Annotated in this window: 49 protein-coding genes and 1 tRNA gene (1 of these 50 running past the window's edge); 25 read left to right on the top strand and 25 right to left on the bottom strand. The window is 63.2% G+C overall.

What is annotated here, in order from left to right; genetic code table 11:
• The 4 genes from EP867_RS13570 to EP867_RS13555 all read left to right on the top strand — a co-directional run.
• Positions 1–1,351 carry the 3' portion of a Hint domain-containing protein gene (locus EP867_RS13570; RefSeq protein ID WP_128490026.1) on the top strand. The gene continues 923 nt to the left of window position 1, outside the view, so the window shows 1,351 of its 2,274 coding nt (coding positions 924–2,274); its start codon lies beyond the left edge, outside the window; it ends in the stop codon at positions 1,349–1,351.
• Between the two features lie 714 nt (positions 1,352–2,065).
• Complete coding sequence (locus EP867_RS13565; RefSeq protein WP_128490025.1) at positions 2,066–3,133, top strand: efflux RND transporter periplasmic adaptor subunit; 1,068 nt, start codon at positions 2,066–2,068, stop codon at positions 3,131–3,133.
• Positions 3,134–4,339, top strand: coding sequence for an ABC transporter permease (locus tag EP867_RS13560; RefSeq protein ID WP_128490024.1), 1,206 nt, complete (start codon positions 3,134–3,136; stop codon positions 4,337–4,339).
• Complete coding sequence (locus tag EP867_RS13555; RefSeq protein ID WP_128490023.1) at positions 4,336–5,013, top strand: ABC transporter ATP-binding protein; 678 nt, start codon at positions 4,336–4,338, stop codon at positions 5,011–5,013. Before EP867_RS13560 ends, EP867_RS13555 begins: the two co-directional genes overlap by 4 nt.
• Before the next feature lie 47 nt (positions 5,014–5,060).
• Here EP867_RS13555 and EP867_RS13550 read toward each other — a convergent pair whose 3' ends face one another.
• Entirely contained in the window at positions 5,061–6,875 is a 1,815-nt protein-coding gene (locus EP867_RS13550; RefSeq protein WP_128490022.1) for a calcium-binding protein, read from the bottom strand.
• A 285-nt stretch (positions 6,876–7,160) separates the two neighbouring features.
• Between EP867_RS13550 and EP867_RS13545 the strand changes: the two genes are divergently transcribed.
• Together EP867_RS13545 and EP867_RS13540 are read left to right on the top strand one after the other, a co-directional pair.
• The gene (locus EP867_RS13545; protein ID WP_128490021.1) at positions 7,161–7,652 is read left to right on the top strand and encodes a GNAT family N-acetyltransferase; all 492 of its coding nucleotides are present in this window, start codon (positions 7,161–7,163) and stop codon (positions 7,650–7,652) included.
• A 121-nt stretch (positions 7,653–7,773) separates the two neighbouring features.
• Positions 7,774–9,150, top strand: coding sequence for a GGDEF domain-containing protein (locus EP867_RS13540; protein ID WP_164888871.1), 1,377 nt, complete (start codon positions 7,774–7,776; stop codon positions 9,148–9,150).
• 228 nt (positions 9,151–9,378) lie between these two features.
• Here EP867_RS13540 and guaB read toward each other — a convergent pair whose 3' ends face one another.
• From guaB to EP867_RS13500, 8 genes are all read right to left on the bottom strand, one after another.
• Entirely contained in the window at positions 9,379–10,827 is a 1,449-nt protein-coding gene (gene guaB / locus EP867_RS13535) for an IMP dehydrogenase (protein WP_128490019.1), read from the bottom strand.
• A gap of 132 nt (positions 10,828–10,959) precedes the next feature.
• Positions 10,960–11,931 (bottom strand): TDT family transporter, encoded by a 972-nt coding sequence (locus EP867_RS13530; RefSeq protein WP_128490018.1) that lies wholly within the window; start codon positions 11,929–11,931, stop codon positions 10,960–10,962.
• Positions 11,932–12,046: 115 nt separating this feature from the next.
• On the bottom strand, positions 12,047–13,045 hold the full coding sequence (dusA, locus tag EP867_RS13525; protein WP_277749365.1) for a tRNA dihydrouridine(20/20a) synthase DusA: 999 nt from the start codon (positions 13,043–13,045) through the stop codon (positions 12,047–12,049).
• 564 nt (positions 13,046–13,609) lie between these two features.
• Positions 13,610–15,502 carry a nucleoside-diphosphate sugar epimerase/dehydratase gene (locus EP867_RS13520; protein ID WP_164888869.1) on the bottom strand — a complete coding sequence of 631 codons (1,893 nt, stop codon included), beginning with the start codon at positions 15,500–15,502 and terminating at the stop codon, positions 13,610–13,612.
• Positions 15,503–16,079: 577 nt separating this feature from the next.
• Positions 16,080–17,708, bottom strand: a complete 1,629-nt coding sequence (locus tag EP867_RS13515) for an alpha-D-glucose phosphate-specific phosphoglucomutase (RefSeq protein WP_128490016.1) — start codon at positions 17,706–17,708, stop codon at positions 16,080–16,082.
• 57 nt (positions 17,709–17,765) lie between these two features.
• Positions 17,766–18,470, bottom strand: a complete 705-nt coding sequence (locus tag EP867_RS13510) for a helix-turn-helix transcriptional regulator (protein WP_128490015.1) — start codon at positions 18,468–18,470, stop codon at positions 17,766–17,768.
• Between the two features lie 23 nt (positions 18,471–18,493).
• Positions 18,494–18,610, bottom strand: a complete 117-nt coding sequence (locus EP867_RS13505; RefSeq protein WP_128490014.1) for an entericidin EcnA/B family protein — start codon at positions 18,608–18,610, stop codon at positions 18,494–18,496.
• A 99-nt stretch (positions 18,611–18,709) separates the two neighbouring features.
• Positions 18,710–20,539, bottom strand: coding sequence for an extracellular solute-binding protein (locus EP867_RS13500; RefSeq protein ID WP_128490013.1), 1,830 nt, complete (start codon positions 20,537–20,539; stop codon positions 18,710–18,712).
• Positions 20,540–20,790: 251 nt separating this feature from the next.
• Here EP867_RS13500 and EP867_RS13495 point away from each other — a divergent pair, with 251 nt between their 5' ends.
• The 8 genes from EP867_RS13495 (at position 20,791) to EP867_RS13460 (ending at position 33,156) form a co-directional block, all read left to right on the top strand.
• Positions 20,791–21,564 (top strand): 3-hydroxybutyrate dehydrogenase, encoded by a 774-nt coding sequence (locus tag EP867_RS13495; RefSeq protein WP_128490012.1) that lies wholly within the window; start codon positions 20,791–20,793, stop codon positions 21,562–21,564.
• Positions 21,565–21,763: 199 nt separating this feature from the next.
• The gene (uvrA, locus tag EP867_RS13490; RefSeq protein ID WP_128490011.1) at positions 21,764–24,604 is read left to right on the top strand and encodes an excinuclease ABC subunit UvrA; all 2,841 of its coding nucleotides are present in this window, start codon (positions 21,764–21,766) and stop codon (positions 24,602–24,604) included.
• 157 nt (positions 24,605–24,761) lie between these two features.
• Positions 24,762–26,381 (top strand): citramalate synthase, encoded by a 1,620-nt coding sequence (gene cimA / locus EP867_RS13485; protein WP_128490010.1) that lies wholly within the window; start codon positions 24,762–24,764, stop codon positions 26,379–26,381.
• 131 nt (positions 26,382–26,512) lie between these two features.
• Complete coding sequence (locus EP867_RS13480; protein ID WP_164888868.1) at positions 26,513–27,283, top strand: squalene/phytoene synthase family protein; 771 nt, start codon at positions 26,513–26,515, stop codon at positions 27,281–27,283.
• A gap of 141 nt (positions 27,284–27,424) precedes the next feature.
• The gene (gene lon / locus EP867_RS13475) at positions 27,425–29,833 is read left to right on the top strand and encodes an endopeptidase La (protein ID WP_128490008.1); all 2,409 of its coding nucleotides are present in this window, start codon (positions 27,425–27,427) and stop codon (positions 29,831–29,833) included.
• 147 nt (positions 29,834–29,980) lie between these two features.
• Entirely contained in the window at positions 29,981–30,277 is a 297-nt protein-coding gene (locus tag EP867_RS13470) for a hypothetical protein (RefSeq protein ID WP_128490007.1), read from the top strand.
• A 12-nt stretch (positions 30,278–30,289) separates the two neighbouring features.
• Positions 30,290–30,364, top strand: a tRNA-Val gene (locus tag EP867_RS13465).
• Positions 30,365–30,561: 197 nt separating this feature from the next.
• Positions 30,562–33,156, top strand: a complete 2,595-nt coding sequence (locus EP867_RS13460; RefSeq protein ID WP_128490006.1) for an insulinase family protein — start codon at positions 30,562–30,564, stop codon at positions 33,154–33,156.
• Here the strand turns inward: EP867_RS13460 and EP867_RS13455 are convergent.
• The 7 genes from EP867_RS13455 to EP867_RS13425 form a co-directional block, all read right to left on the bottom strand.
• Positions 33,134–34,045, bottom strand: coding sequence for an alpha/beta fold hydrolase (locus EP867_RS13455; RefSeq protein ID WP_206616341.1), 912 nt, complete (start codon positions 34,043–34,045; stop codon positions 33,134–33,136). The two genes, EP867_RS13460 and EP867_RS13455, sit on opposite strands and share 23 nt — an antisense overlap.
• A 5-nt stretch (positions 34,046–34,050) precedes the next feature.
• The gene (gene pqqE / locus EP867_RS13450; protein WP_128490004.1) at positions 34,051–35,223 is read right to left on the bottom strand and encodes a pyrroloquinoline quinone biosynthesis protein PqqE; all 1,173 of its coding nucleotides are present in this window, start codon (positions 35,221–35,223) and stop codon (positions 34,051–34,053) included.
• A 78-nt stretch (positions 35,224–35,301) separates the two neighbouring features.
• Positions 35,302–35,661 (bottom strand): pyrroloquinoline quinone biosynthesis peptide chaperone PqqD, encoded by a 360-nt coding sequence (gene pqqD, locus EP867_RS13445; RefSeq protein WP_206616340.1) that lies wholly within the window; start codon positions 35,659–35,661, stop codon positions 35,302–35,304.
• A complete protein-coding gene (gene pqqC / locus EP867_RS13440) occupies positions 35,658–36,437 on the bottom strand; it encodes a pyrroloquinoline-quinone synthase PqqC (protein ID WP_128490003.1) in 780 nt (259 codons plus the stop codon). Before pqqC ends, pqqD begins: the two co-directional genes overlap by 4 nt.
• The gene (gene pqqB / locus EP867_RS13435) at positions 36,434–37,360 is read right to left on the bottom strand and encodes a pyrroloquinoline quinone biosynthesis protein PqqB (RefSeq protein WP_128490002.1); all 927 of its coding nucleotides are present in this window, start codon (positions 37,358–37,360) and stop codon (positions 36,434–36,436) included. The genes pqqC and pqqB overlap by 4 nt, the downstream gene beginning before the upstream one ends.
• A 33-nt stretch (positions 37,361–37,393) precedes the next feature.
• A complete protein-coding gene (gene pqqA, locus EP867_RS13430; RefSeq protein WP_124966394.1) occupies positions 37,394–37,474 on the bottom strand; it encodes a pyrroloquinoline quinone precursor peptide PqqA in 81 nt (26 codons plus the stop codon).
• A gap of 119 nt (positions 37,475–37,593) precedes the next feature.
• A complete protein-coding gene (locus tag EP867_RS13425) occupies positions 37,594–38,628 on the bottom strand; it encodes a LysR family transcriptional regulator (protein ID WP_164888867.1) in 1,035 nt (344 codons plus the stop codon).
• A 243-nt stretch (positions 38,629–38,871) separates the two neighbouring features.
• Between EP867_RS13425 and EP867_RS13420 the strand changes: the two genes are divergently transcribed.
• The 9 genes from EP867_RS13420 (at position 38,872) to EP867_RS13380 (ending at position 47,550) form a co-directional block, all read left to right on the top strand.
• Positions 38,872–39,882 carry an ABC transporter ATP-binding protein gene (locus EP867_RS13420; RefSeq protein WP_128490000.1) on the top strand — a complete coding sequence of 337 codons (1,011 nt, stop codon included), beginning with the start codon at positions 38,872–38,874 and terminating at the stop codon, positions 39,880–39,882.
• On the top strand, positions 39,879–40,622 hold the full coding sequence (locus EP867_RS13415; RefSeq protein WP_128489999.1) for an ABC transporter permease: 744 nt from the start codon (positions 39,879–39,881) through the stop codon (positions 40,620–40,622). Before EP867_RS13420 ends, EP867_RS13415 begins: the two co-directional genes overlap by 4 nt.
• A gap of 28 nt (positions 40,623–40,650) precedes the next feature.
• Positions 40,651–41,655 (top strand): ABC transporter substrate-binding protein, encoded by a 1,005-nt coding sequence (locus EP867_RS13410; RefSeq protein WP_128489998.1) that lies wholly within the window; start codon positions 40,651–40,653, stop codon positions 41,653–41,655.
• The gene (locus tag EP867_RS13405) at positions 41,652–42,458 is read left to right on the top strand and encodes an ABC transporter ATP-binding protein (protein ID WP_128489997.1); all 807 of its coding nucleotides are present in this window, start codon (positions 41,652–41,654) and stop codon (positions 42,456–42,458) included. Before EP867_RS13410 ends, EP867_RS13405 begins: the two co-directional genes overlap by 4 nt.
• Positions 42,455–43,264, top strand: a complete 810-nt coding sequence (locus EP867_RS13400) for an ABC transporter permease (RefSeq protein ID WP_128489996.1) — start codon at positions 42,455–42,457, stop codon at positions 43,262–43,264. The genes EP867_RS13405 and EP867_RS13400 overlap by 4 nt, the downstream gene beginning before the upstream one ends.
• Positions 43,261–43,998 carry a hypothetical protein gene (locus EP867_RS13395; RefSeq protein WP_128489995.1) on the top strand — a complete coding sequence of 246 codons (738 nt, stop codon included), beginning with the start codon at positions 43,261–43,263 and terminating at the stop codon, positions 43,996–43,998. The genes EP867_RS13400 and EP867_RS13395 overlap by 4 nt, the downstream gene beginning before the upstream one ends.
• 314 nt (positions 43,999–44,312) lie before the next feature.
• Positions 44,313–44,840 carry a c-type cytochrome gene (locus tag EP867_RS13390; RefSeq protein WP_164888866.1) on the top strand — a complete coding sequence of 176 codons (528 nt, stop codon included), beginning with the start codon at positions 44,313–44,315 and terminating at the stop codon, positions 44,838–44,840.
• Between the two features lie 48 nt (positions 44,841–44,888).
• Positions 44,889–46,646, top strand: a complete 1,758-nt coding sequence (locus EP867_RS13385; protein ID WP_128489993.1) for a pyrroloquinoline quinone-dependent dehydrogenase — start codon at positions 44,889–44,891, stop codon at positions 46,644–46,646.
• A 67-nt stretch (positions 46,647–46,713) separates the two neighbouring features.
• Complete coding sequence (locus tag EP867_RS13380; protein WP_128489992.1) at positions 46,714–47,550, top strand: substrate-binding periplasmic protein; 837 nt, start codon at positions 46,714–46,716, stop codon at positions 47,548–47,550.
• 9 nt (positions 47,551–47,559) lie between these two features.
• Here the strand turns inward: EP867_RS13380 and EP867_RS13375 are convergent, their stop codons facing one another.
• A complete protein-coding gene (locus EP867_RS13375; protein WP_128489991.1) occupies positions 47,560–48,156 on the bottom strand; it encodes a hypothetical protein in 597 nt (198 codons plus the stop codon).
• 170 nt (positions 48,157–48,326) lie between these two features.
• Between EP867_RS13375 and EP867_RS13370 the strand changes: the two genes are divergently transcribed.
• A complete protein-coding gene (locus EP867_RS13370; RefSeq protein WP_128489990.1) occupies positions 48,327–48,884 on the top strand; it encodes a YaeQ family protein in 558 nt (185 codons plus the stop codon).
• 346 nt (positions 48,885–49,230) lie between these two features.
• Here EP867_RS13370 and EP867_RS13365 read toward each other — a convergent pair whose 3' ends face one another.
• The 8 genes from EP867_RS13365 to EP867_RS13335 all read right to left on the bottom strand — a co-directional run bounded on the left by EP867_RS13365 (position 49,231) and on the right by EP867_RS13335 (position 57,381).
• A complete protein-coding gene (locus tag EP867_RS13365; RefSeq protein ID WP_128489989.1) occupies positions 49,231–52,548 on the bottom strand; it encodes an error-prone DNA polymerase in 3,318 nt (1,105 codons plus the stop codon).
• Positions 52,545–53,945: a Y-family DNA polymerase gene (locus EP867_RS13360; protein ID WP_241656911.1), complete on the bottom strand. Its 1,401-nt coding sequence runs from the start codon at positions 53,943–53,945 to the stop codon at positions 52,545–52,547. The genes EP867_RS13365 and EP867_RS13360 overlap by 4 nt, the downstream gene beginning before the upstream one ends.
• A 466-nt stretch (positions 53,946–54,411) precedes the next feature.
• Positions 54,412–54,633, bottom strand: a complete 222-nt coding sequence (locus EP867_RS20270) for an SOS response-associated peptidase family protein (RefSeq protein ID WP_241656910.1) — start codon at positions 54,631–54,633, stop codon at positions 54,412–54,414.
• Positions 54,634–55,071, bottom strand: coding sequence for an SOS response-associated peptidase family protein (locus EP867_RS13355; protein WP_241656909.1), 438 nt, complete (start codon positions 55,069–55,071; stop codon positions 54,634–54,636).
• Positions 55,072–55,193: 122 nt separating this feature from the next.
• Positions 55,194–55,694 (bottom strand): type II toxin-antitoxin system MqsA family antitoxin, encoded by a 501-nt coding sequence (locus EP867_RS13350; protein ID WP_128489987.1) that lies wholly within the window; start codon positions 55,692–55,694, stop codon positions 55,194–55,196.
• A gap of 38 nt (positions 55,695–55,732) precedes the next feature.
• Positions 55,733–56,299 carry a metallophosphoesterase gene (locus EP867_RS13345; protein WP_241656908.1) on the bottom strand — a complete coding sequence of 189 codons (567 nt, stop codon included), beginning with the start codon at positions 56,297–56,299 and terminating at the stop codon, positions 55,733–55,735.
• Positions 56,300–56,553: 254 nt separating this feature from the next.
• Positions 56,554–56,961 (bottom strand): hypothetical protein, encoded by a 408-nt coding sequence (locus EP867_RS13340; RefSeq protein WP_128489986.1) that lies wholly within the window; start codon positions 56,959–56,961, stop codon positions 56,554–56,556.
• A gap of 144 nt (positions 56,962–57,105) precedes the next feature.
• Positions 57,106–57,381 (bottom strand): hypothetical protein, encoded by a 276-nt coding sequence (locus tag EP867_RS13335; protein ID WP_128489985.1) that lies wholly within the window; start codon positions 57,379–57,381, stop codon positions 57,106–57,108.
• Positions 57,382–57,488: 107 nt separating this feature from the next.
• Between EP867_RS13335 and EP867_RS13330 the strand changes: the two genes are divergently transcribed.
• A partial coding sequence (locus EP867_RS13330; protein WP_206616339.1) for a transposase occupies positions 57,489–57,671 on the top strand: 183 nt, incomplete at its 3' end.

Genomic DNA, 57,671 nt, shown 5'->3' with positions numbered 1-57,671 from the left:
TGTCGAGGCACATGGTGGCGACGGCAGCGATTATTTTAATGTCTTCGGCCCCGGGGCCGCGACGCTTTATGGCGGATCGGGGGACGATCTTCTCAGCGGCGGCGCAGGCGACGACAGGCTCTATGGCGAGGAGGATGATGATCTTCTCAGCGGCGGTGACGGCGCGGACAGTCTTTTCGGCGGCACCGGGCGCGATACGCTTTTTGGGGACAGCGGCGCGGATCACCTAGAGGGCGGTGCTGGGGACGATACCCTTATCGGCGACGCCGGCTCAGATACGCTTTATGGCGGAGAGGGGAATGACATGATCGGTGGTGGCGAGGGCAGCTACCGGTTCGTCGATGGTCAGACTCACTACCATATTGACCCTGACGATGCGCCGGACAGTCTCTATGGCGGAGAGGGCTTTGATACCTTCTACGTCGGCTCCGGTGATGTCATTGCTGATTTCAACACCGCCACAGGCGGCGATATCCGCGACGGCGATCGGTCGAACAATGATTTTGTTGATCTCTCTCATTTTTATAATGCCTCGACGCTGGCGGTGATGAATGCCGCGCGCAGCGCTATGGGAGAGCCCGTCTATCGCACGCCGCTCGACTGGCTGCGGGCCGATCAGGCGGATGGTGTCCTGAGCGATATCTCCCCCGCCAATGGCTTTCAGGACAGCTTCACCCTGCGGATTCTGAACGGCGGAGTTCCGGTGGCAGGCAGCGATCTGACCGTTGAAAATACCAATGTTATCTGTTTTGCGGCAACGACTGTCCTGCAGACGCCGAAAGGGGGGCGAGCCGCAGGAAGTCTGCGTCCTGGGGATCTGGTTTCAACGCGCAGTGGCCGGGCTGAGCGCGTCACATGGTGCGGGCTGCGACGTGTGAGCTGTTATGAGATGCAGATAATGCCCTATCTGCGGCCGGTTCTGATCCCGGCACATGCGCTGGGGCCTGGTTGTCCCGCCGCAGACCTGCTGCTTTCGGGAAATCATCGTCTTCAGCTGGAGCCGGGCGGGGGGCTGCTGGCTGCGCGTCTCCTGCTTGGCCGGAGGGGCGTAAGGCGTGTCATTCTTCCGCAGGGCGTTGACTATGTTCATATTCTCTTTGATCGCCATCTGCTTCTTGATGCGCAGGGCGTGGCGGCAGAAAGCCTTTGGCCCGGTCCGAAGGCCATGAATTCCCTCGATCCGGCCTCTCGTGAAGAGATCTATCACCTCTATCCGGCGCTTCGCTATGGCTGGTTGCCAGAGCCTGCGGCCGCATTTCTGCAGGGCAAGCGGGCGCTGCACTACCTTGACCGGCTATCGGGGCCTTCCTTCAGCCCTGCGGAGTCTTCCGTGGTTCAGACCTGCCAGTAGAACGCAGAGATCAGGGGGCGCGCCGGGCTTACGTGCCTCTGCCTCTGGTGGCGAGATCCTCAACTCAAGCAAGCATGTTCCCATTTTGTTCAGGGCGAGATGATTTTTTTAAGCCGAGGTCTGCTACCCATCTCAGGATATGTCGCACGGCACCGGCGATTTTGCGATGGGTGGCCGGAATTTTTTTCGACCAGGCTGGGCAGGAAGCGTTATGTCCTTTCCGTGGGGAAACCGGCCCGCAGGATCAACGCAGATGACGCGCTTGGTGAGCGGGCGTAGTGATATGCCCAAGTGGAGAGCCTCAGTCGGTGCCCCTTCCTCTTAGTGAAAGCTCTTTTTCTGGAGTGCAGTCAGGAAATCTTCACGAGTGACAGGCACAATGTTCCCTATATGTTTCAATTGGGGGATTTGACGATCCGGACCGGATATCTGTTTTTTCTGTCTCCAGGATAGACTTTCGCGTGCGCCGAACCGGAGCAGCCCTTGCAGCGGCTTAGCGATCAGTGGGGAAGCGGGCTGCGCCTTGCCGCAGCAGGGGTCTCCTGTCGCCTTGCTATGGTCGGGCTTTGGCTTGGGTCGTGCCTGCAGTCCGTCGATCTGTCGGGAACTTTATCCGGCCAGGGGCGCAAGATTGCCGGAGGGGACTGTCATAAGCGTTTCAACCGCTTATATTCCTGACAGGACCGCAGGGCGGCAAAGGATAGGGCAGGATCTATGGCGACAGACGAGGGCGCCTCCGGGCGGAGAAAGGTGGTTCTGGGCCTTGGCGCTTTGGGGGCGCTGGGCGCAGGCGGGGCATTTCTGACGTTCCACAACCCGCCGCCCTGGGTTGCCACTGAGGTCATGACACCGGCTCCGGTCTCGCTGGTTCTGGCGCTCAATGGCCACGTCCGGGCGCGCGCAGAGGTGGCTGTCCGGCCGCTGGTCTCGGCCTATGTGACGAAGGTTGCGGTGACTGAAGGGCAGCGGGTGGCGCGCGGCGATCTTCTGGTGGCGCTTGACGACCGGCAGGTCGAGGCCCGCCGCGATCAGGCCCGTGCGGCGCTTGAGGTGCAAAAGGCGCGTGAGGCCCAGGCGCGGTCGGCGGCACGGCGTGCTCAGGGGCTGGGGGCCAGTGTGATTTCCCGCGCCGATGCCGAGGCTGCGGAACTGGCGCTTGCCACGGCTGAGGGGGAGAGCCTGCGGCTGAGCGCCGCTCTGGCAGAGGTGGAGCGTGAACTTGCCCATTATCGCCTCATTGCGCCAACCGACGGGGTGGTGCTCTCCCGTCGGGTGGAGGAGGGGCAGCAGGTTACCCTTCAGGATACGCTGATGACGCTTGCAGATCCCGAAGACATCCTTGTCGAGGCCGAAGTGGATGAACTCTATGCCCGGCGGATTGGAGAAGGGCTTTCGGCCCGCCTGCGTGCCATCGGGCAAAGCGATATCCGCGACGGCGAAGTTTCCTTTACTGCGCCGAGGCTTGATCCCGACAGTGGGGGGCGCCGCATAGAGGTCAGTTTCCTGGAACCCGCAGAGCTGCCGATCGGTCTGACCGTCGAGGTGAACCTGATTGTTGCGCAATATCCTGAGGCGCTGTCGCTGCCGCGTTCGGCGCTTGTGCGGCGCGGTGCTGCCTGGCATGTGCTGGTGGCCGAAAAAGGCCGCGCCGTGGTGCGTCCGGTCGAGATCGTTGACTGGCCGTCCGAGCGTGTGATGCTGACCGCGGGCCTGCAGTCCGGCGAGCAGGTGATACTTGATCCGGTGAAACTCTCGCCGGGCGATGAGATCAGGGTCGGATAGATGCTCTATGCTGCCAAGCTGGCATGGCGCTATCTTGCCTCTTCGCGGGGGCAGACGGCGCTTTTGATCGCGGGCGTCGCGCTGGGGGTGTTCTTCTTTGTCTTCATCAGTGCGCTGATCGGGGGGCTTGGGCAATATCTTGTTCAGCGCACGGTGGGAGAGATCTCGCATGTCACCCTGACGCCGCCACCTGCAGAGGCGCGTCTTCTTCCGGGGACGGAGGGGCTGTCACTTACGGTCGCTCAGGCGGAGACGGCCCAGCGCGAACTGCTGGCTGGGGCGGAGGCGCTGATCCCGGTGCTTGATGCCACGCCGGGGGTTAAGGGCGTCTCACCGCAGATCATCGGGAATGGCATTCTGATGCGCGGACAGGCCCGGGCGGCTGTGTCGGTGACAGGGATTGAGCCGCAGCGCGTCTTAGATATCGCGAATTTCGGCGCGCGTCTGGTTGAGGGGAATGCCATCCTTGGCTCAAACCGCGTGCTGATCGGTAAGGCCCTGGCAGAGGATCTGAAAGTCTCGGTCGGGCAGATCCTGCGGCTGCAGTCTGATCGTGGCCAGGAGCGGGCTTTGCAGATCACGGGGATCTATGAGCTGGGGGTTGAGGGCGTTGATCGTCGCTCAATCTTCATTTCCCAGCCGACGGCCCGGACGCTCTTCGCCATTCCCCAGGGCATCAGTCGCATTGAGGTGAGCCTTGAGGATCTGTCGCAGGCCGACCGGATGGCAGAGCGGCTTGCGGCGCTGACCGGCTACCGTGCGGAAAGCTGGACCAGCGGGAATGCGCAGCTTCTCGACGGGCTGAAAGCGCAGGAACGTTCGGGCGATATGATCAAGGGGTTCAGTCTGGTGACGATCGTGATCGGTGTTGCCTCGGCCATGCTGGTCAATACCTATCGGCGCAGCTCTGAGATCGGGATTATGCGCGCGACCGGGGCGCGGCGGGGCTTTGTGCTGGCGGTCTTCATCCTGCAGGGCGCTTTGATTGGTCTGTGCGGCGGCGCGCTGGGGGCGGGGCTTGGATTTGCCATTCTGTCTCACATTCCGCCGCCCGAAATCGGGGTCACCCCGGTCATGCCGGTGGATTACCGTCAGGGCGCTTACGGGATGGCGCTTCTTCTGACGACGATCGGCGCGGTTCTGGCCTCGCTGCTGCCGGCGCGGGCAGCCTCAAAGATCGACCCGGTGAAAGTGATCGGCCAATGACGGATCTTCTGGTGGAACTGCGCGATCTGCGCAAAGGGTTCGGTGAGGGAGAGGCGCGCACTGAGGTGCTGAAAGGCGTCACCCTCAGCCTGCCGCAGCGCGAGTTTGCAGCGCTTCTCGGGCCGTCGGGCTCCGGCAAAAGCACGCTTTTGTCGATCATGGGCACGCTGATGAAGGCGGACAGCGGCGAGCATCTGATGCTTGGCAAGGATCTGATGGCCGCCCAGGATGCAGAACTGACCGATTTTCGCAACCGGCGCATCGGCTTCGTGTTTCAGTTTCACCATCTGTTCCCGGATCTGACCGCGCTGGAAAATGTGATCTTTCCCGCAGCCGTCCGCGCCGGGCGCGAGACCTCTGAACAAAAAGCCCGCGGGCGTCTTCTGCTAGAGCGGGTGGGGCTGGCGCATCGGATGAATTTCCGCGCCACGGCGCTCTCGGGCGGGCAGAAGCAAAGGGTGGCCATTGCGCGGGCTTTGATGAACCAGCCCTCTCTGGTGCTGGCCGATGAGCCGACGGGCAATCTGGACCGTGAGAATGCGGATCAGGTCATGGAACTGCTGGCCGAGATGAACCGCGAAGAGGGCACGGCCTTTCTGATCTCAACCCATGACGCGGAAATCGCCGCTGCCTGTCACCGGCGGATCACCCTGAACGACGGCCGGGTGGCCTGACAACGGGCCGTCGCGGGCAGGGCGATCCGGTGCGCGGTGGCACAATTTTACTGTGGCTGTCCGGGCAGCCCCACGTATCTACGCCCCATCCGCACCAGGGCCTTCAATGCCGTCAGACAGAACGGGCGCAGGGCCGGGTGGCGGCGGATAAAGGCAGCGGCTGCGGGCCCGTGGCGGTAGTAGAAGGTAATGAAGCGCCGTCCCGCGTCTGAGCGGCGCAGCACGTTGTCGCGGTAGCCGCGCAGCCACAAAACATCCGGATGGCGGTCACTTTGATAGCTGGCTCCGGCAACGAAACAATCGCCGCCGCCCTCGTCCTCCTCCTCTGTGGCGGGGGGCGGTTCGGTTTCCTCATCCGGCGCTTCGCCGTTTCCGTTTCCCGTGTCCGGATCCGGCACCTCCGGCGGGCGGCCGGGCACGCTCTGACCCAGAGAGGCCAGGAGGGCTGCGCGGTCGACATCGGCCAGACCCTGTAACAACACACTGGCTGAACCTGAAAGCGTCAGCAGCAGATCCTGTGGCTGGCTCTCGCCGGGGCGGGTCCGGGGTTGCAGCAGGCTGGCGGGATCGGCCCCTTCGGGCAATTCGCCGTTCAGATCCAGCCAGTCCTCTCCGGGCTTAAAATCGGTCAGAACCAGGCTCGCGTCTTTGGCGGCGATCATGACATCTGCGCCCTGACCGCCGGTCATGGTGACCTCGCCCCCCTCTGCGGCGACCAGGGTGTCATTGCCGCGATCCCCCGACAGGATATCCTGGCTGTAGTTTGAGGGGGCCGCCGTTTCATCGGGGTAAGAGGCATAAAGGAGGTCATCCCCCTCGCCGCCGTAAAGCCGGTCATCTCCGGTGCCGCCGGTCAGCGTGTCACTGCCTTCGCCGCCATAGATCAGATCACGGCCGCCATTGCCATGCAGGCGGTCGTCTTCACTGCCACCGTAAAGCGTATCATGCCCTGAGCCGCCGTAGAGGATATCCGCGCCTGCGCCGCCGCGCAGGATGTCGTTGTCGAGGCCGCCTGAGATGGAGTCGTTGCCCGCGCCGCCAGAGAGGGTGTCATGCCCCTCACCGCCATGGATCAGGTCATCGCCGCCCTGACCGTTAAGGCGGTCATTGCCGTCGCCGCCGATCAGCCGTTCGACCGCATCGGTACCGTCAATCGTGTCATGTCCGGCGGTGTAGCGCGGCGTGGTCATTTCCCAGTCGCGGTGCGGACCCTCGTCGCGGGGGAAATAGGCGACGTAATCCTCATAGGGAATGTCGGCGCTGCGCGGCACGCCATTGGCCCATTCTTCGGGCCAGTTGATGAAGTGGCGCTCTTCGCCATTGGCATTGCCCTCCGGGTCCGAGCCGGGCGGCGGGCGGATCAGCCCTTCGACCTTTCGCGCCCCCTCCAGGGAATAGAGGATCCGGTCGTCGATGAGCAGCCAGGGCTGGGCATAGAGGCTGACAATCCGCACCCCTGCGGGCAGATTTCGCAGATCGAGGCGGGTGTCATCGATCCAGATCTCATCGCGCGAGTAATCGAAATCATCGATCCGTCCGGTGATCCGTGCATCGGACCCGCTGCGTCCGACAAAGATGAACTTATCCGCCCCCTGTTCGCCCCAGACGTGATCGCCATAGGGCGCCGTGCTGTCTGAGACGTCGAGATAAAGGGTATCAGCCCCGGCCCCGCCGTAGAGATGGCTCTGCACCACCCCACGGCCGCCGCCGGTCAGCGTGTCATCCCCCGCGCCACCCCAGGCACCACCGCCATGGAGGCCCGTGGTCAGAGTGTCATTGCCCTGGTAGCCATAGATGCGGTTGACAGTGTCCGAAGTGGCCAGCCGGTCATCCCCCGGGCCGCCTCTCAGTGTTTGCGGCATACGTCAGCCCTCCCCCACAGCGCCGCGGCCGGGGCCGCTCAGCGGGCCGGGGCGGGGCTGTCACACCATTAAAACCGGGCACGATGGCCCTTCACTCGTCACAAGGCAGGAACCGGTTAACAGAATGCTAACACCGAAACGCGGAGCTGCGTGATAGCCTGAAAGGATCAAAAAACTGTGAGGCGACCGGGGGTTGTGTGGTTGAGACCGGCTCGCGCGGCCTGTAGTCTTGCAATCCCGGGCGGGCGCGGGCATCACAGCGCGGCTCCAGGAAGGGAAAATGTTGTGCAGTGGCGTGAGATGCGTGAAGAGGATCTGACCGGCGTTCTGGACCTGGCCGATCGTGTCCATCCGGAGCTTCCCGAGCGTTTTGAGGTGATCGCGGAAAAGCGCCGCCTTTATCCGCAGGGCTGCCTGGTCCTTGAGGACGCGCCGGGCGGCGCGCTTGCGGGCTATGCCATCTCACATCCGATCCGCGAAAACAGCCCGCCCGCACTCGACAGCTTTCTCGGCGCGATCCCGGAAGAGGCCGGGCAGTACTACATCCACGATGTGGTGCTCGATCCTGAACTGCGCGGGGGGGGCTATGCGCGTCAGGCGATTGAGCGGCTGCTCGCTCAGGCGGAGGGTTTCCCCTCAACCGGGCTGGTTTCGGTCTATGGCACCGCGGGCTTCTGGTCCCGGTTTGGCTTCGCCCCGGCGCCGGGTGTCGCGGGGCAGAAGCTGGCCGCCTATGGTGAGGATGCGGTCTGGATGCGCCGCGACCTGACCCTCTGAGACATCTGCCCTTTGACAACAGCTGCGGCGCTGCGCCGGATTGCGCCTTTGAGCTGCGCTCATCAGAATGCGGAACGCACCCCAGGATATGGTCTGGTGCGGTCTGACCGGATCTTTTGGAATGACTATGCCGAACCTTGCCGAACGTGATGCTGAGCTGCTGAGCAAAGAATGGGCTGCCCTTCAGGAGGCGCTGGTCCCTCCGGCCCGGGTGGCGCTGGCGGCGCTTGTGGCAGAGCAGGCGGCAGAACTGGTCGAGCGCTTTTATGCTGAACTGGAAAAAGACGCGGATGCGCGGGAATTTCTGTCGCAGGATCTGATCCGTGACCGTCTCAGCGGCGCCCTGCAGCGCTGGCTTTTAGCGCTTTTTCCGGCAGAGACGGTCCCGGATTTTGACGAAATGGCGCGGGTGCAATGCCATGCGGGGGCCGTGCACGCCCGCATCGGTCTGCCGCTGAAACTGGTGACGCGCGGTCTGCGCCTGATGACCGAAGGGCTGATCCACGCCATTGTCGCCCAAGAGGATCTGCGCCAGAGCCGTCGGGCCATGCTGCGGGTTGCGGCCTCAACGCTGTCCATTGCCATCGACATCATGAATTCGGCCACCGTCGGCGAAAGCCGCCGGAGCGAGCAGAACGCCGGGGCCTTCCGGCTGTTTACACTCGGCAAAAACCTGTCGCAGGAGCGCGAGGCACAGCGCGCAGCCATGGCCGAATGGCTGCAGGAGGCCATGTTCATCATTGCCGCGCGCGAGCGGCTGGAGGATCTGCCGGATCTGCGCAGCTCAGAGTTCGGGCTCTGGCTGACCCATCGCGGCGATGTTCTCTTTGAGGGCACCCATGAAATTCACCGCGCCCAGGCGCTGGTGGCGCGGATTGATGCGGATCTGCTGCCGGGCATCCGGCGGGGAGAGGATCTGCGCAATCTGCTTGAGCGGCTCAACAGCGCGGCAGCCGAAGTGCGTGCGCTGGTCTTGCAATGCTTCAACGAGGCGACGCGGATCGAAGGGGGGCATGATGCCCTGACCGGCGTCTTAAGCCGCCGCTTTATGGATACGATCCTCGCCCGTGAGGTTGAGACGGCGCGGCGGCAGCGGCAGGATTTTGCGGTGGCTCTGATCGATCTGGATCATTTCAAGCGGATCAATGACCTTTATGGTCACTCCGCCGGAGATCTGGCGCTGCGCCGCTGCGCAGAGGCGATCCTTGAGACGGCCCGGGTCGGCGATTACGTCTTCCGCTATGGCGGGGAGGAGTTTCTGGTGACCCTCGCTGAGATGGACCCAGAGGCGGCACAAGCCTTCGGAGAGCGGCTGCTTGAGGCCCTGCGCAGCCGCGACATCCATCTGCCCGGGGGAGAGGTGATCCGCCTGACGGCCTCGATCGGGATCGCGGCCTATAATGGCGAGCCGGATTTCCACCGCCTGACCATGGCGGCCGATCAGGCGCTTTATGAGGCGAAAAGCCTCGGCCGCAATCGGGTGCATCTGGCCAGCTGAGGGCAGTGACCCACAGCGCAGAGGGGCGCGGGGGCTCTGCCTCACGCGGAGACGGATTTTTATGACGTCTTTGTCCGGGCCGTTCTTGCGGACGTTCTGCCGGTGCCGGGATCCGGCTGCCCCGATCTGACCGGAGGGGGGAAGCGCAGGCCATGGCGGCGGGTCCTGAGACCCTCACGGCCTGCTCTCCGGGCCGATCCGGCCCGGAGAATGTTCAACACGCCACGATCAGCCGGCGCGGTAGTTCGGGCTTTCGCGGGTGATCTGCACGTCATGGACGTGGCTCTCACGCAGACCCGCCGAGGTGATGCGCACGAAAGAGCAGTTCTTCCGCATCTCTGCAACGGTTGCATTGCCGGTATAGCCCATTGATGCGCGCAGACCGCCGACCATTTGGTGCAGCACGGTGGCAACCGGGCCTTTATAGGCGACCTGACCTTCGATGCCCTCCGGCACCAGCTTGTCGGATGCTGCGTCTTTCTGGAAGTAGCGATCCGCCGAGCCGCGGGCCATGGCGCCCAGCGAGCCCATGCCACGGTAGGATTTATACGAACGCCCGTTCCACAGGATCACCTCACCGGGGCTTTCCTCGGTGCCCGCGATGGCCGAGCCGACCATGGCGCAGCTTGCACCCGCAGCGATCGCTTTTGCAAAATCGCCCGAGTATTTGATGCCGCCGTCCGCAATGATCGGGGTGTCGCCTGCGGCCGAGCAGGCATCCACAATCGCGGTCAGCTGCGGCACGCCCACGCCCGCAACGATACGGGTGGTGCAGATCGAGCCCGGGCCGATGCCCACTTTCACCGCATCCGCACCGGCGCCGATCAGCGCACGGGTCGCCTCAGCCGTTGCGACGTTGCCGGCGCAGACCTGAACGTTGGGGTTCAGTTTCTTGATGCGCTCAACAGCGATTGCCACACCGGCCGAGTGGCCATGGGCGGTGTCGATGACGATCAGATCGCAGCCCGCGTCGATCAGGGCGGCGGAACGCTCAAAGCCTGCATCGCCCACGGTCGAGGCCGCTGCCACGCGCAGACGACCCAGCTCATCCTTGCAGGCCTGCGGGTTCAGAACCGACTTCTGCGTGTCCTTGAGGGTCAGAAGACCCGTCAGCTTGCCCGCCCCATCGGTAACGAGCAGCTTTTCAATGCGGCGCTCTTTCATCAGGCTGATGGCCGCGTCGCGGTCTGCCGGCTCCTGCAGGATGGCCAGATTGTCGGTGGTCATCATGACCGAAACCGGGGTCTTGTCGTCGCTTGCAAAGCGCATGTCGCGGTTGGTGACGATGCCCACAACGCGGCCATCGGCATCAACAACCGGGAAGCCGGAGATATTGTAACGCTCTGCCAGCGCCTTGGCATCGGCGAGGGTCTGATCGGCCCGCAGGGTGATCGGCGCATAGACGATACCGGATTCAAAACGCTTCACGCGGCTGACTTCACGGGCCTGGGCTTCAATGTCGAGGTTGCGGTGGATCACGCCCATGCCGCCCGATTGCGCCATGGCAATGGCCATGCGGGCCTCGGTCACGGTGTCCATCGCGCTGGAAAGCAGCGGGATGTTCAGGCGGATCGAACGGGTAACGAAGGTCGAGGTATCCGCATCAGACGGCAGCACGTTCGATGCGTTGGGGACCAACAGCACATCATCAAAAGTAAGTGCTTCGCGAATCTGCATGGGAGCCTCCTGGGGGTTTACCATTTGGCGGTTTCCCGTTTCATGATCAGCGGGAAAGTGCAAGAGGGCAGGGCCTTCGGAATGCAAAAAGCGCCGCTTCTGCGGCGCTTTGTCCTGATCTTCAGGCGGTATTCACGCGGTGGGTGTATTGGTTTTGATCGCCAGCGTCCCCCGCGCCCACATCTGCCAGACTCTGGAGGCGACAAAGGCCACCATGGCGCTGGCGGCAGTCAGCGCACAGATGCCGGTGATCTGCCAGCCCATCGCCATCTGCGCATTGGCAAAAGCCGCCAGCGGGAAGGTGAAGGCCCCCCAGAAGGGGGAAAAGCCGCTCTCGGTGATCCAGCGCGCGCTCAGGACCAGGGCGATGAAGATGGCGGAGGCAAGGGTTGCAAAGACAAGCGCTGCCGTCTCATAGCCAAGGATCAGCGACGACAGCGTCATCAGGCTGGCCGGTGCCAGGTGAATGGCCAGAAGCGGGCGCAGCGGGGCAGGCGGGATGCGTCGGATCAGCATCCACAGCCCCTGCAGCCAGAGCGTCACCCCGGCAAAGACCGCATAGCCATAGGCCAGATGCGCCAGCTGCGTATAGCCCAGCGGGGCCAGGGTGAAGGGCAGAATGATATATCCCGTGAAGATCAGCTGCCAGACCGGCGTGATCACCCGCGCTTCCTCCGGCCCGGTGAAATAGGCTTTCAGCACCGCAAAGCCGAGGCAGAGGTGACAGGTCACGGCCAGCGCAAGGATGCCGAGCGCCAGCTCCGGCAGATAGGGAGCCACCACGGCCGCCATCAGAAAGGCCGAGACATCCGCCGCCGCCAGCCCCGCACGACCGGGCAGCAGCGTCAGCTCTTCGCGCAGCACTGAGGGCCGCCGCAGAACCTTTGAGGCATAGGCCCCGATCATAAAGCACCACAGCAGGAAAATGGCCCCGAGCAGCATCTCAGCCAGAGCGCCCGGCAGGGCGGTCAGCTCGGACGCCCGCCTCCAGGCGAGGCCGAGGCCCGTCAGCCCCAGCAGGGGCGGAAAAACCGCCGGGGGCATGCGGCGAAAGAGACCACGCGCGCCGATCTGGCGGGCGGCAGGTGGAGGCAGTGCGGACATCGGTCATCCCCGGCAGGGCAAATACTGCGCGCCATAATGCCGCTTTGCCACCCATTGCCAAGGCGGCAAAGCGGCGCGTGCCGGGGCGCGCCGCAAAGACGGGTCCGTTCGGGGGTTAAGCGGCGGCTGAGGCGTCCAGCCGTGCGAGGGCCGCATCGTAATCCGCCAGCCCCGCCTCCCGGCGGCCACCGGCTTCAGAGAGAAGCCGCCGCCAGGCGCGCGCGCCGGGCTGGCCCGTGAACAGCCCCAGCATATGGCGGGTGATGTGGTGCAGACGCCCGCCCGCCTCGAGATGCTTTGCGATGTAAGGACGCATGGCCACTGCGGCCTCATAAGCGGTCTTGACCGGGTCCTCATCGCCCCAAAGACGGCTGTCCGCACCGAGCAGAACATTCGCCGGATCGTGATAGGCCGCACGTCCGATCATCACCCCGTCCATCCCCGCCTCAAGATGCGCGGGCACCGCATCAAGCGAGGCAACGCCGCCGTTGAGGCAAAGCTCAAGCTGCGGAAAAGCACGCTTCATCGCATAGGCCAGCTCATAGTTCAGCGGCGGAATTTCGCGGTTTTCCTTGGGGCTTAACCCCTGCAGCCAGGCCTTGCGGGCGTGGATCACAAAGTGGCTGACCCCGGCAGAGGAGACCGTCTCAAGAAAGGCCGGAAGCACCTCCTCTGCCACCTGATCATCAACGCCGATGCGGCATTTGACTGTCACCGGACGCGGCTGGGCCGCGCGCATCGCCGCGACACATTCTGCTACGAGATCGGCCTTTTCCATCAGAACCGCGCCAAAGCAGCCGGATTGGACGCGATCGGAGGGGCAGCCACAGTTGAGGTTGATCGCATCATAGCCATAATCCGCGCCGATCGCCGAGGCCTGGGCAAGCAGCGCCGGATCCGAGCCGCCAAGCTGCAGAACCACCGGATGCTCCTCAGCCTCATAGCCGAGGAGCCGGTCGCGGTCCCCATGAATGACCGCCTGCGCTGTAACCATTTCGGTGTAAAGCTCAGCCCGCCGTGACAGGGTACGATGAAACACCCGACAATGGCGGTCGGTCCAGTCCATCATGGGTGCAATGCTTAAGCGGAAGGCATTATTCGTATTTTTTTCCAACGGTCTAACCCAACGCCCGCTCAACGGGTCCTGTAGCAGTTTTCGTCAAATATCGCTCTGTCTCAGAGGTATTTGCCGAGGTTTCCGGATGTGATTGCGCGACCTCTAGCAGATTCCTGATCGGTGTGCGACCAGCTTGCGCCAGACCCGGCCTGGCCCGGTCAGCCTGATCAGATGCCTGAAGCTGATGTCCGCGCCACACCTGGGTCAGAGGGGTGAATCGCCATACACCCTGTAAGGAATGCCTTCGCCAGCGTCACACCACCTCCCGCAAGCCAGGGGGGATGCGCGACAGAGAAAGAAGAAGGCGCTAAGGGTTTCCTCTCAGCAGCGTAAAAATTGTTATCCTGCATCCGCGAAGATGCGCCTGAAAAGGTTATGGGTGCCTAAGGACCAACTGAAGAAGTGTCATTGTTGTTGCGAGCGGGTTTTATCCAAGCCCGGCGGCAGCCGTTTTTATTGGGTCCGATCCACAATCCTGGGAGCACCGCAAGGCAGAGAGTCCACCCTGGATCAGGATGTCAGGCTCGTGCCCCCCAATTCCTTCACCCTGGAACCTGAAGTCTATGAAAATGCCTCTTTGAAGAGTGGATTGCTCCTGCCGTGGTTCTCTTTAGAGCGATCGCGCGGGATGCCGGGCGATCTCGGCGGTGGTCGAAGAGCGCCGTATCCGATAAGCTCGTCGTGCAGCAGATGCTGAAGGGTCACCAGATCCTCAGATGCAGTGCACCTTGAAAGGGCCTGGAGAAATTTTTTCAGCGATACACTGTCTGGTAAAGCTTCGGGGCTGTTCAGGATGCGCGGATGCCGCGTTGGTGTGGCTTCCCCGGACGTGAGAAGTTCTTCATGCAGTTTCTCACCGGGCGTGAGGCCGGTAAAGCGTATCGCAAGGCTCCCCATCGGGAGACCAGCCTCCGGGACGGTTTCACACAGGATCGGCCGCAGGCCGGCTATGCGGATCATCCGCTGCGCAAGATCAACGATCTTCACCGGCTCCCCCATATCGAGAAGGAAGAGCCCCCCCCCCCCCCCCCGCGCCATCGCACCGGCCTGAATGACAAGCTGCGCCGCCTCGGGAATGGTCATGAAATAGCGCGTCACCTCCGGATGCGTCACCGTGACCGGACCGCCCGCCGCAATCTGGCGCCGAAACAGCGGCACCACTGAGCCGGAGGAGGCCAGCACATTGCCAAACCGCACGATCGCAATGCGCATCGCGCCGGGAGTGGCAGCCTCAGCTAGGCAGATCAGTTCTGCCACGCGTTTCGTGGCCCCCATGATGCTGGCTGGCCTGACCGCCTTATCCGTTGAGATAAGGACGAATTTCTTCACCTGGGCGGCAGCGGCGGCCTGCACGCAGGCCAGTGTCCCAAAGACGTTGTTCTTAACCGCCGGGAATGGATTCGTTTCGATCAGCGAGACATGCTTATAGGCAGCGGCATGATAGACCGTCTCGACACCCCGCAGGCGCATCTGCTTTTCAAGCCCCTCACGATCACAGACGGACATGAGGCATTGGGTGATGCGCAGGCCAGCGCCTTCATGAAGCGCAAGGCGGCGCAACTCCTGACCGGCGGCGTAGAGAGCATATTCCGACTGATCCACGAGGATCAGCTCAAGGGGCTGCTGGCGCAGGATCTGGCGGCAAAGCTCTGATCCGATGGAGCCCCCGCCCCCCGTCACCATCACGACGCGGCCTCTGATATCAATATCCATCAGATCGGGGTCCGGCGGCACCACGTCCCGCCCGAGAAGATCTTCCACCGGAACATCCGTCACATCGCCCAGACGATGGCGGCCACGCAGGATCTGATCCATATCGGGAAGTGTCTGAATATGGATCGGTATGTGATCGAGCCTGCGCAAAATCTGCGCGCGCGCGCCTGCTGAGGCAGAAGGAATCGCCAGGAGCAGGCGCCCGACCTGATAATCGCGGATGAGTTTCGGCAGGTCTTCGCTTCGAAAGACCCGCAGGCCATTCAGCGTGGCGCCCCATAACTCGGGATTGTCATCGACAAAAGCCACAGGATTGAAATCCGCCCCGTCGCGCAGAGACTGTGCGGTCTGGCGCCCGGACTGTCCGGCCCCGTAAATGATTACCCGAATGCGCGACCGGCTGTTGCCGCGCAGATAGAGCGCACGAAAGGCGAAGCGCACGCCCCCGACCGTCATGAAGGCGCATAGAGCATAGATGACAGGCACGGTAAGCGGCACCTGAACCTGAAAAGCGACGAGAGCCGCGCCCATGGCAAGGCTGCTCAGAACCACTCCGGTTGTGATGGTGATCACAGCCCGCGTTCCCACGTAGCGGATTACCGCACGGTAAAATCCCAGACGCACGAAGACGAAGAGGGAGACCGGAAGCGCGACGGAGAAGGCGAGCCAGTTTTTTTGAACGGCCAGTGCCGCCGGATCACCGATCCGCAACAGCAGAGCAGTTCCATAGCTGACGGTCATAAGGAGGGCATCCGCAAGCACCTGCAGCGCCCGTTTCCGCCCCCGTGAAAGTGACAGCAGACTGTTCAGCATGCTGTGCATCACCGCCTGCACTGTCCCTGATACCCCAAATCAACCACCCTCAGAAGGCTCATCTCTGACACCGTCTCAGAATAGGCGCTGAGACTTAATGAAGGGTTAAGGTGGTGTTAGGGCAGAGGTATCCCGTTGGGGTTGTAGCGGCGCGCCAGGCACTCTCCGGTGCCCGGAAATCTGAGATCTGTGCTGTTCGTCAGCCTGACAGTTGATGGCAGGGTTTTCTGCCTTCTGAGAAGTGTGGAAAAGTCACGGGCTGCATCGCGGCACCCGGGAAAGGCAGGCGGGTCGCCCCGCGCATGACGCCATGACGCTGTCGCAACAGGTCAGCGTTGAGCCATGCAGGCTCAACGCGTCAGTGGGGGATTGCCGGTTCTTTGCGCGAGAGCGGACGGCTTCAGGCTTCGCCCTTAAGGGACGCTTTACCGGTCACCTCCCATGCGTGAGACCTTGCCGGGGCGGGTTGCACAACAAGGTCATGGCCCCGCCCCTGGCCCAAAAGTCAGGTCACGACATCGGCTGCAGGGCGGCCGGTCAGGCTGGTGATCTTAGCCAGCTGATCGGCGGCGGCGATGACGGCCGAAAGCGCCTCCTGCGGATCGCGGGCAAAATCAGCGGGGGAGTCGCTGTGCTGCTCGAGATAAAGCCGCAGCGTTGCGCCTTCGGTCCCGGTGCCCGAGAGGCGCAGCACAAAGCGGGCCCCATTGGCAAAAACCACCCGCAGCCCCTGGGAGCGGCTTTCCGAGCCGTCGACCGGATCGTGATAGGCGAAGTCATCGGCCAAGGTCACCGAGGTGTCACCGACGACCGTTCCGGGCAGGCCGGAGAGGCTTTGGCGCAGACCGGCCATCACCGCCTCAGCGGGGGCGACGGGAAGGGCTTCATAGTCATGGCGTGAGTAGAAGGTGCGGCCGAAGCGCTGCCAGTGATCCTCCATCAGCTCCCGCACGCTGCGCCCGGTCACGGCCAGGATATTGAGCCACAAAAGCACCGCCCAGAGGCCGTCTTTCTCGCGCACATGGTCTGAGCCGGTGCCGAAGCTTTCCTCGCCGCAGAGGGTGATACGGCCCGCATCGAGCAGATTTCCGAAGAATTTCCAGCCCGTCGGCGTCTCATGCGCCTCAATGCCAAGGGCTTTTGCCACGCGGTCCGCTGCCGTGGAGGTGGGCATCGAACGCGCGATGCCTTTCAGCCCGCCCGCATAGCCTGGTGCCAGATGGGCATTGGCTGCCAGAACGGCCAGAGAATCTGAAGGGTTCACATAGATGCCGCGCCCGACCACCATATTGCGGTCACCATCGCCGTCAGAGGCTGCGCCGAAATCGGGGGCATCCGGGCCCATCAGCAGGCCGTAGAGATCCGCAGCCCAGGTCGGGTTCGGATCGGGGTGCATCCCGCCGAAATCGGGCAGGGGCGTTGCATTCATCACCGTGCCGGGGGCCGCGCCCAGACGCCGCTCAAGGATCTCGACCGCATAGGGGCCGGTCACAGCGCACATGGCGTCAAATTTCATCGTGAAACCGGCGGCGAACATCGCGCGGATCGCTTTGAAATCGAACAGGCTTTCCATCAGTGCGGCGTAATCTGCCACCGGGTTCACCACCTCAACGAGCATATCATCCAGGCGGTGGCTGCCCTCCTGCGTCAGATCCGGCGCGGCGGTGGCACTGATCCGATAGCCGCTCAGGCGCAGGGTTTCGGCGTGGATCTCGGCTGTGACGCTTTCGGGGGCAGGGCCGCCGTTGGCGATGTTGTATTTGACGCCGAAGTCGCCATCCATGCCGCCCGGGTTATGGCTGGCGGAGAGGATGATCCCGCCATCTGCACCGTGGAGCCGGATGAGATGCGAGGCCGCCGGGGTCGACAAAAGCGCGTCGCGCCCGACGATGACCTTTGCCACACCATTGGCTGCGGCCATGCGCAGAATGATCGCCGCCGCCTCGCGGCCGAAGGCCCGGCCGTCACCGCCCAGCACCAGGGTCTTTCCCTTTGCGCCGACGGCCGTCAGTGTGGCCTGGATGAAGCACTCCAGATAATGCGGCGCGCTGAACTGCGCGGTCTTTTTGCGCAGGCCCGAGGTGCCGGGTTTCTGCCCCTCAAAGGGGCCTGCGGTGATGAAAGTGCCGGTCATGGGATATCCGTTGCTGACAGCAGTGCGAAAGAAGTGTGGCGGGCTTGAGAGCCAATGTCACGGCTCATCGGGGAGAGCCGTCTCTCTTGCGTGGAAATCCGCAAGCTCGCGTCCGGGCTCGCGGGGGAAGGTCTCATCGGTGCCTGTCAGTGCGACGATGCGGTCGATACGCAGCGAGCGAAAACCCGCACGATGCTCGCACCAGGCGGTCAGGGTCCAGACCCGGCCGGTGAGATCCATCTCCAGCGGGCGGATGTCCTGGTGGCTCTCAGAGCCATCGGCCTCGATATAGGTGATGGTGACGCGCTCGCGGTTGCGGATCGCCTCGCGCAGAAGGGGAAGATGCACCGGGGCGCGCTCTGAGGCGCGGGCCGAGACGCCGAAAAGTTCGTCGTCTTCGGGGTTGCCGGGGGCGGGGGTGACGGAGGCGAATTTGCCCGCGAGCGAGCGGGCCGCCCGGGCCAGCGCCGGGTCGTCGCCCTGGGCCACCAGACGCACGCCCAGGCGCAGGGCTTCGATCTCATCGCCCGAAAGGATCATCGGGGGCAGGGTGATCGGCGCGCGCAGCACATAGCCGATGCCGCGCTCGCCCTCGACCGGCAGGCCCGAGGCCATAAGGGTCGCCATGTCACGCCAGATGGTCCGGGTTGAGACCTGAAGCCGATCGGCCATTTCTGAGGCACGGTGGAGCCGCCCGTCGCGCAGGATCTGGATCAGATCATAAAGGCGATCCGTCCTGCGGACGGGTTTTTCCGCACTCATGGCGGCGGCTCCGGATCAGGGGGTCAGAACCAGGTGCCCACGCGGCGCGCGCCGCCCGAGATGTCATGGCCCACGCCTTCAATGGTATTGCAGCCTGCAAGGGTCAGGGCGGCGAGAGTGGCGAGAATAAGTAATTTCATCTGCTTTGCCTGCGGTTGTCCCCGGCCTTCATGCCGGTGTTATCAGAGGGTTTTATAGCATGCCCCGGTGGCAGAGGTCCAATCCCCTGAGGGGAAAGATCAGCGGTTGCGCCACCAGAGATCGGGAAGAAAGCCCGCAGCATCGCCATAGACCGGCAGGCGGTCTGCGGGATAGCCAAGCCCGCTGTCATGCGCCAGGCGGGAGCGGTCGGCGAACCACAGCGGAATGACATAGCGCCCGGCCATCAGCACGCGGTCCAGCGCGCGGACCGTCTCGCGGAAATCATCCGGGGTGGTTGCGGTCAGCATCTGCGTGATCAGCGCGTCCACCGCAGGGCTTTTCACGCCTGCGACATTGCGGCTGCCCGGCGCATCGGCATTGGCCGACCCCCAGTAAAGCACCTGCTCATTGCCCGGACTGAGGGAATTTGCCCGCAGAAGTGTCGTCATATCAAAGTCAAAATCCCGCAGCCTGGCGGTCATCTGCGCATCATCAACGGCCTGGATCTGCGCGGTGATGCCAAGGCGGCTCAGGCTGCGCGCCCAGATGGTGGCGGCGGCGCGGATCTCGGCATTGCCCATGGGCAGAAGGATCTCAAAGCGGAACGGGATGCCATCGGCATTGCGCAGCTCTCCGTCCTGCACCTGCCATCCGGCATCTTCGAGAAGCGCCATGGCCCGGCGAAGCCCGGCCCGGTTCGCCTCGCTGCCGTCTGAGGCGGGCAGGCGCAGATCCCCCAGCACATCTGCGGGCAGATCCTTTGCGAAGGGCGCAAGCAGGTTTTCCGTCTGAGGTGAGGCCGGGCCGGGGGGCATCGCCAGATCAGAATTGTAAAACCACGAGCCTGCCCGCGGCTCAGTGCCGCCGTTGAGCGTCTGATTGATGAACTCAAAGCCGAAGCTCTCGATCAGCGCCTGGCGCAGACGGACGTCAGCGAAGAGGGGGCGGCGGGTGTTGAAAACGAGCCCCGTCATCATGGCGGGCCGCTGGTGGGGGATCTCGGATTTCACCACCTGGCCGGAAGTGACGCGGGTAAAATCATAGCCCGAGCGCCACCGCGCGGCCTGATGCTCGCGGTAGACATCGAGGGCACCAGCCTTGAAGGCCTCAAACATCACGGAGCTGTCGGTAAAATATTCGACGCGGATTTCGTCAAGGTTATGCATCCCGCGCATGACGGGCAGGTCTTTCGCCCACCAGTCCGCGCGTTTGCGGAAGGTGATCGAACGGCCGGGGTCCACGCTGTCCACGCGGTAGGGGCCGGAGCCGAGCGGGGCGGTCATTCCCGAGGCGGTCAGATCGCGTCCCTGCCAGTCGGCCTGGCTCAGGATCGGGCGCAGGCCAAGGATCAGCGGCAGTTCGCGGTCGGGGGCGGTGAAGTCAAAGCGCAGGCTGCGCGGCCCGGTGATGCGCACGCCGGCCACCTTTTTGTGGGCGGTGAGATAGCGCGGATGCGCCTCTGCCAGGGCGTGGAACGACCAGATCACATCCTCGGGGGTGACGGGCGATCCGTTCGCGAATCGCGCATTCTCACGCAGAGTAAATTCTGCGTATGTCCGCTCCGCATCCGTCCGGACTGATTCGGCCAATAAACCATAGACCGAAAAGGGCTCATCCCAGGCCCGCGCCATCAGGGTTTCAACCGTCAGCGGCGTAATCCAGGCCGAGGCTCGCCCCCTCGTTGAAAACGGATTAAGGGAATCGAAGCCGCCCCCTTCGCCCATGACCAGAGTGCCGCCCTTCGGGGCCTCAGGGTTGACCTGGGGGAGCGCCTTAAAATTAAGGGGAAGCGCGGGTTCGCCGTGCATTGCAAGGCCGTGACGCCAGCCGTCAGAGCCACTTTCCTCTGCGAACAAAGGCTGGTAAGCCGCCGTGAACAGAGAGAAAAACGCGGCAATCGCAAGTCGCTTCCGGATTTTGCCCGCCATAGTCACCCCTTTTCACCCGAGCCGCTGAGGCTCCTGCGCCCCTGATACCGACCCAAACGCGGCTTCGCAAACTTTTGGGTTGGAATCCGTGCGTTTGGAGCGTATATGTTAAGCACTGCTCGATAGGTTTCTTGCCTGTATGAAACCTGCCTCAAGACTTGCGCCCGCCTCGTGCGGGCGTTTTTTTATTTCCCGCTGGCGGTGCTGCCCGGTCACGGTATTCTCCCTGCCGTGAGCTTGAGGAGGCATCTATGGGACTGCAGGGAAAAACGGCGCTGGTGACGGGATCCACCTCGGGGATCGGGCTTGGCATCGCCCGCGAGCTGGCGCGCGCCGGGGCCGATCTGGTGCTGAACTCTTTTACCGACAGCGCGGAAGATCATGCCCTGGCTGATCAGCTGGCTGCGGAGTTTGGCATCCGCACGCGCTATATCCGCGCGGATATGTCAAAGGCGGAGGAGGCCCGTGCGCTCGTCGGGCTGGCGGGGGGCTGCGACATTCTGGTCAATAATGCCGGCATCCAATATGTCGCACCGATCGACGAATTTCCGACGGAGCGGTGGGACAGCATCATCGCGATCAATCTGACTTCGGCCTTTCACACCACAGCGGCCGCTTTGCCGGGGATGCGGGCGAAGGGCTGGGGGCGGGTGGTGAATATCTCCTCGGCGCATGGGCTGACGGCCTCGCCGTTTAAATCGGCCTATGTCGCGGCCAAACATGGCATCATCGGTCTGTCGAAAACCACCGCCCTGGAGGTTGCGGGCCAGGGGATCACCTGCAATGCGATCTGCCCGGGCTATGTGCTGACGCCGATTGTGGAAAAGCAGATCCCCGATCAGATGAAAGTGCACGACATGTCACGCGAAGAGGTGATCCGCAAGGTCATGCTGGCGCGCCAGCCCTCGGGGGATTTTGCCACAGTGGAGCAGGTGGGCGGGACGGCAGCCTTTTTGTGCTCGGCCGCGGCGGATCAGATCACGGGGACAGTCATCTCGGTCGACGGTGGCTGGACGGCGCTTTGAGGCGAAGGGAGGGGAGAGGGGGCGCTGCCCCCTCGCGGCGCGGGTGCGCCGCTCACCCCCGGAGTATTTTTTAAAAGCCAAAGTGACGGGCTGCGGCAGGATGTTCGGAGCTTTAGTTCATTATTTGTTCACTTTTCGCGGTTGCGCTGCGCCCATTTGTGCTTATCTCTGAGCGGATCAGGATTCCCGGGGTGTGATGATGGCCGAGCAGAAGTTCATCGAGGTGCGTGGTGCGCGTGAGCATAATCTCAAGGGCATCGATGTTGATATCCCGCGCGACCAGCTGGTGGTGATCACCGGGCTGTCGGGCTCGGGGAAATCCTCGCTGGCCTTTGACACGATCTATGCCGAAGGGCAAAGGCGCTATGTGGAGAGCCTGAGCGCCTATGCACGGCAGTTCCTCGACATGCAGCAAAAGCCGGATGTCGACCGGATTTCGGGCCTGAGCCCGGCGATTTCCATCGAGCAGAAGACCACCTCGAAGAACCCGCGCTCGACCGTGGGGACGGTGACCGAGATCTATGACTATCTGCGTCTGCTGTTCGCGCGGGTGGGGGTGCCTTACAGCCCCGCCACGGGCCTGCCGATTGAGGCCATGCAGGTGCAGGATATGGTCGACCGGGTCATGGCCCTGCCGGAGGGCACGCGGGGCTATCTGCTGGCGCCTTTGGTGCGCGACCGGAAGGGCGAGTTTAAGAAAGAGATCCTTGAGCTGCGCAAGGGGGGCTTTCAGCGGCTGAAGATTGACGGGCAGTTTTATGAGATCGATGAGGTCCCGGAGCTGGATAAGAAGTTCCGGCACAACATTGATGTCGTCGTGGACCGCATTGTCGTGCGCGCGGGGCTTGAGGTGCGGCTGGCGGACTCCATGCGCACGGCGCTGAACCTGGCCGATGGGATTGCCGTTCTGGAGACAGCGCCTTCGGAGGGGGAGGGCGAGCGGCTGGTTTTTTCGGAAAAATTTGCCTGTCCCGTTTCGGGCTTCACCATTCCGGAAATTGAGCCGCGGCTCTTTTCCTTCAACGCGCCGCTGGGGGCCTGTCCGGTTTGCGACGGCCTGGGGATGGAGCTCTTCTTTGATGAGCGGCTGATTGTGCCGGACCAGACCCTGACGCTTCTGAAGGGGGCGATTGCCCCTTGGGCGAAATCAAAGACGCCTTATTTCGTGCAGACCATTGAGGCTTTGTCGAAGCACTACGGCTTTGACATGAAGAAGAAGTGGAAGGATCTGCCGGAAAAGGTGCAGAACCTGTTCCTCTTTGGCTCGCAGGGCGAGGAGATCCCGTTCCGCTATGATGAGGGCGGGCGGATCTATCAGGTGACGCGCAGTTTTGAGGGGGTCATCCCCAATATGGAGCGCCGCTACCGGGAAACCGATTCCGCCTGGTCGCGCGAAGAGATGGAGCGCTATCAGAACAACCGCGCCTGTGGGGCCTGTGGCGGTCATCGTCTGAAGCCCGAGGCTTTGGCGGTGAAGATCGCAGGGCATCACGTGGGCGAGGTGGTGGCGAAGTCGATCCGGGGTGCGCTGGAGTGGATCGAGGGCGTGCCGGAGACGCTTTCGGTGCAAAAGCATGAGATTGCGCGGGCGATTGTAAAAGAAATCCGCGAGCGTCTTGGGTTTCTGGTTAATGTGGGTCTTGATTATCTGACGCTGAGCCGGGCTTCGGGGACGCTGTCCGGGGGCGAAAGTCAGCGGATCCGGCTGGCGAGCCAGATCGGCTCGGGGCTGACGGGGGTGCTTTATGTGCTCGATGAGCCCTCGATCGGGCTGCATCAGCGCGACAATGACCGGCTGCTGGAGACGCTGAAGAACCTGCGCGATGCCGGGAACACCGTTCTGGTGGTGGAGCATGACGAGGATGCGATCCGCGAGGCAGATTACGTCTTTGACATCGGGCCAGGGGCGGGGGTCCATGGCGGATCGGTCGTGGCCCATGGCACGCCTGCTGAGATCATGGCCAATGAGGCCAGCGTGACCGGCGCCTATCTGAAGGGCAGCCGCCGCATTGAGGTGCCAAAAGAGCGCCGCAAGGGGAACGGGAAAAAGGTCACCGTTCATAAGGCTTCGGGGAACAACCTGCGCGATGTGACGGTGGATTTTCCGCTTGGAAAATTCGTTTGTGTGACGGGGGTTTCGGGGGGCGGTAAGTCGACGCTGACGATTGAGACGCTTTATAAAAACGCGGCCGTGAAGCTGAACCGCGCGCGGGAAACCCCGGCGCCCTGTGAAGCGATCACCGGTTTTGAGCATCTCGATAAGGTTATCGATATTGACCAGCGCCCGATCGGGCGGACGCCGCGCTCGAACCCGGCCACCTACACCGGGGCATTTGATCCGATCCGCAACTGGTTTGCCGGTCTGCCGGAGGCTCAGGCGCGGGGCTATAAGCCGGGGCGGTTTTCCTTCAACATCAAAGGCGGGCGCTGTGAGGCCTGTCAGGGCGACGGCGTCATCAAGATTGAGATGCACTTCCTGGCGGATGTTTATGTGACCTGTGAGACCTGCAAGGGGCAGCGCTATAACCGCGAGACCCTGGAGGTGAAGTTCAAGGGCAAGAGCATCGCGGATATTCTTGATATGACCTGCGAGGAGGGGGCTGAGTTCTTCCAGGCGGTGCCGGCGATCCGCGATAAGATGGTGGCGCTGAACCAGGTGGGTCTGGGCTATGCCAAGATCGGCCAGCAGGCGACGACGCTTTCGGGCGGGGAAGCGCAGCGGGTGAAGCTGGCGAAAGAACTCTCGCGGCGCTCGACGGGGCGGACGCTCTATATCCTGGATGAACCGACCACGGGACTGCATTTTGAGGATGTGCGGAAGCTTCTCGATATCCTTCACGCGCTGGTGGATCAGGGCAATACGGTTGTCGTGATTGAGCATAACCTTGATGTGGTGAAGACCGCTGACTGGGTGATCGATATCGGCCCCGAGGGCGGTGCGGGCGGTGGCATTGTCGTGGGCAGTGGCACGCCCGAGGAGATTGCCGCCAATCCCGACAGCCATACAGGGCGCTATCTCGCGCCGCTTCTGGCGCGGTAAGTCTGATTTTCCCTGCCCTGGCGCAGCAATCCTGCGTCAGGGCACATCTTTGGGACATTTTCGCATAGAACTTCCCCGCGCGGGCGGTTACTCCCTCAGCTTTGAGAGGCCAGCCGCCGGGTGCCTTCGGGGTCCGGCTGCCAGAGGAGGGTGAGGCGTGACGGAGCGGCTCTATCTGTATGACACCACGCTGCGCGACGGGCAGCAGACCCAGGGCGTGCAGTTCTCGGTCGCGGAGAAAATTCAGATTGCGCAGGCGCTCGATGCGCTCGGGGTGGATTATATCGAAGGCGGCTGGCCGGGGGCCAATCCGACCGACAGCGATTTCTTTGAGGCGCGGCCGCAGACGCGGGCGGTGTTTACCGCCTTTGGCATGACCAAACGCGCCGGGCGCTCGGCGGAAAATGACGATGTGCTGGCGGGGGTGATGAATGCGGGCACACCGGCGGTCTGTCTGGTGGGAAAGACCCATGATTTTCATGTGACCACTGCGCTTGGGGTCAGCCTTGAGGAGAACCTGAGCGCAATCCGGGATTCCGTGGCGCATCTGGTGGCGAAGGGGCGTGAGGCGCTTTTTGATGCTGAGCATTTCTTTGATGGCTGGAAGGCGAACCCGGCCTATGCGCTCGACTGCCTGAAGGCGGCGAGGGATGCGGGGGCGCGCTGGATTGTGCTTTGCGACACCAATGGCGGCACTCTTCCGGCGGAGGTGTTTTTGATTGTTCAGGCGGTGATTGCGGCGGGCATTCCCGGCGATCGTCTGGGGATCCATTGCCATGATGACACCGGCAATGCGGTGGCCTGTTCGCTGGCGGCGGTGGATGCGGGCGTGCGGCAGATCCAGGGCACGCTGAACGGGTTGGGCGAGCGTTGCGGCAATGCCAGTCTGACCACGCTGATCCCGACGCTCTTGCTCAAAGAACCCTATGCCAGCCGGTTTGTGACCAATGTGGCGGCGGAGACCCTGCCGCAGATGGTGCGGATTTCGCGCAGGCTTGATGATATTCTGAACCGGGTGCCTTTGCGGTCCTCGCCCTATGTCGGGGCTTCGGCCTTTGCGCATAAGGCGGGGCTGCATGCGAGTGCCATTCTGAAAGACCCCTCGACCTATGAGCATATCCCGCCTGAGGCGGTGGGCAATGCGCGGGTGATCCCGATGTCGAACCAGGCCGGGCAGTCGAACCTGCGGGCGCGGCTGGCCGAGGCCGGGATTGAGGTGGCGGCGGGAGATCCGCGGCTGGCGCGGATCCTTGAGGTGGTGAAGGAGCGTGAGGATCAGGGCTATGCCTATGACGGCGCTCAGGCCAGTTTTGAGCTGCTGGCGCGGCGCGAGCTTGGGCTTTTGCCTGAGTTCTTCGAGGTCAAGCGCTACCGCGTGATCGTGGAGCGGCGTCGCAACCGCTATGATGAGATGGTTTCTGTCTCAGAGGCGGTGGTTGTGGTGAAGATCGGGGATCGCAAAGTGCTGTCGGTCTCGGAGAGCTTTGACGGTGATGCCGCCGATCGCGGGCCGGTGAACGCGCTGGCGCGGGCGCTTGGCAAGGATATGGGGCCTTATCAGGTGAGCATTGATGACATGCGGCTCGTGGATTTTAAGGTGCGCATCACCCAGGGCGGCACGGATGCGATCACCCGGGTGATCATCGACAGCGAGGACGGGCAGGGCAACCGCTGGTCGACCGTCGGGGTTTCGGCCAACCTGATTGATGCCTCTTTCACCGCGCTTCTGGATGCGATCACCTGGAAGCTGATCCGCGACGGTGTGCGTGTCGGGTAAGGCAGACCGGGGAGGGCCGGCTGCCCTCCCCGGACCCCGCCCGCGAGTATTTTTAAAAGCCAAAGATGACTTGACGCTGCCGGGGCCGCATGGTCAGGAAGCGCCCTGATCTGAGAGCGAGTATCCGGCCGATGAGCCTTGCCCATTGCATCGAACGTGTCAGCGCCCAGGACCCGGACCGCCATCTGGTGCTGCGGGGCTTTCCTGAGGCGGTTCAGGCGCGGCTCTATCCGCTTTATGCGCTGAACCTTGAGATCGGGCGGGCGGCCTGGGTGAGCCGGGAGCCCTTGGTCTGCGAGATGCGGTTGCAGTGGTGGGCCGATGCGCTGGAGCGGCTGGGGGCGGGCGGTGGCGTCCAGGGCCATCCGGTGCTGGAGGCCTGCGGATATCTTGCCGGTGAGGCGGAGATCTGTGCGGATCTGGTGCGGATTGTGGCGGCGCGCAGCTGGGATGTCTGGTCTGAGCCTTTTGAGGAGGATGACGCGCTTTTTGCGCATCTGGGAGAGACGGGGGGCGTTTTGATGCGCGTGGCGGCCCGGCTGGCGGGGGCGACAGGGGATCTGTCGGTGGTTGCGCAGTTCGGGACGGCCGCGGCCCTTTCCTCGTGGTTTCGCTCGGTGCCTGAGCTGGAGGCGCGCGGGCGCTGGCCTTTGCCTGAGGGCAATGAGGCCGGTGTTCGGCGGCTGGCTGAACGCGGCCTTCTGATGCTGGCAGAGGCGCGGGGGCAGCGTGCTGCGGTGTCTGAGGCGGCGCTGCCGGCGTTGCTGACCGGCTGGCAGGCGGGGGGGCTTCTGGATCTTGCGCGGCGTGAGCCCGGGCGGGTGGCCGCAGGGCAGCTGGTCCTGCCGGAGTATAAGCGGCGCGGCGGTCTTGCCTTTCGGGCCCTGACAGGGCGATGGTAAATATTAATCAGGGATCAGGCCGCGAGGGGCGGGGCGGTTGACAGCCCCCCCTGCGGCTCCCATCTACTGAGCATACGAGAGGGGGAGACCCGGTTGCCGAATGTCTCGGGGCCTGGGCTTCCTGCCAGACAAGGAACGATGATGAGCGAAGTTCTTTCCCCCAGCTACCCGGTGCTGCCGCTGCGTGACATCGTGGTTTTCCCGCATATGATCGTGCCGCTTTTTGTGGGCCGCGAGAAATCGGTGCGGGCGCTGGAAGAGGTGATGTCGGAAGACCGGCAGATCCTTTTGTCGTCCCAGATCGATCCCACTGTGGATGACCCAAAGGCCGATGGCATCTACCGTGTGGGTGTGCTTGCCAATGTGCTGCAGCTGCTGAAACTTCCCGATGGCACCGTGAAGGTGCTGGTTGAAGGCCGCACCCGCGTGGCCATCACGGAGTTTGTTGAAAACGACGTCTTCTTTGAGGCCCGTGTCGAGCCGCTGACCGAGCTTCCGGGTGAGGAAGAACTGGTCACGGCGCTGGTGCGCACGGTCTCGGAAGAATTTGAGCGCTACGCCAAGATCCGCAAAAACATCCCCGAAGAGGCGCTGGCGGCCGTAGCTGAGACCCGCGAGAGCGCGCGTCTGGCCGATCTGGTGGCCGGGCATCTGGGCATTCAGGTGGCGCAGAAACAGCTTCTCCTGGAGACGCTGGATGTGGCTGAGCGCCTGGAGGCGGTTTACGGCCATATGCAGGGCGAAATGTCCGTGCTGCAGGTCGAGAAGAAGATCAAATCCCGCGTCAAATCGCAGATGGAGCGCACCCAGCGTGAGTACTATCTGAACGAGCAGATGAAGGCGATCCAGAAGGAACTCGGTGACGGCGAGGATGGCCAGAACGAGATCCAGGAGCTGGAGGAGCGCGTCCGGAACACGAAGCTCTCGAAGGAGGCCCGTGAAAAGGTCGATGCCGAGATCAAGAAGCTGAAGTCGATGAGCCCGATGAGCGCGGAAGCGACCGTCGTGCGCAACTATCTCGACTGGATTCTGGGCGTGCCCTGGGGTGTGACCTCGCGCGTGAAGAAAGACCTTGGCAAGGCCGAGGATATTCTGAACGCCGATCACTATGGTCTGGAAAAGGTCAAAGAGCGGATCGTTGAATATCTGGCGGTGCAGAACCGCTCGCAGAAACTCAAAGGTCCGATCCTGTGCCTCGTTGGGCCTCCGGGCGTGGGTAAAACCTCGCTGGGCAAATCTGTGGCCAAAGCCACGGGGCGCGAGTTCATTCGCATCTCGCTGGGCGGCGTGCGTGATGAATCTGAGATCCGCGGTCACCGCCGGACCTATATCGGCTCGATGCCCGGTAAGATCATTCAGGCGCTGAAGAGGGCGAAAACCACCAATCCGCTGATCCTGCTCGATGAGATCGACAAGATGGGGCAGGATTTCCGGGGGGATCCGGCTTCGGCCCTGCTGGAGGTGCTGGATCCGGAACAAAACTCGACCTTCGTCGACCACTATCTTGAGGTGGAATACGATCTGTCGAATGTCATGTTCCTGACCACTTCGAACAGCTACAACATGCCGGGGCCGCTTCTGGACCGTATGGAGATCATCTCGCTCTCGGGTTACACCGAGGATGAAAAGCGCGAGATCGCCAAACGTCACCTGCTGCCCAAGCAGACCACGGCGCATGGGTTGAAAAAGACCGAATTCAGCGTCTCGGATGAGAGCCTGAATGACGTTATCCGCTATTACACCCGCGAAGCGGGCGTGCGGAACCTGGAGCGGGAGGTTGCAAAGCTCGCCCGTAAGGCCGTGACCGAGATCGTGAAGGGGAAGACCAAGGCGGTATCGGTTGAGCCTGAGAACTTGGAAGACATGCTGGGCGTGAAGAAATTCCGCTACGGTCTGGCCGAAAAGGAAGATCAGGTTGGCGTGGTGACGGGTCTGGCCTGGACCTCGGTGGGTGGGGATCTCCTGCACATTGAGGCGCTGAAGCTGCCCGGCAAGGGCCGCATGAAGACCACCGGGAAACTCGGTGACGTGATGAAGGAATCGATTGAGGCCGCGTCGAGCTATGTCCGCTCGATTGCGCCGAAGATCGGGGTGAAGCCGACCAAATTCGATGCGGTCGATATTCACGTTCACGTCCCCGATGGGGCAACCCCGAAGGATGGCCCCTCGGCGGGTCTGGCCATGGTGACTTCGATCGTCTCGGTGCTGACCGGTATTCCGGTGCGTAAAGACATCGCCATGACCGGTGAAGTGTCGCTGCGTGGCAATGCCATGGCGATCGGTGGTCTGAAAGAGAAGCTTCTGGCGGCGCTGCGGGGTGGCATCACCACCGTGCTGATCCCGGAGGAAAACGCCCGCGATCTGCCGGAGATTCCGGAGAACGTGAAGGCGGGTCTGAAGATCATCCCGGTGACCCATGTCAGCGAGGTGCTGGACCTGGCCCTCGTGCGCAAGCCCGAGCCGATCGAATGGGATGAGGCCGCGGAAGAAGCCGCAGCCCTCGCCCGGATTGAGGCGGCCCGTAACGCCGAGACCCGTACGGCGCACTAAAGATCTCGAAAAGCCGCCCTTCGGGGCGGCTTTTTGTTGCGCGGTTGCCGGTTACGTTAACGACTTTTCACGCGGTGGCAGGCATAGTGCCCGCTGTCAGATCAGGTCCGACCTGTGCAGAGCGGCGCCGTGAAGCGGAGAGTGGCAATGAGTGATGAGGAAAAACCGTCAGAGAGCAGGTCTGCGCAGAAACTGCGGGCCGGCCCTTTTGCTGCGGCGGTGGCGGCACGCAGTGGCCTGCGCCGTGCAGAAGCACGTCTCGCGACGGAGGCGGTGCTGGGTGAGCTTGCCGATGTCTTTGAACGTGGTGAGGCCTTTGTTCTGCCCGGTCTTGGTGCGGGCAAAGTCACCCGCAACAAAAACGGCGGCCTGGTGATTAAACTTCGTCCCAGGAACGAAAAAAAATCCGACGCCCCTCTTGCGCCCCCCGAAGCCAGCAGCTAAACACCCCTCATCGGGCGATTAGCTCAGCGGTAGAGCGCTTCGTTCACATCGAAGATGTCAGCGGTTCAAATCCGTTATCGCCCACCACAGATACGTTGAAAGGCCTCGGGATTACCGGGGCCTTTTGCGTTTCAGGGGTGTCTTATTCTCTCCTTTAAGCGGCGTCCCGATGCCCGGTTGATTTTTGCACCATGGCCCCGGGAGATCTCTGTGCTCGGGCAAGCGGCAGACCGGAACCGCTGACCTCTGGCAGCTCTGCGTGAACCTCTCTATGCTGCCGGGCCATGCCTGTTGATGACGCCCCGCTGCAGCGCGCAGCGCATCCCGCTTTTGATCTTCCCGCTGCGCGCCGCACCGACCGCGGGCTGGCGCAGCTTTTGCGGCACCGGGCCACGGGCGCGCGTCTGCTCTGGGTGCCGGAACCACACCCCGAGCCTGTCTTTACCATCAGCTTTCCCACCCGGCTGCGCGACGATCGGGGCGCGGCCCATGTGCTTGAGCATCTGATCTTTCGTGGCTCTGAGCGCTATCCGGCGGATCCGCTCTATCCGGCGCTGACTGAGGCGGGGATGGTGAGTTTTCTCAACGCCTCAACCCGCCCGGATTACACGACGTTTCACGTGGCCTCTCCGACCCCTGCCGGGCTTACGCCGCTGGTGCGGGTGCTCAGCGATTTGGTCTTCAACCCCAACCTCGCCTCCGGGGCCTTTCGGGAGGAGGCCTGGGACCGGCCGGAGGCGGACGGCCCGGCGCGCGGGGTCATTCTCAGCGAGATGCGGGATTATCTCTCCTCGGCTGAGGCAGCCCTCGCCCTGGCGCTGCGCTCAGCCGTTCTGGGCGGCGGGGACGGGGCTTTTAATCAGGGCGGTGATCCCGCTGAGCTTCTTAAGCTGACACCGGACCAGCTTCGGGCCTTTCACCAGAGAGCCTTTACACCGCAGAACGCCTGGATGACGCTTTGGGGTGGGGAGGCGGCGGCACTGGAGGCGATTGACATCGGCCTTCGGGAGGCGCGGGAACAGGGTGTCCCGATGCCGCCTGCGCGACCGGGTGGTCCCCGTCGTTTAAGCGAGATCCCTCACGCCTCCGGGCGCAGGCTCTTTGGTCTGGCCTGGCGGCTGCCGCCGGAGATTGTGCCGGAGCTTCTGCCTCTGCTCGACAGTCTGCTGCTGACCGGGCCGGCTGCGCTGCTGCGCCGGATGCCCGGCCTGGTCCAGGGCCAGGCAACGGCGCTTTCGCGCGATATGGCGCATCCCTGCCTGACGCTGGCTTTTGCGGACGCGCCTGATCCGCAACAGATCGCAGGCCTGAAACATCTGTCGCAGGAGGTCAGGTCATCGGCGGTGGCGGCGGCCCTCCGCCATGCGCTTGCGGTCTGGTATGATGAGGATGTGACACCGCGCCGACCGCAGGGGCTGCTGGTCTTTGATCCGCTGCTGGCGCCATGGCTGAACGGCGGCGATCCTTTCGCGCATCTGGATATCGGGCGGAAGCTGCAGGCGCTGCTTGCGAGGCCGGAGGAGGCGCATCGACAGGTCATCGCAGCGATGCAAAAGATCTTCCGGCCGGAGGGGCCTGACAGCCGGGTCGCGCTGGTGCCGGAAAGGACTGCTGCGCAAAGGCCATCCGATCCCCCGGCCGGACGGGCATTGCCCTTCAGGCCCCTGCGCCTGGATCATCCGGCGGATGGCATCCCGGACCGGATTCCGGTGCCGGAGATTGAAGGCGCGGGCCATGCGTGGCTTGTCACAGGGGATGAGAGCAGGCTGGCGCGGCTTTGCATCGCTTTCCTCGCCGGGGCTGAGGGCTATCAGCCTTTGGCCGCCCAGGCAGCGGCCCTCGCGCAGGCGCTGGCCCGTCACGATCTTCTGGCCGAAAACGCCCGCGCTCTGAAGGTCCGGGCCGGTGCCTGCGGTGGCCGGGGCGTGATCTGGCTGCATCTGAGCGCTCTGCCGGAGGAGATGCTCAGATGTATCCGCGCCTTGCCGGGTGCTTTGGCGGGCCATGGATCGCTTGCCGGAGTTGATCCGGCCCCCGGTCTGCGGAGCCTGATGATCTCGCGGCCGCAGACGGTGATCGGCCTGCGCCTGCGTGCCGGTCTCTCGGCTGAGGCGCGGCTTGAAGATGCCCATGCGGGGCCGGGGATGCTGTTGCAGCCCTCAAGGGGTGACGGCCCGGTCCCTCTCTCCGGGCCGGTCTGGCTTGCCGGAACCGGCATTGCCCTCTCCGTGCTGACGGATCTGCAGGCCAGGCTTTCGGCGCTGAGCGTGGCTTCGTATCACCCTCCCCTCTGCCTGCCGGAGCCTGGGGCCGGAGATGGCTTTGCGCTTCCGGTGCCGTTTCATGCGGTGGGCCTTGGGTTTCGCGCTGCCGATCCTGCGGCGGCGCGGGTCCTGCTCAGGGCAGGGGAAGCCGCCTTTCTCTGGCCGGAAATTCGCGGCGCGGGCGGGGCTTACGGGCTGCGCTGTGAGCTGTCCTCAACCGGTGAGGCTGCGATCTTTACCGCGCGGGATCCGCATCTGCTGCGCAGCCTTGATCTGCTGCGCGGGGCGGTGGCGGCGATCCGCCCTTCGCTCTCGGCCGATCTGTTGCAGCGCGGCCGCATCGGGGCGGCAGGCCAGCTTTTGACCCCGCCCGGACCCCATGAGGTTCTGACCGAGGTGCTGCGCGCCCGCATCAGCGGATCCGCCCCCTGGGGCGCCGCTCAGGCAGAGTTGAGCCGCCTCCAGGCGCTGACCAGCGAAGATCTGATCCGCAGCGCAGAAGATCTTCACGAGGCGTTACAGACGGCGAGGGTGGTGGTTTTCGGCCCGAAAGACAGCCTGATGGTCGCCTTAAAGACCCGGCCAGGTCTTTTTACACTTCACTCAGATCTCTGATCGCCTGACGCAATGCGGCAGTGACCCCCGGCTCTGATACGCTGTGACCTGCGACTTCCACGAACCGCAGCTCCGCCTCTGGCCAGCGCGCGGCGAGAGCGGCCGTGCCGGAGGGCGGGCAGAGCAGATCATAGCGGCTTTGCAGCAAAATCCCCGGTATCCCCGCCAGTTTTCCGGCATTTTCCAAAAGTTCCCCCGGCTGCAGATAGCAGTCGTTCAGGAAATAGGAGGCCTCCATAAAGGGCGTAGCCGGAAGGGGCGCATCCGCAGCACGCAGGGAATGGGTCGTTGACGCGGGCCGGAGTTCAGAGAGAGCGCGCTCGATATCATACCACAGGAAGGCAGCAGAGCGATGGACCTGCGGATCGGGGTCCAGGATCTGACGCCAGATCGCTTCAAGCGGGGCCTGCTGACCGGCGCGGGCGAGCAGGGCGGCGAAGAGGTCCGGATAAAAGGTCGAAAGCCGCGTGACAAAGGCCGCCTCCAGCTCTGCCCGCGTCCCAAGAAAGACGGCTCGCAGAGCAAGCCCAAGGCAGGCCGCCGGATGGGCCTGGGCATAGGCCAGCCCCAAAGTCGTGCCCCATGACCCGCCGACCACCAGCCAGCGCGGGAGAGTGAGATCTTGGCGCAGGGCTTCAAGATCGCGGATCAGATGAGCGGTCGTATTGGCGTGGCGAGAGCGCGGCGGCAGGCTTTTGCCCGCGCCGCGCTGATCGACGAAGACGACGAAATGGCGATCGGGATCAAAAAGCGCGCGCTGCCCGGGGTTGCAGCCGCTGCCCGGACCGCCATGCAGAAAGACCACCGGAACGCCCCCGGGATTTCCGAAAAGCGCAACATGCAGGCTGTGCCCCTCGCCTGCGTCAAAGAAAAAGCTGCGCTCTGACAAGGGCTTCAGGCCTTTTCCGGCTCCGGGGTGCCACCGGAGAAATTGCGGTAGATAAAGCTGTCGCTGCCACCGGCGGATTCCAGTGCCGCTTCAAAGATGCGCTTGTGATGGGGCGATTTGGAGCAGGCGGGATCGGTATTGCCGGCCTTTCCGGTCAGCGCAAAGGCCTGGCAGCGGCAGCCACCGAAGTCGACCTCTTTGAAGGCGCAGGACTGGCAGGGCTCGGGCATCCAGCCGGTACCGCGATAGGCGTTAAAGGCTTCGGAATTGTCCCAGATCCAGCGGATCGATTTGTTGCCGCGCACCGAGTCAAACTCAAGCCCGGTGATGGATTCCGCCGCATGGCAGGGCAGAACTTTACCGGCGGGCGAGATATTGAAGAACTGCCGCCCCCAGCCGCCCATGCATTGCTTCGGACGCTCGGCATAGTAATCGGGGATCACATAGTCGATTTCCATAATGCCATGGAGCTGGCTGCGCGCGCTTTCAACGATGGCCGTGGCGGTGTCCATCTGATCGCGGGTCGGCATCAGAGCGGCGCGGTTCTTCAGCGCCCAGCCGTAGTACTGCACATTGGCCACTTCCAGCCGCTGGGCGCGCAGTTGCAGCGCAAGGTCAATAATCTCAGGCAGTTGCGGCAGGTTCTGGCGGTGCATCACCGCATTCACCGTCAGCGGCAGGCCCATTTCATGAACCCAGGCCGCGACCTCCAGCTTTTTGGCATGGCCGTTTTTAAAACCGCCGACGCGGTCGGCCATGGCGGCATTGGCGCCCTGAACCGAGATTTGCACATGGTTCAGCCCCGCATCCGCCAGGGCCTGCAGTTTCTCGCGGCTGAGCATGACAGCCGAGGTGATGAGGTTCGAATAGAGCCCCACGTCATGCGCGCGCTGCACCAGTTGCACGAGGTCCTTGCGCACCGTGGGCTCACCGCCCGAGAAGTGGATCTGCAGCACACCGATCTCGGCCAGCTCATCAATGACGCGCAGCCATTCTTCGGTCGTCAGCTCTTTGCCCGAGGCCTCAAGCTCAACCGGGTTGGAGCAATAGGGGCACTGCAGCGGGCAGCGATGGGTCAGTTCCACCAGCACCGCCAGCGGAATGCCGTAATCTGCCTTTGCGCTGTCGCCCTTGCGGGTGACCAGGGCGAATTCGTCCTGTGCAAGGATTTCGTCCATCCCGGTAACTCCTTCACATCTATCTCTTCAGCACTGCCGCCGCCGGTCTCGCCCGACCCTGGCAGTGCTTTTCAGGTCTCAGCCTTCGGCCACGAGGGTCAGGAAGCCGCGGTCGGACATATCCTGAAACATCTCAATGGCATCGGCCTCAATCACCGCCGGATCGGCGGCATAGGTCTGCGCCAGATGCGCGGCGATCTCAGAGACGGTGCGTTTCCCGTCGGCTTCCTGCAGCAAAACCACCGCCGTCGGCTCAGGAATCAGCACGCGCTCAGGCACCAGGATCAGCCAGCGGTCGCGGGCCGGATCATGGCGCAGCACGACATGGCGCGGCAGGCGCGGGCGGCTGTCCGCGGTGACCATAGCCCGCACCGGCGCCACTGAGGGGCGCCAGACCGGGGTTTCTTTTGCGGTCTCGGGGGTCTTTTCGTCGCTCATCCGTCACGCCCCGGAACAAAGGCACCCGGCGGCACCATGCCGTTCACATAGGCCTGATAAAGCGCATCCTGCTGCACCCAGAGCACATCGGTCTTAAAAGCCAGGGCGTCACAGACCTGCTGGCGCTGCTCAGGGGTTTTCGCGTGCTCGAGGCAGTATTTCAGGGCAAACTCCGCATCGCGGGTCGCCTGGTTCAGGCGGCGGCTGAAATAGACCATCACATCGGGGTTGATGAAGTCGTAATGCTTCAGCATGCCTGCGATGCGCTCACGGTGGATATTCGGGGCGAAGAGTTCCGTCAGCGAGGAGGCAATCGCCTCAAGGGGCGAGCGGTCGCGGACGAAATGCACATAGGCCTCAACCGCAAAGCGGGTGGCGGGCAGGATGCCGCGGGTCGATTCCACATAGTCACGCGAGAGGCCAAGGCCATCGGTCAGCACCAGCCAGCGCTCAATCCCGCCCTCATCTCCGGCGATGCCGTCGTGGTCTTCAATGCGGTGGCGCCACTCAAGGCGGGTTTCGCGGTCGCGGAAGCGCGACAGGACAACGGCGTCCTTGATCGGGATGATCGACTGATAGGCATAGCGGTTGAGCGCCCAGGCCTGAACCTGACCCTTGTTCAGCTTGCCGCCGTGCAGCAGGTGGTGGAAGGGGTGCAGGCTGTGATAGCGCGTCGCCCCGATCCAGCGCAGGCGGCGTTCCATGGCCTCAGGGCTGTCCAGCGGCTCCTGCGGTTCGGGAATGATCTCAGCGGTATAGATCCCGGTCGCGCTCATGCGGTGAACTCCTGACCCTTGCGGGGGATGATCCAGCCCTCTGCCTCAACGGAGGCGCGCTCGGGCGAATCCTCAAGCCAGACAGGGTTGGAATTGTTGATGTGAACAAAGACTTTACGGGTAATGCCAAGGCCCCGCAGCAGGGCCATGCTGCCTGTCTGTCCCGACATCGAGACATGCCCCATGCCGGCCCCGGTCTTCTGCGCCAGGCCTGCGCGGATCATCTCATCATCGCGCCAGAGGGTGCCGTCGAAAAAGACCAGATCCGCCCCGGTAAGGCGGGCCTCAAGCGCGGGGGACATGGCGGCACAGGCCAGGACCACATGGGCACGCTTGCCGGTGGCGCGGTCCGAGAGAGTCAGTCCGATGGTGTCGCCCACGGAATGGCCCTCGCCTTCCGGAGTGCCTTCGAGATACCAGGCCGGTTTGCCCGGCACGGTAAAGGCTTCAACCAGCAGACCCGAGGGGCTGCCGTCGGGCAGGGCAGGCTCAAAGACCTCGCCCAGGGTGATTTCATGTCGCGGCACACGCTCAGGGTTCAGAACGTTGAACACCGAGTTTGAGGCCAGGGTCTCCAGCACGCGGCGGTGGCCGTAAAGACCAAAGGGCTGACCCTCGCGCAGTGACAGAAGACCCGTGATCGCGTCGATTTCGCCATTGGTCAGAAACACCCCGGCGATGGGGCTGTGACGCAGATGGCCTTCGCGCGGGTGCAGTTGCGGCGTGGTCAGGATCTGGGCGCGGATATCGGGAGAGGCATTGATCAAAAACCAGTGCTGCCCGTCATCGGCCGAGACCGCGAGAGAGACCTGAGTGTCGTGCATCTCAGGCCGCGTCCAGGCCTCTGCGCAGACCGCGCAGCGGCAGTTCCATTGCGGCAGAGCGCCGCCTGCTGCAGCCCCCAGAACGATGACTTTAAGCATTCAGTCGGCCCCGAAGGCTGCAGCAATGCAACATTACTTCTGCTTTGCGCAGGCGTACATGTTGATTTCCATGCTGACCGGAACTTCAGCGATCGTCGGTTTGGTCCATGCCATGATGGTATCCTCCACTGGGCCGCGTTTCAGGCGCGGGGTTGGTGCAAAGCGTTGCTCTGCTTTAAAAAGCTACGATCTGCGACAAGGTGGCGCAATCTATGGGCAGTATAGGTCTGAGCCTATGACCCCGGAGCGCGAATGAATGGCGGCTCCGGCGCGATCTCAGGATGGGTGACCCCGGCGGCCGCCCGCAGGAGTTCGTCAAGCACCTCCCGGGTGGTCTCCTGATGGGCATATTGGGCCGGCACGATCGCGAGAATCTGGCGCGGCGCAACTGAGACGTCGTAAAGCCTGACACCTGCGGTCGAAAGCGAAGCGGGCGCCACGCTCAGCGCCGGGGCAAGGCAGACGCCAAGTCCGGAGCGGACCATTTCAACCGCCATATCAAAGCTGCGGCTGCGCCCGACGGTGCGGTTTCCGGGCAGGATACGGTCAAACCACTGCTGCTGGCGCTGGCTGTGGGTGGAGCCGAAGACGAAGTGAATGACCTGCCGCAGCACCCTGTAGTCATCTGCCGAGAGATCACTCTCCGGATCCGCCACCGCACTCAGATCCAGAGCGCGGGGCACAACCAGCACGTTTTTGTCGCTCAGCAGCGGAATTTGGGTGAAGCCCGGGGGCAGTTCGCCCACGGAATTGGCGGCCAGAAGCGCGATCCCGATCCGGCGGGCGTAAAGCAGTTCCAGAATTTCGCCGGGGCTGCCTTCGTGGGTGTCGATATCAATCACCGCATGGCGCTGGCGGATCGCATGCATCGCCGGAGGCACAAGCACCCTCATGGCAGAGGGCAGCCCGCCGATGCGGATGGTCTGCTGCCGGCCCTGTCCATGGTCGGATATCATATCCTCCATCTCCTGCACCGCGCGCAGCACGTCTTCGGCGTGGCGCAGGAAGGCCGTGCCGAACTCGGTCAGCGTGAGGCTGTTGCCGGAGCGGGTAAAGAGCGCATTGCCAAGGCTGGCCTCAAGCGCTGACAGCTGCTGCGACAGCGTGGGCTGCGTCACTTCAAGCATCCGCGCGGCGCGGGTCATGGAACCGGCGCGGGCCACGGCCCAGAAGACCTGAATTTTGCGGATCGAAATATCGCCCCCGACCCGCAGTCCGGCTGCGCGGGGGGGCTTTTTCATGTCATCGCGCTCGGGACTCTGGGCCATATTCACCTGCAACAGCGCCCGAAAATGCGGCGCAACGGCACCGGACGCGGGCTTTTGTGTCTCAGGCATAAAAGTCCTGTGGCATGATTTCCAGCCCCGTATAAGGCAAAGGGGCCGCAGCCGCTGTGGCGGAGAGCTTTTCCCCGCAGCGCTGCACCGCTATAGCGGGCACAGTGCTGCTCTGCGCAGACAGGGGCGATACGACCTGTTCTGCGCTGCTTTCAGGTTATGTCCGGAGTTTCGATGACCCTTGCCGCCTCTTCCGCCAAAGGATCTGCCGCCCCGGCCCTCGCCATTGATGTGCGCGGGCTGGTGGTGCGCTATGGCGCGCAGGTCGCGCTGGACGGGCTGAGCCTGAGCGTTGCTGCGGGCAGCTCCTTTGCGCTTCTGGGGCCGAATGGTGCGGGAAAAAGCACGCTCATGTCAGTGCTCTCCACCCTGCGTCAGGCCGATGCGGGCGAGGTGCGGGTGGCGGGCCATGACGTGCGCCGGGCCGCCCGGGCCGTGCGGCAGTCGATCGGCATGGTCTTTCAGGACCCGAGCCTCGATGATCGCCTGTCCGCCGAAGAAAACCTCGATTTTCATGGCCGCGTCTATGGTATGTCGGGCCGTGAGCGTGCCGAGGCAATCGACCGGATGCTGGCGCTGGTTGAGCTGGAGGACTGGCGCGAGGCGGTGGTGCGCAGCTTTTCCGGCGGCATGAAGCGCCGTCTTGAAATCGCCCGCGCGCTGATGCACGCGCCCGGGATCCTCTTTCTTGATGAGCCGACGGTGGGTCTTGATGCGCAGACCCGCAACAAAATCTGGGCCTATCTTGAGGCCGAGCGGCAGTCGCGGGGGCTGACGCTTTTCACCACCACCCATTACATCGAAGAGGTGGCTGCGGCCGATCAGATCTGCATTGTCGACAGGGGCCGCATCATCGCCGAAGGCAGCCCCGAGGCGCTGCGCCGGGATCTGGGCCAGCCCTGGCTGCATATCACCCCCGCCTCTGAGGCGGATTACGCCGCGCTTCTGGCCGCATTCCCCGATGCGCGCACCCCGGCGGCAGGGAATCTGTCGCTTGCCGTGACGGGTGAGGACTTTGTGCCTGATCTTCTGGCGCGCTTTGGCAATCGGCTGAGTGCCATGCGCTATGAGGCCCCGACCCTTGAGGGGGTCTTCCTCAGCCTGACCGGTCGGGCGTTGCGCGATCGGGCCGAAGGTGGCCGCGAGGCGCAGCGCAGCGCCGGGCGGCGGGCAGGGCGGCGATGATCGCCCTTGCGCGCCTGGGTGTGCTGCTGGGGTTTGTCGCTCTGTGGCATTTCGCCGCGATCTCCATGCCGCCGGGGCTTTTTGCAACGCCGCTTGAGACCCTGACTGCGGCAGAGATCATGCTGCGCGAAGGGCGGCTTTGGGAGGCCACGGCGCAGTCGCTGGCTGTCTATCTGACCGGTCTTGGCGCGGCCTCTCTTGCGGGGATCGGCATCGGAGTGGCCATGGGCGCGGTGCCCTTTCTGGGGCGGGTGCTGGATGTCTTTGTGAATGCCCTCGCCGCCACGCCCCGGGTTGCCTTTGTGCCGCTGATCATCGTGGTTTTGGGTCTTGGTATGAGCGCCAAGGTCTTCATCGTCTTTCTGGGCGCGCTGATGCCCATCATCCTGAACACTGCTGCGGGGGTGCGCGCAGCGGACCGCGACCTGATTGAGATGGCCCGCTCGTTCGGGACCAGCCGGTGGCGCATTTTCACCGCGGTTGTGTTGCCGGGGGCGGTGCCTTTTCTTCTCACCGGCCTGCGGATCGGGGCGACCATCGGGCTGATCAACACCGTTGTGGCCGAGCTTTATACCGCCGTCACCGGACTCGGGGGCCTTCTGGCGGTCTATGGTGGCAGCTTCCGGATGGCGGAATATTTTGTCGTTGTGCTGACACTCTCAGTGATCGGGGTCTGCGTGACCGAGGCTTTGCGCTTTGCCGAGACGCGTCTCACTGGCTGGAAGGGGCAGGGGCGGTGACGTCCCCCCGAGCGGAAGGAAGAACGGGATGAAACTCAAAGCCCTGATGATGGTGGCTGTAAGCGTCTTTGCTCTCCCTGCGCTGGCAGAGCCTTTCCGGCTGATCATCACCGATATGGAAGCCCCTCTGGTGCCGAATTCCATCGTCGATATCGCGCTCTCCGAGGGCTATTTCGCCCGCGCGGGGGTCGAGGTTGAACTGATCCGCGTGCAGCAGACCCCCATGGCGCTGGCCGCGCTGCAATCGGGCCAGGGCGAGATGGCCAATGTGGCCACGGAGGGCCTGCTGCAGCTTGCGGCCCGGGGCAATGACCGGCTTCGGGCGGTGATGTCTCCTGATAAGGCGCTGCCCTATCTGATCGCCGGAAAGCCCGACATGACCCTTGCCGCGCTGAAAGGAGAGGCCTTTGGTATCGGTCGGGTGGGTAGTCTCGACCAGATGCTCTCCATGAAGGTGCTGGGCCGCTACAGTGTGGCGCAGGAGGACCTGCAGCTGGTGGCTCTCGGGCAGCCTGATATCCGCGCGAGGGCGCTGCTGGCGGGGCGGATCGCTGCCACCACCCTGTCGGTCGGCACCTATCTGGCGCTGCCGGGCCATGAGGCGCTGCCGGTTCTGGTCAGCGCGGAGGATTATCACGCCGCAGCACCCGTGGTCAGCAAAGTGAATGCGGTGACGCGCGAGACGCTCGACGCAAGGGGGCCGGAGGTTGAGGCGGTGATCACCGCCCTGACACTTGCCGCGCGGGATATGTCCGCAGACCCCGGGGCCTGGCCCCGGGCCATGGCAAAACTGCGCCCGGATGCAGATCCCGGCGTTCTGAAAGAGCTGAGCCTTGTTTATCGCACCTCCTGGGCTGTGAACGGCGGCCTGCAGGGCCCTGAACTGCGCCAGACCTCTGACTGGCTTTGGGAGGGGGAGGGTTTTGAGGGCCTTACGCAACCCTCCCTTGAGGCCTGGGCCGATTTTGCCCCGCTCGACCGGGTGCTGGAGCGGATCGGCATTGATGAAACCGGCGACAGGCACGCAAGATGACCGCTCCGCTTCCCGCTGATCTGCAAAATGTCTCGCTGCGCTTCCCCGGCGCTGCAAACCTCGCCCTTGAGAAGGTCAGTCTGAGCCTTCAGGCGGGCGAGGTGCTGACCATTCTCGGCCCCTCAGGCTGTGGCAAAACGACGCTGCTTCGGCTGATCGCCGGCCTGGTTCAGCCCGAGAGCGGCTCTGTCCGGGTCTTTGGAGCAGCGCCCCGGCCGGGGGAGAAGAGCGCGATTGTCTTTCAGAACTTTCGCCTGCTGCCCTGGCTGACCGTGGAGGGCAATGTGGGGTTTCCGCTGGCGGCGCTCTCTGCTGCGGAGCGCGCGCGCCGCGTGGCTGATGTGCTTGCGACCGTGGGGCTTTCGCGCTTTGCGCAAAGCTTTCCGCGCGAATTGTCAGGCGGCATGCAGCAGCGTGTGGCTCTGGCCCGGGCGCTGGCCGCGGATCCGCAGATCCTTTTGATGGATGAACCTTTCGCCAGCCTTGATGCGCAGTCGCGCGAACTGATGCAGGCCGAAGTGGCGCGTCTTGCGCAAAGCCGGTCGGGCCGCAGTGTGGTCTTTGTCACCCACAGCGTCGATGAGGCGCTGGTTCTGGGCGATCGGGTGGTGCTGATGTCGCCACGGCCCGGGCGGATTGCGAAATGCCTTGACCTTCCCTTCCGGGGCAGCGCAGAAGCCCGCCGCAATCACCCCGACTTTTCCCTGTTGCGCGGCGAGCTCTGGGCGGCGCTGCGCGAGATGGTTCTGTCGGACCCGCAGTCGGATTTTCACGGCCGCGGCTTTGATGAGAGTACTGAATGACCGAGGTTCTTGCGATCCTGCGCGGCATCCACGGGGTGTGGCTCAGAGAGATTATGCGCGCCACCCGCGACCGTGGCCAGCTTCTGGGCGGGGTGAGCCGTCCGCTGATCTGGCTGATGATCCTCGGCGTCGGCCTGAACCCCTATTTCCGGGGCGAGGTCTTTGGCGAAGTGAAAATGGTGCTGCCGTTTAACTATCTGCAGTTCCTGTTTCCCGCCGTGATCGTTCTGAACATCATGTATACATCGATCCAGTTCGCCGTCTCAGTGATCTGGGACCGCGAGTTCGGCTTTCTGCGCGAGGTTCTGGTCTCGCCCATGCCCCGCTGGGCGGTGCTTCTGGGCAAGGTTCTGGGTGGGGCAACGGCGGCGACCGGCCATGGGACTCTGGTCCTCATCCTGGCGCGTTTTGCCGATATCACGCTGACCGTGCCGCAGGTTTTTGCAGCCATCGGCTATATGTTCGCGCTGTCCTTCGCGCTGACCTGTTTCGGCGTGGTTCTGGCGGGCAAAATCCGCAGCTTTGAGGGGTTCGGGGTCTTTTCCAACACCCTGATCCTGCCGATGTATTTTGCCTCCTCCTCGGTCTTTCCGCTGGATCCCTCGCTTTCGCTGACGCAGCTTTCGACCAGCTATCCTGAGTGGCTTTTGTGGCTGATCCGGATCAATCCGATCACCTATGCCGTGGATGCTCTGCGCGGGATTCTGATCGGATTTCATCAGTTTCCGGCCATGGCCGGCTATGCGCTGGTGGCTGCGGGCTGCGCGGGCTTCTTTCTCTGGGCGCTGCGGAGTTTCGGAAAATGAAGGGGCTTGCCAGGGGCTGGCGGCGGCCCTTGCGGGATGTGCTGCTGCTGGCGGCTTTTCTCGCGGCGGTCAGCTTTCTGCCTGCCGATACCTCTCTGTCAGAGCGTCAGGGCGCGGGGCAGCTGCGCTATTGCTTTGCGGATGCAAATTCTCCGCTGATCCGTGATCCCTCGACCGGCGCGGCCGGAACCGAGCGGGCTCTGCTCGAGGGGGCGGCGGCGGATCTCGGTCTTCAGCTGCGGCTGGTTGAGGTGCCAAATATCGGGCGGTCGTTCAACCCAGCGGACTGGAATGTCACGCGCGCTCAATGCGATGTGCTGGGCGGCGGGCTGGCGGATTCAGCGGCGAACCGCGGCTTCATGACCCTGATCCCGACGGGGCAGCAGATCGCGCTGCGTCGCACCGGCGGCGCGGCAGAGCCGCCACGGGGCAGCCGGGTGGGGGTCTTTGCGGGAAGCGCAGGGATGGATCGGGTGCGGCTTTCGGGCTTTATGCGCAGCCGTGGCTGGCAGGCCGTGCCCTTGCGCCGTGAAGCCGACCTGCGGGCCTGGATTGCGCAGGGCGAGCCCGCGATTTTCTCTTCTCTGACCCCTGTGCCGGAAGGCACGGAGCATCACCCTCTGCCTGCCGAAGCAGCCGAGGTCAGCGATCTGGTTCTTGGCCTCTGGCGGGGCGATACAACCCTGACCCGGGCGCTGCGCCACGCTCTGAACAAGGCCGCAGAGGGCCGGTAAGCAGCACACATTGGCTCCGTCCCTGAGGATTTGGGTATGCAACCATGCGCTGTGTGCATACCCAGGTATACACTTGCATACGTGCTCTTGCCTTCTGCGCACAAATGTCGCATGAGATGCGACAGAAGGCGCGGGCTGTGGCCGCGCCCCGGACTTTGGCACCGGCGTTTTTCGCAAACAGAGATCCGACGTCTCCCGCACCTCTTTCGCGGGCGATTACGTCTGTCTGCAGAGCGCTTTCGGTGCCCAGTACAGGACTCCACAGAGGTGACTCCGGCCTGGGTTCAGGTCGGAAAATTATTTTGGAGGCTCAGGTGCCAGCCATCTCGTTCGGACGGGCAACCGTCCACGCTATCACCGCCGCTGCGGCAATGACCCTTGCTTCGGCAGGCTCGCTTTTCGCTTCGGGCTTCACCGCCGAGCAGGCTGAGGCTGGTAAAACTGCCTATATGTCGCACTGCGCCCAGTGCCACGGCGCGCAGCTGGAAGGCCCGGAAGCGCCCGGCCTCTTTGGTCAGGACGTCATGGGCAACTGGGACACCGCAGGTGGCCTTTATGACTTCATCTCGGTCGCGATGCCGCCGGCCGCACCGGGGCAGCTGGGCGAAGACGTCTATCTGCAGATCGTGGCTCACATCATGGCTGAGAACGGTGCGACCGCAGGCGACGCCGCCCTCGAACTCGCAGCCGCTGCTGATCTGAGCCTGGTGGAAGCCACCAAAGAAGGTGCCGCTGCGAAAGAAGCCGAGCGCCTGGCTGCCGGTGGTGGTGAAGCCGTTGAAGTGATCGCAGTGCCGCAGGCTTACACCTGGGGCAAAGAACTGCCGCAGTACAACAAGTAATCCGGGTTTGACGAAGGTTAAGACGCCTTCGTCGTTGGAGATCAAAGAATGAAACTCAGCATCCGCAAACATCTGCTGGCAGCAACCACCGCGCTTGTCGCTCTGGCACCTGCCGCTTTCGCAGACAGCGTTCTGGACAAATACACCCCGGTGACCTCGCAGGACCTGCTGAACCCGTCGAAATCCGACTGGCTTCACTGGCGCGGTGACTACGCCAACACCGGCTTCTCGCATCTGGACCAGATCAACAAAGAGACCGTTAAGGATCTTGAGCTGGCATGGGCCTGGCCGATGGCTGACGTTGGCATCCAGGAAACCGCACCGCTCGTCCGCGACGGCGTGATGTTCCTGCAGACCTCGAATGGTATCGTCGAAGCCCTCGACGCGAAGTCGGGCGACCTGCTGTGGACCTACCGCCACGTGCTGCCGGAACTGCCGAAGTCCTGGTCGTATCAGGCCAACCAGGCGCGTCGTCAGAAGAACTCGATCGCTCTGGCCGGCGATAAAGTCATTCTGACCACCCCGGATGCAAAACTGGTCGCGCTGGAAGCGAAGACCGGTAAAGTGGCATGGGAAAAGCAGGCTCTCGACTGGGAGAAGGGCTATTCCTACACCATCGGTGGTCTGGTTGTTGAAAACACCATCATCACCGCGATCTCGGGCTGCTCGATCGCAGGCACCGCGGGTGGCTGCTATATCATGGCGCACAACCTGGACAACGGTGAAGAAATCTGGCGCTTCAACACGCTGGCAGACCCGAAGAACCCCAAGCAGGGCGAATCCTGGGGCGACGTTCCGCCGGAAAACCGCTGGGGCGGCACCCCTTGGGCAACCGGTTCCTATGATCCGGAACTGGGCCTGACCTACTGGGGCATCGGCATGCCCGGGCCCTACGCGGAGCTGATCCGTGGTTCGGGCGACGGCGAAGTGCTTTACACCAACTCGACCATCGCGCTGGACGTGAAAACCGGTGAGCTGAAGTGGTACTTCTCGCACCTGCCGCGCGACAACTGGGACCTCGATGCACCGTTTGAGCGCATCATCGTTGACCAGGAAATCGACGGCAAACTGCACAAGATGCTGGTCTCGATCCCGGGCAAAACCGGCGTGGCTTTCGCGCTTGACCGTGAAACCGGCAAATACCTCTGGTCGAAAGAGACCGTCAAACAAAACGTCATCACCAAGATCGACGCTGACGGCACCGTTCACGTGAACGAAGACCTGATCCCGACCGCTGTTGGTCAGCCGGTTCACGCCTGCACCTCGGTGTCGGGTGGTAAACTCTGGCAGGCGGCTGCCTATTCGCCGCTGACCAAAACCCTGTTTGCCCCGCTGACCGAGGCCTGCAACGACGTGACCCCGACCCAGTCGGAATTCACCGCAGGCAACGCTGTCGGTTCGGTGAAATTCGGTCCGCGCGTTCTGCCGGAAGGCATCGACAAAGCCGGTCTCTTTGAGGCGCTGTCGATCAACCCGACCCAGGGCGACCACGTCTGGCAGAACCGTCAGCGCGTCGCCCCGACCTCGTCGGTTCTGGCAACCGCCGGTGGTCTGGTCTTCGGTGGTGACGCAGCCCGCTACGTCAAAGCCTTTGACCAGGATACCGGTGAAGTGCTCTGGCAGCAGCGCCTGAACGCACCGATCGGCGGCTATCCGATGTCCTATGAGATCGACGGCGAGCAGTACCTGGTGGTCCCCACCGGTTACTCGAACTCGGCTTCCTCGATCTCCTCGGCCTTCCCGGAAACCCCGCTTCCGAACGGCAACGGCAACTCGATCTTCGTCTTCAAACTGCCGAAGAACTGAGTTTACTCAAAGCGTTATCAATGAAAGGGGGCCTCAGGCCCCCTTTCGCCATCTGTGAGATATTGCGATGAAATCCTGGATTCTGGCAGGCATCACCGGTCTTTTCACCGCCGGTGCTGCGCTGGCGCAAAGCCATGGCGTGCCGCCCGCCTTTCTGAAGAACACCCGCCGCATGGAGGGGGATCGTCTGAGCGTCTGCGCCGATGTCAGTGGCCGCACGCTTGCCTTTGACCGCCGTGTTGCGCAGCTGATCGCTGACAGTCTTTTTCTGGAGATGGATTTCCACGAAGGCTTTGGCGGCTATCCGACCAGCGGCGACGGCTTCCTGGATGAGCTGCAGATCGCGCTGACCAACAACTGCGACATGGTCGTCGGCATGACCGTGCAGGAAAACTCACCTTTCCCGGAATGGGCGACGCTGACGCGGCCCTATGTGAGCCTGCCTTACATGATGATGGTGAAGGGTGATTATGCGCGCCTGGGCGATATTCCCCGCGATCTGAAGCTCGGCACCGCGCTTGGCTCGATGGGTGAGCGGGTGATGATCACCTGGAACCAGCAGCAGCCGAAATCCGCGCGGTTCACCCGGTTTCCCTATGCCGATATGCAGCTGATGGCGCAGCGCGTCCTGGACGGCAGCATTGCGGGCGGGCTGATCTGGGCCCCGGCCTGGGCGCAGCTTGTGGCGGAGCATCCCGAAGCCTCGGTGCTGCGGGCGGTCCCGATGGCCCCGGTGCCTGAAACCGTCACGCGCATCGGGGCGCTGGTCAAAACCCGCGATACCTTCCTGCGGGTGCAGATCGATGAGGCGATCGACGCGCTTGTTGCCGATGGCTCCATCGCGGCTCTGCTTGACGAGTTCAACTGGCAGGGCACCCCCGGAGACGACAGCCGCGCCCGGTAACGGGTGCCGTCACACCAGGCGCAGCGCGTTCAGCAGCGGTCGCAGATCCGGGAACCATCCGAGGATCAGCAGGATCGCTGCCAGCGCCAGCCCGATCCCGGTGCTTTTGCGCCAGCGCTTTTCCAGGCGGGGGAGCAGGCCCGGCACCATGGTCCCGAGCCAGAGGCCGGGCAGGGGCAAAAGACCAAGGACCACGGAATTGACCGTCACGGCCTGAAAGGTGTCAATCCCCGCCAGCACCATATAGCCCGGACCGCGCGGCAGAGCCGCATGGAGCGGGCTGCGCAGCAGATCCATGAGCGGCACCAGCGCAAGCATCACCGCCATCGCTCCGAGAACCGCGAGAACCGGGCCAAAACGGCGCGGACCAGCGTTGAGCGGCAGCGGTAAAAACCAGGTGGCGCGAAAAGCAATCGCGAGAAAAATCCCTGAAAGGGTGACATTGCGAAACGGGCTCGCGCTCAGCCGCCCGGCGTGTTTTGCCGCAGGCTCTCTGAAGAGCGTCAGCAGCGCTGCGGTCACTCCGCCTGCAAGGCCGGAAAACACGAAGGCCGCAACGATCCGTGACAGGATCTCGGCCATGGTCAGATTATGAAGGAAAACCACGGATGACACGCTTCCGGTCGGGAGGGGGCAGGGCTGCTCTCTAGCCTGTCCCACCGGCGGTGTCGAGGCTTGGGCCCCTTGATTTAAAGGCAGATCCGCCGGCGCTTTGCGCTTTCACCGGCGCCCGGGATGCAGTAGGTGTGCCACTCTTTCCGGATCAGGGCAGGCATATGGCACTCAACGCGACCATCCACAAAGTCGAACTTTCGGTCTCTGACATGGATCGTCACTATTACGAGACCCATAAGCTGACCGTGGCAAAGCACCCCTCTGAAACGGATGAGCGGATGATGCTGCGTGTGCTGGCCTTTGCGCTGATGGCGCATGACCAGCTTGAGATGACGCGGGGCCTGTCCACCGATGAGGAGCCCGATATCTGGCGTAAAAGCCTGAGCGGTGAGCTGGAGCTGTCGGTGCTTCTTGGTCTTCCGAGCGAGAAGGTCATTCGCCAGACCTGCAACAAATCCGCTCAGGTGCTGATCTGCGCCTATGGCGGCCGCGCGGCCGAGATCTGTTGGGAGAAGACCCGCAGCGGCACGACCCGGTTCGACAACCTGCGGGTGCTCAGTTTCGCCGAAGCTGACACGGCAGAACTGGCGCGTCACATCAGCCGCTCGATGCGGATTCAGGTGAATATTCAGGACGGCGATCTGATGATCAGTTTCGACGACGCCACCCTTTATGTCACCCCCGCGATCTGGCAACAGTCCGATCTCGTCGCGGCCTGAGAGGGCGATGGTGGGGGCAGGGTCCTGCAAAAGGCTGTCATTTTTCATCGTGCCGCAGCGGTTATGCCGCTGAGTTGAACCGGACGTCAGGGTCGCAGGCGTCAGCCCGGGGGCTCTGTGGCGCTCTTCCTGTGATCTGCGGATAGATTTTGTGCATTCGGCCGGTCAGATGGCGTCCTGAGCAGGCTCCTTGCCTCTTCCTCATTTGCGAGGCGCGGATCGAGCGATCGGGCCAATATGACATGTGACTTTGTCCACATGGGGTATCGGGCCTGAGCGGGAACCTCAGCCTGATCCGCCGATAGCGCATGACGGTGCTTAGGCATCTCTTTCCTGCTGATATCCATCAATGAAAATCCCGGCTCTCAAAGAGCTTCCGTGCCTGTTCACGGGGGTGACGGGCAGTGCTGCGGCGGATGGGGCGCTGGCTTTCGCCCGCGTGTTCTTCGGTTGAAAACAGCACCGGGCGGCCCATCAGGCCAAGGCGTTCGCTGAGGTCTTCGACATGTTCGGCCAGCAAATGGGTCACGGCGCCGTCGCGCTGGATGCGGCCGGTGATGCGCAGCAGGCGGCCGGTGATCACCGCCTGGCGGAAGGCCTCATAGACCTTTTTCCAAACGATCACATTGGCGGTGCCGGTTTCATCCTCCAGCGTCAGGAAGATCACGCCGGATGCCGTGCCGGGGCGCTGGCGGGTGATGACAAGGCCAGTCAGCACGACCCTGCCGCTGGCCTGTTTCAAAGCTTCAGCCGAAAGGCTCCCCTGCAGCCTCGGGCGCAGGATCTCCAGGGGATGCGCTTTCAGTGACAGGCGCAGCGACAGATAATCTTCAACCACCTCCTGGCCGAGGCTCATCTGCGGCAGGTAGACCGCCGGCTCAGGACCGCCTTCGCCGTCGACACCGAAGAGCGGCAGGGGTTTAGGGCCTGAGAGCGCGCGGGCCTGCCACAGCGCCTCGCGCCGGTTCAGGCCCATATCGGCAAAGACATCCCCCTCGGACAGCCGCGCCAGCTGTTCGGGGTGAACGCCTGCGCGGCGCCAGATGCTTTCCACATCCGGGTAGCCATTGCCGCGGGCGGCCACGATCCAATGCGCGTCTTCCGCGCGCATGCCCTTGATCTGACGAAAGCCAAGACGCAGGGCCAGGGCCCCATCGGCGCGGCGCTCCAGCGTGCAGTCCCAGGAGGAGGCATTGGCCGAGACGGGCCGCACTTCAACGCCATGCTCGCGCGCATCGCGCACCAGCTGGGCGGGGGCGTAAAAACCCATAGGCTGCGAGTTCAGCAGCGCGCAGGTGAAGATCGCCTGATGGTGGCGTTTGAGCCAGGCTGAGATATAGACCAGCCGCGCAAAGCTGGCCGAATGGCTTTCGGGGAAGCCGTAAGAGCCGAACCCCTCAATCTGGGCAAAGCAGCGGGCGGCGAAATCCGCGTCATAGCCGCGCTCCAGCATGCCGCCGACAAAGCGGTCGCGGAAGCCGCCGATGGTGCCCATGCGCTTGAAGGTGGCCAGCGAGCGGCGCAAACGGTCAGCCTCAGACGGCGTAAAGCCCGCAGCCACAACGGCAATCTGCATTGCCTGTTCCTGAAAGAGCGGCACGCCCCAGGTGCGGGCCAGCACCTCGTTCATCGCGGGGCCAAGGTCTTCCACCGGTTCGCGGCCCTGGCGGCGGTTGATGAAAGGATGGACCATGCCGCCCTGAATGGGGCCGGGGCGCACGATGGCCACTTCGCAGACCAGATCATAGAATTTGCGCGGCCGCATGCGGGGCAGGAAGTTCAGCTGCGCACGGCTTTCAACCTGAAATACCCCGATCGCATCGGCACGGCAGAGCATGTCGTAAACTGCGGGGTCTTCGGGCGGCACGCTTGCCAGATCTAAGCGCTCGCCCCGATGCTCTTCGATCAGCGCGAAGCTCTTGCGGATTGCGGTCAGCATGCCAAGCGCCAGAATATCGACCTTCAGCAGGCCAAGCGCGTCGATATCATCCTTGTCCCATTCGATGATGGTGCGATCCTCCATGGCCGCATTCTCGATGGGGCAATAGGCATCCAGCCGGTCCTGGGTAATGACGAAGCCACCCACATGCTGGCTGAGGTGGCGCGGAAAGCCGATGATCTCGCCGATCAGGCGCAGGGTCAGGCGGATGCGCTGATCGGAAGGATCAAGCCCCGCCTCGCGCAGGCGGTCTTCATCGGGTGCGCTTGAGGAAAACCCCCAGATCTGCCCTGCGAGACGCGACAGGATATCGTCGCTCAACCCCATGACTTTGCCCACTTCGCGGATGGCGGCGCGGGTGCGGAAGTGGATCACCGTGGCCGTCAGCCCTGCATGCTCGCGGCCGTAGCGCTCATAGATCCACTGGATCACCTCTTCGCGGCGCTCGTGCTCAAAATCCACGTCGATATCGGGGGGCTCATTGCGTTCTTTGCTGATAAACCGCTCGAAAATCAGCGTGATGCTTTCGGGGGGCACTTCGGTAATGCCCAAAAGGTAACAGACCACCGAATTGGCCGCTGAGCCGCGGCCCTGGCAGAGGATGCCGCGTGAGCGGGCGAACTCCACGATGTCATGCACGGTCAGGAAATAGGGCGCATAGTCGACTTCGGCGATCAGGCGCAGCTCCTTTTCGACCCGGCTGGTGATTTTGGGCGGCGCGCCTTTGGGGTAGCGGCGGTGCAGGCCGTCACGCGCAAGCCGTTCGAGCCGCTGTTGCGCAGGCTCACCGTTCAGCGCTTCGTCGGGGTATTGGTAGCGCAGCTGGCCCAGATCAAAGGCGCAGGCATCCGCAATCTCGACCGTGCGGCGCAAAACGCCGGGATAGCGGTGAAAGATCCGCAGCATGTCCTGTGCGCCCTTCAGGCGATGCTCGCCATGAGGAAGGCGGCGCAGCCCGATCTGATCAATCGTGCAGCCGATCCGCAGGCAGGTCAGCACATCAGCAAGCGGGCGGCGGTGCGCACGGTGCATGATGACCTCGCCCACGGCGACCGCGGGCAGGTTCAGCGCCTGGGACTGCTGCACCAGGTGTTCAAAGCGGCGGGCATCAAGCCCGTCATACTGCGGGGCAAGGCCCAGATAGGCGCAGCCCGGGAAGGCGCGGGCAACCTCTTGCAGGTCTGCGGCGGGCAGGGGGTGGACCATCGGATCGGGCGGCAGCGCAATCAGTGTTATGCCCCTCGCTGAGGTCAGCAGATCGGCGCGGCTCAGATGGCATTCGCCCTTTGGTGCGCGGCGCTTGCCCAAGGTCAAAAGCCTGGTCAGCCGCGACCAGGCGGCGATGTCTTTGGGCAGGGCCAGCCATTCAACCGGACTGTCCTGCAGCACCAGCCGCGCACCGGCGATGAGTTTGGGCAGAGGGGCTGCGGCCAGATCCGCCTCTGCTTCGCTGATGCCATGATACTGGCGGGTCGAGCTGTCCTGCCGCAGGTTCGAGCGGATCTGCGGGGCGGGGACGGCTTTTTCAGCCTCCACCTCGCGCAGGCGTTTGAGTTCTTTCAGCGCGGACCAGGCCCGCACAACGCCCGCGACCGAGTTGCGATCGGTGATGGCAATCGCGTGCAGGCCCAGTTCGGCCGCGCGCGTGACCAGTTCCTCGGGGTGTGAGGCGCCCTTCAGGAAGGTGAAGTTCGAAGTCACGCAAAGCTCGGCATAAGCGGTCATAAAAACTCTCCCTGCACGGCCCAGGCGGGGGCCTGAGGGGTGTGAAACACCCAAAGGCGCGGGCCTTCACTGGTCTCAATCCGCCAGTAATCGCGCAGTCCCATGGACCAGGAGGGGGGCGTATTCCACCAGTCCGGGGTGATCCGCTCAGGGCCGTGAGCGCGCAGGGTGGTCAGTTGGACGCCCCGCCAGAAGAAGCGCGCGGGAGGATGGCCCGAAACCTGTTGCAGCGGTTCGGGCGGAAAAATCGTCACAGGGCGGCGCAGATGCGATTGAGCGGGCCAGTGGGAGGCGTCCTGCCGCACCGCCGGGATCAGGCGAAAGCTGTTCTCGGGCAAGGGGCTGTCCTGGGGATGCGCGCGCAGGATGTGCTCAAACCCCAGGCGGTTGCCAAGGCGCGAGATCAGATCCGCCAGAGCATCCCGGGCCTGGGCTTCGCGGTTGCCGATCTGCTCGGGCGCGAGGGGCTCTGCCACATAAGCTTCCAGGCGCAGGCGGTCGATCCCGAAGCCGGAATCCACACCCTCAACCTGGCGGGCAAACAGCGCTGAAATCCGCAGGGCATCGCGCATGGGGCGGGCAAGGCCGATCTCGAGGCGGATCACCCTGCGGTCAACCCGGTTCAGTTCAAACCGCATCCGCCGCGCGCCCATCTGCGCCTGGGCCAGTTTATTGCAGACCACCAGCAGCAGCCGGTCGAGCCCGGCCATCACGTCACTGACAAGGCCAATCGGTTCGGGCAGGCTGAGGCGGGCGGAGAAGGTGGGGGCCTCGACGGGTGCCGCCACCGCTTCGGGCAGCTGACCCAGGGCCTGATCCAGCCTGCGCAGCAGGTCGGGGCCAAAGCGTTTCGCCAATGGCGCACGCGGCAGGGCAATCAGATCGGCAATGCGCAGCAGGCCCAGGCGGGCCAGCGCATCGGTGGTCTCAGAGTCCAGTCGCAGTGCCGAGACGGGCAAAGGGCTCAGGGCGGCCGTCATCGCACCTTCGGGAATAATCCCGCCCCCGTGGCGCGAGAGCGCCCAGGCCGCGCCTTTGGTGGGGGCAATCGCGCTTTCCAGCGCAAAGCCCACACGCGTGAAATTTGCATGAAGATCGGTGCGTAACTCGCTTTCACCACCAAATAAATGTGAAACGCCGGTAATGTCGGCGACCAGACCATTGGCGCCATCCAGCCCCACTTGGGGCGCGTAGCGCATGGTCAGACGGCGCAGCGCTTCCAGGCCTGCCGCATCCCGTGAGGAATCGGCGGGCGTGGTGATCAGATCGGGCCAGATCGCGCGGGCATCGGCCAGCGCCATGCCGCGCGCCAGTCCAAGACCTGCGGCCTCGGCATTGAGGCAAAAGATCCGGTCGGAATTGCCCTGACGGGCGATCACGGCAAAGGGCCCGGCCACGGGATGGCGCCGCAGCCAGAGGTCACTGGAAAGCCTTGTCAGCCATATGACAAGCAGACGTCTTGCCATCCCACTCAACAATCTAATCCTAAAGTGTTCCCATTTTGTTCTTGATAAGCTGCCATTGCAGAGGTGTCGAGTCAGCCTCAGCAGGGCGGCTTTTGTAACGCCAGCGCATCCGGCAGAATTGCTGCCATGCGCCTTTCGGATCAGTAAAAGGCTGGTTATGCGGCCCGCCTCAGTGGCCGGTTGCAGGCGTCGCCCGAGGGTGAGGCACCGGGTTTTTTCCGGGAGAGTCTCGAGGAAGCCCGTGGGATCAACGCGCAATACCTCTTCCGCAGACCACAACAGATCGTCTTCGGACGTGGCGTGAATGAAGATCTGCCGCCCGGACAAACCTGCGGGCAGGCGATGTGGCATCAGCCGCGTCGCCTGCGCGGCGGGCGCTGAACGGCAGCGCCGCCACTCATGCGAAATCTTCGATCAGCTCAAGCTGATCATCGGGCAGGGGGCGTTGTACTTGAAGCGCCTCGCCAATCGGGGCGGTCAGCCAGTGACGGCAGTCTGCAGGCGTGGTCAGGATCACCGGCATGGCCTTGGGGTGAACTTCTGCGACCAGACGATTGAGCGCGGAGGTCAGAAAGCCAAACAACTCGGTCGTGATTTCGCCCTCTTTCAACTTACGCACCTAAGTCCATTCCGTGCGGATCCCCGCAAAAAAACCAAGCGGGCGGTCAGGGCCCAGCCCAAACCAAACCGGCCTGCGGCTGGCGCCGGGGCGGGTATCAGGCTCGGAAAACGCATCAAAGGGCACGAGGCAGCGATGCGCTACCCCCAGCCACGGCCGCCAATGCGACGAGCTGAGGTTACGAATATTGGTCACGCCCGGATCTGTGCGCTTACCCGCCAGATAGACGGCAGGCGTGGGCATGCCCCAACGGGCCGTGGTCAGCTGCCAGCCACTGGCATGCGGGCGAATGATCGGGGCACTGTAATCGGGCCAGATCTGCGTGTTCACGGGCGCATTGCCGAGACTGTCGACAAGAACTTCGGCCCCCTTCAGAACATCTGAGAAGGCAGAGCGGACTGCATCACGCGATTTGGTTTGTGCGTAGAGGTTACACATACTTCACACCCGAAACAAAAAAGGAACATGCTGCAAGCGCGGTATTCACACAATATCCTCCGGTGGTCGTCTCAGCCCGATCTGAGCGTTGTCCAAGGCTTGGGTCTGGCCTAAAAGCCTGATTAATCGTAGAAATTCGGTGTTTGTGAACCTGACCCGCCGTCGTATTCCCGCAAATAGCGTTGAGCCGACGGCAATTCGGAGAAAGCGGCCGGATTTTTATCGAGGAGCCGCAGCAGGCAGTCCAGCTCCCGCGAAATTACACTATCCCCAGCCTCGTAGCGGCGAAAGGCCTTTGGATCGGCGCAGAGGATCTTTCCGGCCATCACCTGCGAGACAGGCCGGCCACCCAGCCGCAGCCTGCGGCGGACCCGCCTGACCTCTGCAGGAGGAAGGAAACCTTCTGCGATCGCCTTCAGCTTGTTAAAGACCCGATCCGTGATCCGGCAATCTGCCGGGGAGAAAATGGCCTCTTCCGATGATGCGGGATCATCCGGATACCAGCCGGGGGCATCAACCGTCTCGGACAAGCCCCCTTTGTAGGATATTTCCATCGGCCGGACTGCGCGGTGCAGGACACGGTCGGTCTCGGGGTGCCGAAAACTCTGAGGCACTTTCGCCATATCAGCTCCTTTCTGCTCGGTTCACCTGCATGCCTGTGTCAGCGCCGCACCCTCGGCTCGACATCCTGCCAGTGCTTATGCGGCGGGAGCGATTTCATGCGGCTTAGCGCATCCTGCAGCCTGATCGAGCTGAACTCCCAGACATCCACGCCCGCGTTGACGCTGTTGGCGCTTCCCCTCCAGTTGCCATGCACATGACCGAAGAGATGCACAGCCCCTTTCCGCGCGCCATCCCATGTCATCATGGGGTAATGGCAAAGGGTTACTGGCAGATCTGAGGCCGGATCATTCACCTCTGCCAGATGCGACACGCTGGTCCAGGGCAGGTCTCGGGTGAGCGGGCCATCATGGTTACCAATGATGAGGTGCTTCCCGGCACCGGGGAGCTGACCGAAGATCTGCCAAAGCCAGGCCTCATCCTTCGCCTTGGGCCCAAAGGCAAAGTCGCCGATGATCCAGAGCTGGTCTTCGGGCGCCACTTTGTTCCAAAGGTTTTCCAGCAGCGCAGCATCCATATGCTGCACATCCCGGAACGGACGCGCGGCATGGGAGAGGATATTTTCATGGCCGAAGTGCAGGTCGGCCGTATACCAATTCGCCATCATCCAATCCTCTCCGGTAGCTGCGGCAGGACGACGTTTCCGGACGTCGTGAACTGTTGAACCAAACGCTTGTCCTGGCTTCCCCCAGCATAGCAGCAAGGCAAAAATCAGACAGGCATATCCGGAATCTAATAGGAGGATTTTCAGGCTCCCTTACGGTGCATTGTCGAGGCCCTCTACGAATTTTGCCTTAAAGTGTGGCGTTGCCCCCGAACTTTATCCGGCGTGCCTCAGACACGGGTGCTTCATAAGATCCATCAGCTCACAGTGCCGGCTAACGCCTGAACCTCCTCGAAAGTCGCAAAGAGTTCTGCGGCCAGCGGATCGGTCGGGGCAAGTATTTGCCGGTTGCGCATCCATGACCAGAGCGCACCCATTGGATTGCCATGGTTTCGTGCCTGGCCGAAGGTCTGAATTTTCCTGCCAAAGCCGGCTAAAAGGGCAGGGCGCAGCGCCGCTTTATCAAGGCATAACAGGTTGTAACCGGCATTCAGAGCGCGTTGCCGATCCCTAAATTCCAGATCCTGCCATCTGTCCCTTATTCCCAGCCCCAGGGTGGCACCGATCACACCCACAGAATCAACGGCGGCAGGCAACGACATGGCGGCTGTCCAGCCGCGTCCTGACCGCGTTGAAAGCTCCCGGCAGAGCCAGGTGTGGAACATATCCTCCGCGCGCGCTCCTTCCTGGCGCTTCGGGCCAGTAACTGCATTCAGAGCAATCTCCTCACGCCAGTCATCGCCTGGCACATCAATCCGGGTCAGCTCGCAGCCGTGCCGGCTGCAGTGCTGAGATGTCGTCAGCCGCCATTACCAGCGTTCGCGCAGGTGAAACCCGGGCGGGCCGCCTTTGGCGTCCTGCCGCAGGCAGCGCAGGCAAATATGCCTCTCATCAAGAGGCCGCAGGATATGGGTCAGTGCATGGGGACCAATCCGCTGGCCGCCAGTGCGGGTAAGCGACAGCAGATTGCGGTGGATCAGGGCTGGGCTCTCACCCGTGACCTGCGCGAGCCTTGCGATGTCATCGCGCTCACCGTAGCGCAGCCCCTCAGAATTGATCCCGAGCTGTTCGGCCGTGAGCGTCACGAGCGGGTCATCTTGCGGGTGAGCTCTGCGCGCCAGAGATAGTCGGCACGCACTTTCAGGAGAGGTTGCCGATGGGCTTCGACGAGCCGAAGAGTACAGATAATGCCATGCATCAAGTCATGCATGAAGCCCGTGACTATCAGCGGATTGAGGTGATCACCGGGCGCCGTCGCCGCCGTAACTGGACCGATGATGAGCGTGCGCAGATCGTGGCGGAGAGCGCGGTCCCGGGCGCGAACATCTCCGACGTCGCGCGTCGCTGGGGCGTGCATCGTGGGCTGCTCACTGTC

Origin of the sequence: Falsigemmobacter intermedius (assembly GCF_004054105.1) — a bacterium.
Classification (GTDB): Bacteria; Pseudomonadota; Alphaproteobacteria; order Rhodobacterales; family Rhodobacteraceae; genus Wagnerdoeblera; species Wagnerdoeblera intermedia.
This window is presented reverse-complemented; position numbering and strand designations above follow the sequence as displayed.

Bases quoted from the DNA above. Each gene is read 5' to 3' on its own strand.
- EP867_RS13510 (WP_128490015.1), bottom strand. From the start codon at position 18,470: ATGAGTGCGGAAAAACCCGTCCGCAGGACGGATCGCCTTTATGATCTG.
- EP867_RS13350 (WP_128489987.1), bottom strand. From the start codon at position 55,694: ATGGCGAAAGTGCCTCAGAGTTTTCGGCACCCCGAGACCGACCGTGTC.
- pqqB (WP_128490002.1), bottom strand. From the start codon at position 37,360: ATGCTTAAAGTCATCGTTCTGGGGGCTGCAGCAGGCGGCGCTCTGCCG.
- uvrA (WP_128490011.1), top strand. From the start codon at position 21,764: ATGGCCGAGCAGAAGTTCATCGAGGTGCGTGGTGCGCGTGAGCATAAT.
- EP867_RS13385 (WP_128489993.1), top strand. From the start codon at position 44,889: ATGAAACTCAGCATCCGCAAACATCTGCTGGCAGCAACCACCGCGCTT.
- guaB (WP_128490019.1), bottom strand. From the start codon at position 10,827: ATGCAGATTCGCGAAGCACTTACTTTTGATGATGTGCTGTTGGTCCCC.
- EP867_RS13500 (WP_128490013.1), bottom strand. From the start codon at position 20,539: ATGGCGGGCAAAATCCGGAAGCGACTTGCGATTGCCGCGTTTTTCTCT.
- EP867_RS13365 (WP_128489989.1), bottom strand. From the start codon at position 52,548: ATGACCGCTTATGCCGAGCTTTGCGTGACTTCGAACTTCACCTTCCTG.
- EP867_RS13540 (WP_164888871.1), top strand. From the start codon at position 7,774: ATGACTATGCCGAACCTTGCCGAACGTGATGCTGAGCTGCTGAGCAAA.
- EP867_RS13405 (WP_128489997.1), top strand. From the start codon at position 41,652: ATGACCGCTCCGCTTCCCGCTGATCTGCAAAATGTCTCGCTGCGCTTC.
- EP867_RS13565 (WP_128490025.1), top strand. From the start codon at position 2,066: ATGGCGACAGACGAGGGCGCCTCCGGGCGGAGAAAGGTGGTTCTGGGC.
- EP867_RS13460 (WP_128490006.1), top strand. From the start codon at position 30,562: ATGCCTGTTGATGACGCCCCGCTGCAGCGCGCAGCGCATCCCGCTTTT.
- pqqE (WP_128490004.1), bottom strand. From the start codon at position 35,223: ATGGACGAAATCCTTGCACAGGACGAATTCGCCCTGGTCACCCGCAAG.
- EP867_RS13560 (WP_128490024.1), top strand. From the start codon at position 3,134: ATGCTCTATGCTGCCAAGCTGGCATGGCGCTATCTTGCCTCTTCGCGG.
- EP867_RS13340 (WP_128489986.1), bottom strand. From the start codon at position 56,961: ATGTTCCACACCTGGCTCTGCCGGGAGCTTTCAACGCGGTCAGGACGC.
- EP867_RS13410 (WP_128489998.1), top strand. From the start codon at position 40,651: ATGAAACTCAAAGCCCTGATGATGGTGGCTGTAAGCGTCTTTGCTCTC.
- EP867_RS13380 (WP_128489992.1), top strand. From the start codon at position 46,714: ATGAAATCCTGGATTCTGGCAGGCATCACCGGTCTTTTCACCGCCGGT.
- EP867_RS13530 (WP_128490018.1), bottom strand. From the start codon at position 11,931: ATGTCCGCACTGCCTCCACCTGCCGCCCGCCAGATCGGCGCGCGTGGT.
- EP867_RS13400 (WP_128489996.1), top strand. From the start codon at position 42,455: ATGACCGAGGTTCTTGCGATCCTGCGCGGCATCCACGGGGTGTGGCTC.
- EP867_RS13420 (WP_128490000.1), top strand. From the start codon at position 38,872: ATGACCCTTGCCGCCTCTTCCGCCAAAGGATCTGCCGCCCCGGCCCTC.
- EP867_RS13515 (WP_128490016.1), bottom strand. From the start codon at position 17,708: ATGACCGGCACTTTCATCACCGCAGGCCCCTTTGAGGGGCAGAAACCC.
- EP867_RS13505 (WP_128490014.1), bottom strand. From the start codon at position 18,610: ATGAAATTACTTATTCTCGCCACTCTCGCCGCCCTGACCCTTGCAGGC.
- EP867_RS13470 (WP_128490007.1), top strand. From the start codon at position 29,981: ATGAGTGATGAGGAAAAACCGTCAGAGAGCAGGTCTGCGCAGAAACTG.
- EP867_RS13355 (WP_241656909.1), bottom strand. From the start codon at position 55,071: ATGTGTAACCTCTACGCACAAACCAAATCGCGTGATGCAGTCCGCTCT.
- EP867_RS13425 (WP_164888867.1), bottom strand. From the start codon at position 38,628: ATGGCCCAGAGTCCCGAGCGCGATGACATGAAAAAGCCCCCCCGCGCA.
- EP867_RS13345 (WP_241656908.1), bottom strand. From the start codon at position 56,299: ATGATGGCGAATTGGTATACGGCCGACCTGCACTTCGGCCATGAAAAT.
- EP867_RS13480 (WP_164888868.1), top strand. From the start codon at position 26,513: ATGAGCCTTGCCCATTGCATCGAACGTGTCAGCGCCCAGGACCCGGAC.
- EP867_RS13370 (WP_128489990.1), top strand. From the start codon at position 48,327: ATGGCACTCAACGCGACCATCCACAAAGTCGAACTTTCGGTCTCTGAC.
- pqqC (WP_128490003.1), bottom strand. From the start codon at position 36,437: ATGAGCGCGACCGGGATCTATACCGCTGAGATCATTCCCGAACCGCAG.
- EP867_RS13550 (WP_128490022.1), bottom strand. From the start codon at position 6,875: ATGCCGCAAACACTGAGAGGCGGCCCGGGGGATGACCGGCTGGCCACT.
- EP867_RS13415 (WP_128489999.1), top strand. From the start codon at position 39,879: ATGATCGCCCTTGCGCGCCTGGGTGTGCTGCTGGGGTTTGTCGCTCTG.
- EP867_RS13555 (WP_128490023.1), top strand. From the start codon at position 4,336: ATGACGGATCTTCTGGTGGAACTGCGCGATCTGCGCAAAGGGTTCGGT.
- EP867_RS13495 (WP_128490012.1), top strand. From the start codon at position 20,791: ATGGGACTGCAGGGAAAAACGGCGCTGGTGACGGGATCCACCTCGGGG.
- pqqD (WP_206616340.1), bottom strand. From the start codon at position 35,661: ATGAGCGACGAAAAGACCCCCGAGACCGCAAAAGAAACCCCGGTCTGG.
- lon (WP_128490008.1), top strand. From the start codon at position 27,425: ATGAGCGAAGTTCTTTCCCCCAGCTACCCGGTGCTGCCGCTGCGTGAC.
- EP867_RS13520 (WP_164888869.1), bottom strand. From the start codon at position 15,502: ATGACCGTCAGCTATGGAACTGCTCTGCTGTTGCGGATCGGTGATCCG.
- pqqA (WP_124966394.1), bottom strand. From the start codon at position 37,474: ATGGCATGGACCAAACCGACGATCGCTGAAGTTCCGGTCAGCATGGAA.
- EP867_RS13395 (WP_128489995.1), top strand. From the start codon at position 43,261: ATGAAGGGGCTTGCCAGGGGCTGGCGGCGGCCCTTGCGGGATGTGCTG.